Below are 57,671 nucleotides of genomic sequence, written 5' to 3'. Positions count from 1 at the left end.
GTTGCTCGGCATCACGCAGCCGCCCCGCGAGATAAATCGTATAGACGGGCCCGCCCGTGCCGAATACTGCTGTCAGGCATCCGCCGCCGAGCCCCAGAGGCAGTGCCCAACCTGCGCCGAGTGCGCGAAATTCTCCGCTCGACGTGATTCGCCATGTCGAATACACGAGCAGGCAGATGCCGAGTATCAGTTCGAGCGGCTTTTCCGGCGCCGAGACGAGCACGGTCACACCGAGCACGAGCCCGATGCAAAGCCACGGGCCTATCTTGCGCAGCTCGCTGATCTGCACGTCCTTCAGATTGCGCATGCCGACGAGCAGTCCCGCCATCAGATCCAGTATCAGCATGACGGGCGTGGCCGTCTTCAATGGAATGAGCTGCGTCAGCATCGGAATCGCAACGATCGACGAACCGAACCCCGTCATGCCGTACACGAGATACGCGAGCGCGACGATCACACCCGACGCAGCTATCGAAGCAATGCCGATTCCGATCGTGGACAGAGCGAGATACGCATGGTCAAGCATCGGTGCATTGCCTCGTGGTATCGGGGTTCCATCGGGGGTTCTTTTGCACGAGTCATTATGAAAGCGATGTTGATAAAGAAAAATCCAATAATGGTTTTCCTTAGCACAAGGAAAACTTTCGTTTTTGTATGATGGGTTCAGTCCAATTGATCGCACTACCGCGTCGATGCGCGGCCTGACACATCGTCATGCCTTCGATCAGAACCCTGAAAATTTTCCTCACTGTCGCTCGTTGCGGCACATTCGCGGCGGCGGGTTCCGAGGTCGGCCTCACGCCCGCCGCGATCGGTCTGCAGGTCCGCGCGCTCGAAGACGAGCTCAACGTGCAACTGTTCGATCGGAGCGCACGCGCGGCCGTGCTCAATTCCGTCGGCCGCGCGCTGATTCCTGATGTGCAGGAGATCGTGCGCCGTTATGAACTGCTCGAGTCCGCAGTGGGCGGAGGCGAAATGTCGGGCACGGTGACGATGGGCGCGCTCGTATCGGCATTGATGGGTTCGTTTGCCGATGCGCTATGGTCGATCCGTCAACGCTATCCGCGGCTCGATGTGCATCTGTTTGCGGGAATGTCGAGCGACTTCGCGCGAAAAGTGGAAACGGGCGAACTGGATGCGGCTGTCGTCACGCAATCGCCGCGCGCGCTCGCTTCCAACCTTCTATGGACGCCGTTGTATTCGGAGCCGATGATTCTGATCGTCCCGAGAAGCCCGCACTTCGATTTGCCGCGCGACCAGAACGACATACTGCGCGAAGCGCCGTTCATGCGCTTCGACAGAAGCACATGGACGGGACATCTCGTGCAGGACGTATTGAATCAGTGCGACACGCTCGTCAACGAGGCGATGGAACTGAACTCCGTCGAAGCCATCATCGAACTGGTTAGACAAGGCTTCGGCATTTCAATCGTGCCGAAGCTCGCTAACGTCGCGTGGGCCAATGACCAGAAGCTGCAGGTGATGCCCTTGAATGGCATCGAAGTACTTCGTCACGTCGGCTTGCTCGAACGCGCACGGCACAACCGCATGGCGTTCACCGACGCGATCAAAGGGTTCTTCAATACGCCGTTGCGTCCAGCGTAGACGCGAGCGGCGCAAGCGACACGCGTCCGCGCGTCTTTACAGATAGCTGCACACGTAATCGAGCGTTTCGATCACGTCGATATCGAAGCGGCTCTTGCCGGGCACCGGGAACGACTCGCCCGCGCGATACGTCTTCCACTCGTCGCTGCCTTCGAGACGGATGCGGCATTGGCCCGCCTGCACTTCCATGAGTTCCGGCGCATCGGTGCCGAAGTTGAGCGTGCCGGGCAGAATCACGCCGAGCGTCTTGCGGCTGCCGTCGGCAAAGAGAACGGTGTGCGACACGCACTTGCCGTCGAAGTAGACGTTGGCCCGTTTGATAACGGAAACCTGATCGAATTGCGTTGCGGCCGTCATGGCGGTCTTCCTCTTGTCGTCGTGAATGGATTCGTTCGCGCAGCATCGCTATCCGCGCGGCGCGGGCCTGCCATCATACAGGCGATTCGAACCGTTCAAACGCGCGATCATTCTTCTGCCTTTGCTTTCTTCTGCTCCCCTCGCATCACCGACACCGACGCTTCGCTCATCAGCATCAGGTTATTCATATTTGACGGGTTCCTTTCAGAGCGCCGATATTCAGCGAGCCTTCATGCTGCGGCTCGGCGGAAGCGGATGCATCATCAGGCGGCTCGCTCGCGCTCACATTCACATTCGCGGCCTGCGGATCGCGTTCGGCGAGCGCTTCGAGCAGGGTCGCCGATGGCACGAACAAGAGGCTGCCCGTAACGGCGCGGCTGAAGTCGAGCAGCCGGTCGTAGTTGCCCGGCGGCCGTCCGACGAACATGTTCTCGAGCATCTGCTCGAGCGGCGCAGGCGAGCGCGCATATCCGATGAAGTACGTTCCGAACTCGCCTGCGCCAGGGCGGCCGAACGGCATGTTGTCGCGCAGGATCTTCACTTCCTCTCCGTTCTCGACGAGCGTGGTCAGCGAACTGTGCGACCACGACGGCTTCACGCCTTCGTCGAGTTCGATGTCGGAGAGCTTCGTGCGGCCGATGATGTGCTCCTGCTCTTCGACGGTGAGCGCGTTCCAGCCCGTCATGTCGTGCAGGTACTTCTGCACGAGCACGTAGCTGCCCGCTGCGAAGTCCGGGTCCTCTTCGCCGATCATCGTGAACTCGGGCACCTCGCGGCCCGTCGGGTTCTCGGTGCCGTCGACGAATCCGACCATGCTGCGCAAGTCGAAATAGCGAAAGCCCTGCACTTCGTCGACGACCGAGACGGCGTCGCCGAGCCGGCCTGTCAGCTGCGTCGCAAGCTCGAAGCAGAGGTCCATCTGGTCCGCGCGAATGTGCAGCAGGATGTCGCCCGGCGTCGCGACCGCGCGGCGTTCGCTCGGGCCGAACTCGCGAAACGGATGAAGCAGCGCGGGACGCGGAGCGCCGAACAGCGTGTCCCACGCGTCGGAGCCGAAGCCGCACACGCACGACAGGTTGCCGGACGGCACGCGCTTGCCGACGGAGCGCACGAGCGCGCCGATGTCCGCGCACCATGCGCGCACGGCGCTGGCGTGGTCCTGTCCTGCGGCGAGCGTCGCGACGATGAAAATCGCACTGCGGGTAATGGGACTGTCGACGGCTTGCGGTTCTGGAATGTCGTTGGGCATCGGATCGTGTCCTGTTGAAACCGTTGCGGGTTGCGACAAAGCGGAAAGTGCACCGGGTAGCAGAGTACCGCGATTACGGGGAGTCTGTCCCTGGCGCCGGCAAGACGGCCATGCGCTTATGAAAAGCGGTTCACAACGATAAACATCATACGAATTGATCGATGTCGGATTACGGGTTTCCCCGCGTCAGGTCTTGCCCGAAGCGCGCCGTTATCCCTATCGAGCAGCGCGTTATCAACCGCCGCGAAAAGACCAGCAGCATCAGCAACGATCAGCCACAGCCAGCAACAACGCGCAAGCCTCGACCCCAGCCGCAGCAAACCGACCATCCTGACTTCACCATGACTCTCAACAAGAAACTCGCCTCGATGATTGCGATCCTCTGGATCGGCCTGATCCTCATTGGCGCGTTCGGCGCGTGGCAGAACCGCTCGTCGATGATTTCCGACCGCCGCGACCAGTTGACGACGCTCGTCGAAGAAGCGAACGCGATCGTCAACCACTACTACACGCTGTCGCAGCAGAATGCGATGTCCGAAGCCGACGCGAAGAAGCAGGCGCTCGACTCGCTCTCCGCGCTGCGCTACGGCACAGACGGCTATTTCTCCGTCAACGACTCGCAGCCCGTCATGCTGATGCATCCGTTCAAGCCGGCCCTCGTCGGCAAGAACCTGTCCGATTTCGCGGACCCGGCGGGCAATCACCTGTTCCTCGATCTCGTGAAGGCGGCGAACCAGGGCAAGGGCGGCTTCGTCGACTATCTGTGGTCGAAGCCCGGCAGCGAAACGCCCGTCGCCAAGACCAGCTACGCGATGCGCTTCGCGCCGTGGGACTGGGTGCTCGTCACGGGGATGTACATGGACGACGTGCAGAGCGCGTTCTACGCGGACCTCGTGCGTTGGCTCGCGATCACCTTTGCGCTCGGCGCGCTCGCGACCGTCGCGATGGTGCTCGTGCTGCGCAGCGTGAAGCAGGCGCTCGGCGGCGATCTCGAAGTGGCCGTCGAAGCGGCGCAGCGCATGGCGCGCGGCGATCTCGCGACGCCCATCCCCGTCGCCCATCGCGACGGCGCGAGCCTGCTGCACGCGCTGCGCACGATGCAAAAAGGCCTCGTCGATACCGTCTCGCGCGTGCGCGCCGGCACCGAGAACATCAACGTCGGCGCGAGCGAGATCGCGGCGGGCAACACCGATCTGTCGCAGCGCACGGAACAGCAGGCGGCCGCCCTCGTGCAGACGGCATCGAGCATGGACGAGATGACGTCGAACGTGAAGCAGAACGCCGACAGCGCCGCCACGGCCGCTCATCTCGCGAGCCAGGCCGCCGACGTCGCGACGCGCGGCAGCCGCGTCGTCGATGACGTGGTCCGCACGATGGGCGACATCACGAACAGCTCGCGGCAGATCGGCGACATCATCGGCGTGATCGACGGCATCGCGTTCCAGACCAACATTCTTGCGCTGAACGCCGCCGTCGAAGCGGCGCGCGCCGGCGAACAGGGCCGAGGCTTTGCCGTCGTCGCGGCAGAAGTGCGAAGCCTCGCGCAACGCTCGGCGACGGCCGCGAAGGAGATCAAGGCGCTGATCGAAACGTCGACGGGCAGCGTCGAGGAAGGCGCGTCGCTCGTCGCGAACGCCGGCTCGACGATGACGGAACTCGTCGCATCGGTGCGCCGCGTGAACGAGATACTCGAGGAGATCAGCCACGCGTCGCGCGAGCAGAGCGCGGGCATCGAGCAGGTGAACCGCGCCGTCGGCGAAATGGATCAGGTCACGCAGCAGAACGCTGCACTCGTCGAGCAGGCGGCGGCCGCCGCGCATTCGCTGAAGGATCAGGTCGGCGTGCTGCGCGAGGCGATTTCGAGTTTTTCGCTGCCCGCCTGATTGCGCTAACGTGCTTTTTTGATGCGGCCTGGGCAGTCGATCAAACGCGGGCCACAAAAGGCGATCGATAAAAAGAAGGCGCTCATCGCGAGCGCCTCTTCAACACGCCGCGTCGGAGACGACGCATAAGTTGAACGGGCAATCCGTCCGATTTTTCAACTCCACATTGCCGCATTCCGCACGATATGAGCGCGGCCGCACGGAGCGACACGGCCCCGAAGCGGCCCTCTTGCATCGCGATTGCTTGCGCGAAGCTCGCACAGATATTACGTTCTTATTACAATCCGTTCCACGCTCACTGTGGACCGGTCATCGGAACGCCGGCTTCGCCCTCATGACACGCAAGCAAAACCACGACCCGTACGCGCCCGTCGCGAAGAATCCCGTCCTCGTCGCGCGGCTGCCGATGTGGCGCTCGAAGCTGATCGTGATCCTCGTGTTCGCGGCGTTCGCGTCGCTGATCGGCCGCGCGTTCTGGGTGCAGATCGTCAATCAGGATTTCTACGTCGAGCAGGGGCAAAAGCGCTATCAGCGGACCATCGAACTCGATGCGACGCGTGGGCGCATCGTCGACCGGCATGGCGCGATGCTCGCCGTCAGTCTCGCGACGTATGAAATCTGGGCGTCGCCGAAGCAGCTCGACGAAGCCGCCCATGCGCCGCTCGCGAAGCTGCTCGACATGCCGCGCGCGGAACTCACGCGCCGCGTATCCGGCGACAAAAGCTTCGTGCTGCTCAAGCGCCAGGTCGATGCGCATACGGCCGCGCATATCGACAAGCTCGATCTCGCGGGCATCACGCGCATCGCCGATTCGAAGCGCTTCTATCCGGAAGGCGAAGCGGCCGCGCACGTGGTCGGCTTCACCGATATCGAGGACAACGGCCAGGAAGGCATCGAGCTGGCAGCAAACGAACTGCTCGCCGGCGAACCGGGCGAGCGCGAAGTGATCCGCGATCGTCTCGGGCGCGTGGTCTCCGATACGCGGCCGCTCACGCCCGCGCAAAACGGCGCGACCGTGCATCTGACCATCGACCGCCGCATCCAGCAGCTTGCGTATGCGCAGCTCAAGACGGCCATCGCGAAGCACAGCGCGCAGGCGGGCAGCGTCGTCGTGCTCGATGCGCGCAACGGCGAGATTCTCGCGCTCGCCAATTACCCGAGCTTCGATCCGAACGACCGCGCGCGGCTTACGGGACAACAGTTGCGCAACCGCGCCGTCGTCGATACGTTCGAGCCGGGTTCGACGATCAAGCCGCTGGTGGTCGCGCTGTCGCTCGATCGCGGCCTCGTGCGGCCCGATTCGATGATCGATACCGCACCGGGCTGGTACCGGATCGGCCCGAACGTGGTTCACGACACGTCGAATCATGGACGCATGACGATCGCCGAGGCATTGCAGAAGTCGAGCAACATCGCGCTCGCGAAGCTCGCGCTGAACCTGCCCGCAAAGACCATCTGGGACAAGTATCAGGAGTACGGACTCGGGCGCGCGCCGCAACTGACGTTTCCTGGCGTCGCGGCGGGCCGCGTGCGTCCGTTCGCGCGCTGGCGCCCGATCGAGCAGGCGACGATGGCGTATGGCTATGGGTTGTCGGCGTCGCTGCTGCAGATCGCGCAGGTATACACCGCATATGCCGGCGACGGCACGCTGCACCCGGTCAGCCTCATGACCGATCCGGCGCGCTCTGCCGCACGAGGCGATGGCCGGCGCGTCACGACGCCCGCGACGGCTGCGGCAATCCGCTCGATGCTCGAAATGGCGACGGGCGCGGGCGGCACGGGGCGCGCGGCGAATGTGGACGGCTATCGCGTCGGCGGCAAGACGGGGACGGCGCGCAAGCAGGTCGGCGCGACGTATGCGAAGAACCGTTACCGGTCGCTCTTCGTCGGCATGGCGCCGATGAGCGATCCGCGTCTGATCGTCGCGGTGATGATCGACGATCCGGCGGGCCGCGCGTTCTATGGCGGCACGGTCGCGGGCCCCGTGTTCAGCGCGGTGACGGGCGGCGCGTTGCAGCTGCTCGGCGTGCCGCCCGATGCGCCCGTGACGGTGCCTGCATCGGAGGCCACGCATGCGCCCGACGTGTGACGCCTGCTACGCCGCGCCGTCGGCACATGCTTTATTCGGTCACGCGCGGCCTTGTGCAAGCGCGCGCAAATCGCTTGCGACTTCATCCATCACCGGCTGCCATTGCGCGGACTGTCGCTGCCGGTAGAGCGTGGCGGTCGGATACCACGGACTGTCGCGCCCTTCCGTCATCCACGTCCAGTACGGATTGACGTCGAGCAGCACCCACGTGCGCCTGCCGAGCGCGCCCGCGAGATGCGCCATCGACGTGCATACGCTGATCACGAGATCGAGTTCGCTGACGAAGGCCGCCGTGTCGTGGAAGCCGCGCCATTCGTGCGTGAAGTCGGTCATCGGCAGACCGGCCGCGCGCGCCGCCGCGACTTCGTCGGCCGCGCCGGGCTGCAGCGAATAGAACGCGATGCCTTCGAGTCCACCAAACGCCCGCGCATACCGCTCCCAGCCGACACGCCGAAAGCGGTTGCGTCCATGCGTCAGACTGCCCGTCCACGCGAGGCCGACCTTCAGACGCTGCTCGTTCGCAAGACGCGCGCGCCATGCGTTGCGCGCGGCGGCATCGGCATGCAGATAGGGCACGGCCGATGGAATCGTGTCGACGCGCGTATCGAGCATCAGCGGCGCGCTCGCGAGCGGCAGCTCGAAGTCGAAAGGCGGCAGCGCGTCGACGGAGCACGCCGACGAATACGCGTCGATGTGTTCGCCGAAACTGCGCGGCAACAGCTCGCCCATCTGCGGAAACGAATTCCACACGAGCCGCCCGCCTTCGCGATGCACGCGCCGCGCCAGCGACGGAATGAAGCGGCAGAACTGCAGCACGTCGCCCATGCCCTGCTCGCCCCATACGAGCAGCGTCTTGCCCGCCAGCGGCTCGCCGCGCCACTGCGGCTTGCCGAACACGGGACGGCCGCTCGTCAGCATGCTTGCGGGATCGTTCCAGCGCGCTTCGTGCGCGGGCCAGCCTTCAACGTAATTTCCGCGCAGCAGATGCAGCACGGCGAGCGCCGTGCGCAGCGAGGCGTTGTCGGGTGCAAGCTCGCAGGCCTTCTTCGCGTGAGCGAGTGCGTCGTCCCAACGCCGTGACTCCTTCAGCGCCTGCGCGAGATTGCCGTGCGCAAGCGCGCTGCGCGGATCGAGTTCGACCGCCCTCATCGCCGCGGCCAGCGATCCTTCGACATCGAAGCACGCGCGCCGCACGCCCATCAGATTGATCCACGCGGCGAAATCCGCAGGGTCCGCGGCGACGGCAGCTTCGAGCAATTGCCGTTCTTCTACGGGATCGCCGCCCGTGCGGTTGAGCGCGATCGCGAGATTCGTGCGCAACCGTGGAAAAGTTGGATCGATCGCAAGCGCATGGCGATACGGCGCGAGCGCATCGCGATGCCGGTTCGCGCTTTGCAGCGCGTAGCCGAGACGCACGCTTGCCGCCGCGTCGTGCGGTTCGAGTTGCGCGATCGTTTCGACGAGCGATATGGCTTGCGCGATCTGCTGTTGTTGAAGCAGATCGACCATCATCCTGTCGATCGAAGCGCGATCCGTCGGATGAAGATGCGCGGCCGCTTCGAGCCACAGCGAACGCGCACGCGCATCGCCGCTCGACTGCGCGGCGGCGGCGTGGCGAAGAAAAGTCAGAAACGGATCGAAGATCGGCTGCATATGCGCTGAACGAAGAGTTGACCTGTGCACACGGCGTGGTGCGCGGGCGGCATGGACGGATGCGGTTGCACATTGTCCGATGCAACCGCATGGCGACCCGTAAAGAATCGTCAATGGAATGGCTCGAATGGACTGGCAACGATAACGGCCTCCACGATGTCCACGATGCTCAGACGCACTGCGATGCTCGCCGCGCTGGTTGCTGATGCAATCCGCCTGTGCCACGACGATTCAACGGGCGATGCACCGGCGCGACTCCGTCGTTCTGTCCGGACGGCTCGCGCTGCGCGGCAACGAGCCCTTTGTCTACCCGTCGTCTACGATGCGCGCGGCGTGTTCGAATTCGAAGGCATCACACGCGAACGGGCACTCTCGTTGAAGAACCAGCAGGTGAAGGTGCGCGGCACGATCACGCGCGTCAATAACGCCGATGCGCAACACGTGCGACTGCCCGCCGTGCGCGTCGAATCGACCGACATTGTGCAGTCTCCTGACGCCACCTCGTCATCGGCTGCGTCGCCGGCACGATGACGCCCCGCTTCCTTCCGTAAGCACGACGCAAGACAAACGCCAGCCGCGCCGGTGGTTGCGCCGACATGCATTGACGATTCGACAATCGACGCCTTTCACAACGCTGTCCGATGATGACAGTGGCGAAAGTTATGCGACTCCATAAGTTCACACCTGTCTGATTCAATTCGGTCGCGTCGGCATAGCCGACTCGCGGCCGCATCGCCATGCGGATCGTCACGCGCCTGATCGGCGCGCTCACGTTCGTCGACCAGGCCTCCGTCGTGCGCTTCATCGAGGACAACTGGCTGAACGGTCGGCGCATCGGCAGCGGTTCGTTCGATGCGACGTCGGGCAGCATCATGTCGATGTTCGACTTCTCGAACGGCGGCAAGAACCCGACGCCGTTCCTCGACCAGACGCAAGGCACGCCCGTCAGCTCGGTACCCGCGAGCTGACGCATGCATCGAGCGCGTCCGGCGTTTTAGCAGCATGGCCGTGTTGCAGCCGGGAAACCGGCACAACGCGGCGCTTTCGTTTGCGCGGCGCGGCCTGTGCGGCGCGTCTATCCCGAATCAGTCGTTGCATCGCGATCGAATATGACCGAGCTCTCTACGCCATCAGTGAATCCCTCGCCCCTTGAGCCCAAGAACGCCCCGAGCGGTTCGCCGTCGGGGTCGCGGCGCCGCGCGCTCGCGCTGTGCGCCGCGGCCGTCGTCGTGGCGCTCGGCGCGTGCGGATTCGCTGTCGCGTATCCGCAGTACATGCCCGATGCAATCGGCGAGATCGTCGAGGACATGACGGGCGCCAATGCGCATCCCGTCACGTTGCAGCGCCCGTCCGCCGCGCCGCTCTCCGCCGTCGCGATGCTCGGCAAGGAGATCTTCTTCGACACGTCGCTGTCTGCGTCCGGCAAGCAGTCGTGCGCAACGTGCCACAGCCCCGCGCACGCGTATGGGCCGCCCAACGATCTCGCCGTGCAACTGGGCGGCGAGCATATGACGCTGCAAGGCTACCGGCCGCCGCCTTCGCTGATGTACCTGTACCGTCAGCCGAATTTCAGCATCGGCCCCGACAGCGCGGAGAACGACGACAACCCGGCGAACCTCGCGCAGCTCGCAAGCCAGGCAGCGGGCACGCAACGCGCGCAAAAGACGGCGGGCGCGGCGCCCGCGGCGGCGGAAATGGTGCCGCAGGGCGGACTCTTCTGGGACGGGCGCGTCGATACGCTGCAACAGCAGGCGTCGGGCCCGATGCTCAATCCGGTCGAGATGGCGAACAAGGACGACGCCGAAGTGCTGCGCAAGCTGCAGAACGCGCGCTACGCAAAGACGATGCTGCAGCTGTTCGGCCCCAATATCTTCAGGGACCAGCGGCTCGCCGTCGCCGAAGCGATGTTCGCCGTCGCACGCTATCAGGTCGAGGACCCGTCGTTCCATCCGTACTCCAGCAAGTACGACTACTGGCTCGAAGGCAAGGCGCGTCTCTCGCAAGCCGAACTGCGCGGCCTGCACCTTTTCAATGATCCCGACAAGGCCAACTGCGCAGGTTGCCATCTGTCGAAGCCGAGCCGCGACGGCCTGCCGCCGATGTTCACCGACTTCCAGTACGAAGCGCTCGGCGTGCCGCGCAACACGGCGCTCGCGCAGAACCACGATCCGCACTTCTTCGACATGGGCATCTGCGGCCCCTTCCGCACGGACCTGAAGGACCAGACGCAATACTGCGGAATGTTCCTCACGCCGACGCTGCGTAATTCGGCGACGCGCCACGCGTTCTTTCACAACGGCATCTACAACAATCTCGACGACGTGATGGCGTTCTACAACGCGCGCAATACCGACCCCGCGCGCTTCTACCCGCGCGGCGCCGACGGCAAGCCGGAGAAGTACAACGACATTCCGCCCGCGTATCGCGCGAACGTCGACGTGAAGGATGCGCCGTTCGACCGCAAGTTCGGCGAGCAGCCAGCGATGACCGATCAGGACATGCGCGATATCGTCGCGTTCCTGCATACGCTGACCGACGGCTACGGCGAGCGGCACTAAGCGCTGGCTCCAGTGGGGCGCGCTGCGCATCGCCGAACCGTGGGGCCACCACTTTTAAGGCTCGTTTAATTCTTTCCTGTGAACATGTGGCTCAACATCCCCTGTTGAGCCGCCTGAGTATCGGCGGCATTTTTTTATCCGCCGGGGTGTCGCCTCCCGTTGCAACTCTTTGCATGGGACGGGAGTGAGCGCTCAAGCCGCGACTCCCGTCGACCGCTCTGCATGGGACCGGAGTAAGTGCTCTGCATGGGGCTGGAGTAAGTGCTAAAGCACTAACTCCAGCCGACAGCTAAAGCGCCAACTCCGGTCGACCGCTCTGCATGGGACCGGAGTATGGCGCTAAAGCGCCAACTCCGGTCGACACAGGAGATACACGATGGTCGAAGACTCGGTGCTCGAACATCTGCGCGCGCTGCACGGCAACGCGCAAACGCTCACGATCCGCAGCTGCACCGTGTCGCCGCCGATGCAGCATCCATGGGGACGCTCGTACCGGCTCGTCGAATGGACCTTCAGGCACGACGTTGAATCCTGCCGGCGCGTCGTGCCTGCCGAGAGCACGCCTCGTCAAATCGCCGAGGCCGTAATGTCGCACGTGCCGGGGCGGCGCTTCTGCCAGCCTGGCGAATAGATTGCGCGCCGCACAGCGCAAGCCGCTCGATGCGCGGGCCGCGTGCGTTGCACGCCGGGTCGCCGTTTTTCATCACGCAGTCCTCCATGCCGACATCGCCGGCCGCGCTTGCGCAGGCGGGAACACATTCCACGATCCGTCGTCGTGACGGAAGAAGAAAATCGACAGCAGCCCACCGGGGCGCGCGGCTTCGACGCACACGCAGCGCCGATGCATCTGCGTGCGGCAGAAGCGAACCACGCGCGCGGGCATCGCGGGCGTGGGCGCGAGCCATTTGTCGACGGCCCAGTGCAGTGTCTTTCCGGTCGGGCTCATGGTGGTCTCCTTCGCGTCTTTGTGTGCTTCAAACTTCAGTTGCTGGGTTCATACCGCTGGGTTCATGCTGCTGGGTTCATGCTGCGTTAACAACGGCGTGGCCGATTTTCATCCGGTTGCCGACGAAAGCGCTCACGAGGCACAGCAGCGCATGGACGCCTGCACGCGGATGCGTGAAGCATTCGTGAACCTGTTCGCTGCGGCTTTCGCCGAGCAGGCACCATGCGCAGAAGTGCTCGCAGTTGTTCGTCAGCAGGCGATAGCGGTTTTCGCCAAGGCGCGTGCGGGCGCGCAGCACGGTTTCTTCGCCGGAAAACTTCGGGAACGGATGCGGACGCACGGCGACGGCGTGACCATCGGCGAACTGTTCGAGCGGCACTTCTTCGACGGGACCGCGATGCGCGGACTTGGCGAAACCAGCGTAGTGAATGACCTTGCCGTTGCCTGCATAGATGCCGTGATGTTCGTAGCCGCGGCGTTGCGTGATCAGGTGAGCACCGAGAGCGGGTTCGTCATCGGAACCGCCGAGCGCGACGTCCGCCGATGCATAAGCGGCCGCGCGGTTTGCGCCTTGTTCACTGCCTGATTGTTGGAGGGTGCGGTTCATGGCTTTGTCCAGCTATCCGATTCAAAAGGCCAACACTGTTGCCGACCCTTTTGCATCAAGCGGACCAGGTGAATCAAGCCATTGATTTACCGATATATTTCCCTCTGGAAGGGCACCTTGCAGGTACCTTGTGTATGGACGGTCCCAACAGGAATTCGGACAGTTGTGTTGCGCCGACACCATCACTTTGCGTTCTGCCGCGGCGCCCGGCGTGGCGCACAAAAGTGTTGGCTACCCCACCTTTTGCGGTCATCGTTTGTTGGGCCGTCGCCAACGCAACGTGTCGCCGGTATGCCGCGCCGTTACAAGGCAGTCGCCGCGATGGCCCGCCCCGCAACGATCGGCAGGAAAGCTCGCACGCGCGGCGCAAACTGGCATAGGCCTTGCACCTTAGCTGGCATCACGCATCATTCTCTGACTCGCGGCCTCATGACTGATGGCCAATCGGGAGACACGTCATGGCATCCATCAACATCAACGACCTGCCCCTCAACCTCGCGCTCGATCGCAAGGCAATGTCCGCGATTAGCGGCGGCGGCGGCGCGCCGTGGGTATTCGGCTGGATCACCCCGTTTGTCCAGAACACGCCGAGCGTCGGCCCCGTCGTGAACCTGTACGACGTCACGAACAACTTCTATGCTAACCAGATGATCAACCAGTTCCAGACGGTCAACGTCCAGAACACGGGCAACAACTCGAACGTCATTACCGCTCCTGACGAACGAAGCCTGAACCGGGCTTAGATGCCGTGACCTGTATCAGTCAATTCCGGTGGACGTCGGCGGCACGCTCCGACACCGGCCGCGTGCGCGAGATCAACGAGGACGCCTGCCTCGATGAGCCGCAACGCGGCCTTTGGGCCGTGGCCGACGGCATGGGCGGACACGCCGTCGGCGATCTCGCGAGCCAGCTCGTCGTCGAAGTACTCGGCCAGCTACCGGACGCAACGGGCATCAAGCAGTTCATCGCCCAGGCGCGCACGCGCCTGCAAGACGCGAACCGTCAGCTGCGCGAAGAGGCGAGCCGCCGGCAGGTGCCGCGCATCGGCACCACCGTCGTGGTGCTGCTCGCATGCGACCGCTTCTGCGGCTATCTGTGGGCGGGCGACAGCCGCATCTATCTGCTGCGTGAAGGGCAGTTACGCCAGCTGACGCGCGATCACAGCCAGGTGGAAGAGCTGCGCCGCTCCGGTTATCTGACGGAAGAAGAAGCGCACAATCATCCGGCGCACAACATCATTACGCGCGCGGTCGGCGCAACCGATCATCTCGATCTCGACGAAGACGCGATCGAAGTCGCGGACGGCGATGTGTTCCTGCTATGCAGCGATGGTCTGAGCAACGAAGTGACCGACGAGGAGATTCACAAGACGCTCTCCACTGTCGATTGCCGGCGTGCACCCGGCGAACTCGTCGATATCGCGCTGGCGCGCGGCGGCCGCGATAACATCACGGCCATCGTCGTGCAGGCGGAAGACCCGCATGCGTCTGACAAAACGCTGCTCAATCCGGCGCCCTGATACGACGCTTCGGTTTCGTCATCGCGTTGCGTCATTGCGTTTCGTCGTTCGCTTCTGTTTCGTCCTTGCGCGCATTGGCCTGCGCGTGCTGGCGGCGAAAATCCTTCGAATGCAGCCCGTGCTTCTTCAGCAGCATCTGAAGATGCGAGCGGTTCATGTCGACGCGCCGCGCCAGTTCCGCGACCGTGCCGCCCACTTCCTGCAAGCCGCGCTGCAAGAAGGCCTTTTCGGCTTCGTCGCTGGCGGCGCGCTTCGCGTCGCTGAGCGACAGCAGGTTCGTCACGCTCGCGGCGCCGGTCGCCGTGTCGTTCACCACGCCGGGCACCAACGAAGAAACGGGCGACGACGGGCGCATATCCGACGGCAGGTGATCGACATCGGCGATATCGCCCGCGAGACACGAAATGCGGTACATCACGTTGCGCAATTCGCGGATATTGCCCGGATACGAATAGGTCAGCAGAAAGTCCCTTAATTTAGGGGTTATTCTCACGGGACGGCGTTTGAGCACGCCCGCTGCCTCGTCGCCGAAGTACTGGATCAGCAGCGAAATTTCATCGCGCCGCTCGCGCAACGGCGGCAGCGTCACGTGAATGACGCTCAGCCGATAGAACAGATCTTCGCGGAAGGTGCCCTGCTCGCTCAGCTTGCGCAGGTTGCGATTGGTCGCGGCGACGATGCGCGTATCGACGCCGATCGGCTCGTCGGAACCCACGCGCTGTATTTCATGCGCTTCCAGCACGCGCAGCAGTTTCACCTGTCCCGTCAACGGCAACTCGCCGATTTCGTCGAGAAAGATCGTACCTGTATGCGCGCTTTCGAATTTGCCTTTGCGGTCGTTCGTCGCGCCCGTGAACGCACCCTTGCGATGACCGAACAGCTCCGATTCCAGCAGGTTGTCCGGAATCGCGCCGCAGTTGACGGAGATAAACGGCTTGTCCGCGCGGCTGCCGTTCGCGTGAATGACTTTCGCCATCAACTCCTTGCCGGTGCCGCTTTCGCCGTCGATCAGGACGGGCAGATCGGTCGGCGCGGCCTTCTCCGAGATTTCGAGTGCTTCCAGCAGTTTAGGGTTGTCGCCGAACGTGCCTTCGAAAATGAAGCTGCGCGCAAGCAGCGCCTGCCGCCGCGCCCCGCGCGACTGATCACCGCGCAACGGCTCGACGGCAGCCGCCTGTACGAAGCGCTCCTTGTGCGACATCTGCATCACTTCATCGCGCAAGGAACTGGCCTGTTTCAGGAGCTTTTCGATATCCGCGCGTTCGAGCCGCGACGACCAGCGCAGCGTCGAACGCAATATCTCGATCTTCTCGATCAATCCCGCGTACGAGAGTGCGGAACTGCTGTCTTCCGGTTGCTGGTCGAGTATCTTCATCACGCGCTCAACTGTTTCTGGACTAGCTGGTAGTACATGCCCTTCCGGTTGACCAGTTCCTCGTGACGCCCCTGCTCGACGATCGCACCTTCGTACAGCACGAGAATCTTGTCCGCGCGCATGATCGTGCTCAGACGGTGCGCGATGATGACGGCCGTGCGTCCCTTGAGGATGTCGTGCATGTTGCTGAGGATATTGCTTTCCGACTGCGTATCGAGCGCCGACGTCGCTTCGTCGAATACGAGCAGACGCGGATCGTGATACAGCGCGCGCGCAATGCACAGACGCTGGATCTGTCCGCCCGACAAGCCGATGCCGCGCTCACCGACGATCTGTTCGTAACCGAGCGGCAGCTTGCTGATGAACGCATGCGCGTCGGCCATCTTCGCCACCTCCTCGATGCGCCGCCGGTCGGGCGTATCGTCGCCGCTCGCGATGTTCTCGGCAATCGTGCCCGAGAACAGCAGATTGGACTGCATCACATAGCCGATCTGCGCACGGTAGAACGCCTTGTCGACCACGTTCATGTCATAGCCGTCGACGGTCATCTTGCCGTCGCTCGGCGCGTAAAAGCCGACCAGCAGCTTCGCGAGCGTCGTCTTGCCCGAGCCGCTTCTTCCGACTATTGCAACGAGCTCGCCCGGCTTGATATCGAACGTGATGTTCTCGAGCACATACGCGCCCTCGTTCTCACCGTAGCGGAAATAGACGCCGTTCAGGCTGATTGCGCCTTGCAGATCCGGCAGCATCACGCGCGAAGGCAGATCTTCCGGCTTCTGCTCGGGCTCGATGTCGAGCACGTCGCCGAGGCGCTCCATTGCGACACCGGCATCGTTCAGCATGCTCCACAAGCTGACGAGTCCCATCAGCGGCGTCAGCACGCTGCCCATGAATGCATTGAATGCGATCAATTGACCAATCGTCATTTCGCGCGCAAGCACGAGATTCGCGCCGACCCACAGGATCGCAATCGTCGTCGCCGCATTCAGCAACTGGCTGATAAAGCCGATCAGGATGTTGAACGCGTGCGCGCGGTACTGCACTTCAAGGGCTTTCGCGTACTTCTTCTCCCAGCGCAGACGCACGGGCCGCTCGATACCCATGCCCTTCACCGTCTCGACGCCCGAGAGCGCCTCCATCAGGAACGACTTCGAGTCCGTTGCCGCCGAGAACGTCTCGCGCGCGTAGTTCTTGATCTTCGGCGTAGCGACAATCGTCAGAGCCGTGATGGGAATGACGAATGCGATCAGCACCATCGTCATCTTCGCGTTGTAGAAGAACATGATCGCGAAGTAGATGAATACCATCAGCAGATTGAGCGCTGTCGTCACCGTCGATTCCGTCAGGAACGCGCGGATCGTCTGGTTCTCCTGGAAGCGCGCAAAAATGTCACCCGTCTTGCGCTTTGCGAAGAAAGAGAACGGCAGCGACATCGTGTGCTTGAAGAACTGCGACATCATCGCGAAGTCCATGTTGCGAACCATGAAGTTCGACAGATACGCACGGATCATCGACATCAGTTGCGAGAACACATTCGAAATGATCAGACCGAGTATCAGCAGATGCAGCAGACTGATGTTCTGATGCACGATCACGCCATCGAGAATGTTCTGGATGATCAATGGCGGAATCACGCCCAGCACCTGAATGACGAACGTCGCGAGAAACAGGTGCATCAGTATCTTTTTGTATGGCGTCAGATAGGCGACGAAGCGCAGCCACGGCGAGCGCGACGCCGATAGCTGCACGAGATTCGGCCCCGGCGTGAACAGCAGACACGTGCCGCTCCAGCCCCGCTCGAAGTCTTCGATATTCAGCTTGCGAAAGCCCAGGGCGGGATCGGCGAGCCAGACGTGATCCTTCGACACGCCGTACACGATGATGTAGTGGTAGCCCTCCCAGTGCACGATAAAGGGCAGATCGAACCCGCGCAGCGAATCGAACGTGCATTGCACGCCGCGCGCGGTGAAGCCCAGCGATTCGCCCGCACGCGCCAGGCTGTCGAGCGTCGCGCCTTGCGTCGTCACGTTCGCGAGCTCGCGCAGCTTGCCGAGCGTCATCGGTATGCCGTAGTGCTTGCAGATCATCGCAAGGCACGCGGCGCCGCAATCCATTTCCTCCGCCTGCTCGACGAGCGCGAAGCGCTTGATCACGCGTTCGCCGAATTCCGGCTTCGTATGAAGATCGAGCCGCAGCGGCATCTTGCGCCGCTGTTCGATGCGCTTTTGCCGGTCCAGCTCGCGATCCGCGTATTTGATACGCTCGTCGAGTACTTCGCGCAGTTTCGGATTGCGCTCGAGAATGAAATGCACCGTGCGCTCGGGAATGACGAGCAAGCGCGTATCGGTCGTGGCAATCGCCGACGCAGCCTGTTCCTGCCGCATCAGGCAGGCCTTTTCACCGAAGATCTCGCCGTCGCGCAGGGTCGCAAGCGTATAGTCGTTGCCGTCTTCCTGGCGCACGATGCGCACTTCGCCTTGCCGCACCACATAGAGACGCCGGTCGTCGCGCCCGTCCTGCTTGAGAATCTCCTTGCCGGCGGTGACGCGCTTGACGCCGACGCTGCGCACGTATTCTTCCAGTTCCTGCTTGTTCAGCTTGCCGCGCAAATCGAATAGCTGCGCAACGAAGCCGCCCGCCGAATTGATCGCGACATAGCTCGCGACAAATGCGAGCGCGGCCTGATTGCCGCCGATGACGGGCTCGATCGCCGCGCGCGGAATGAACAGCAACTCCGTCTTGCCCGAAGAACGCACGGACGACTCGTGCACGTACGCGCGCAGCATCGCGATGTCGGCGAACACTTCGCCCAACTTGCGCACGCCCATGCTGATTTCCTTGCCGTGTTCTTCGGTGAAGATGCGCACCGAGCCCGACTTGATCACATAGAGACCGTCGGCGGGATCGCCCACGTTGCACACCGTTTCGCCAAAGGAATAGAAGCGCGATTGCACATGTTCCGCGAGACGTTCGAGTTCTTCGCGCGTGAACGGCGACAGGATCTCGACCGTCGACAGAAAATCGGCAATGGACGGCGTGGTTTGCGGTGCATCCATGATGCTCGTGGTCCCCGGCAGTAGCGCGCTTCAGCTCAGAGCGCTTCGATGATGTGTTCCTGGGCGCGCGTCATCAGCCACTCTTCGCGCAGCAGGCGTTTGATTTCCGATGCGACATCGGCATCGAGCTCTGCCGGATATTTCGCCGTCACGGCAAAAATCTCGAAGCACGAACGGTCCGGCGAAGCAAACGGCCCAAGCAGGTCGCCGACTGCCGCGTTGAAGATCTTCGCTTCGATATCGGGCTTCAGCGAGCCACGCAGTACCTTGCCGATCACGCCGCCCGATACACTCGTATCCGCAATCGAATGCTCGCGGGCCATTTCCGCGAATGCGTCGGGATCGTCGTTCAGATACGAGATCATCTCCTTGGCCTTGCCTTCGTCGTCGAGAAGAATGTGACTGATCTCGATCGCATCGAACTTCGGCGAATTCATCGAGAAGTACTCTTCTATTGCGCCGTCGCTACAGACCTTGTCGAGCATCTTCTCCTGATACAGGCTATCCGTGATGAACCCCTCGAACTCGTCGAGACTGACCTTGAGCGTGTCGAGGTACTGGTTCATGTCGGCCGCGCGATGCAGCCCACGCACGCGCCGGAACTGGTCGGCGCGCTCCTGGATTTCGTCGGGGTTCACCGTCACGCCATGCTTCTTCGCGGCATGCACCGTCAGCTTGTCGCGCACCATCTGCTCGATCAGGCTTTCGAACTGGCCCGTGAGCTTCAGCAGGCGCGTGAATTCGCCGACATCCACGACTTCATCATCGATTCGTACGATCGCGGTCATCTCGTCCGCTCCTTCTAATGGTGGCCCGAACGAACAGGCGTGCTGGCGGTTGTATGTTGACTACGGCTTGCGTTGCAGCGCGCTCAGATCGTGGCCGGCTTATCCGGCCAATTGCCTGAACGGGTCCAGCCCCAGGTCGATCAGCCTCCGCTCGCGCACGACGATTTCGGCGCTCGCCGTCATGCCGTAACGCAGCGGATAGCGGTTCTCCGCGACCTGGTAGTAATTCTTGTCGAGCGACACGCGGCCTTCATAGACAGGCTGCTTGTCCTGCGCCGACGGTTTCGTCGCCGGCGAGATATACGCGAGCGTGCCGTTGATGAGGCCATAGCGCTGATACGGAAATGCTTTGAATTTCAGCTTGACGGGCATGCCTTCGTGCAGGAACGCGCGGTCGCGCTCGGCGATCTCGATCTTCAGCACGGGGCGCGCATCCTTCGGCGCGATGCCGCCCAGCGGCGTGTTCGCCTGGATCTTGTCGCCCGTTTGCGTCGACGTCACATCGGTGATGACGCCCGATGTCGGCGCGAGGATCAGCAGGAAATTGTCCTTGTCGATGTTCTCGAAGCGAATGCGCGCGGCCGCGTCGGCGACGAGGCGCGCCGTCTGCAATTGCAGGCGCAGTTTCTCTTCGGTGCTCGTGATGTCGCGAATCGCGGCATCGTATTGAAGCTGCAAGCTCGTCGCCTGCTGGCCGCTCGTTTCGAGTTGTGCATTGGCCTGCGCGTACTCGTGGCTCAGCTTGAAGTCGAGTTCCGTGAGCCTCGATTGCGCGACACGATAGGCGTTGTCCGCTTCCAGATACGTGTTGCGCTTCGCCTCGACCTGCAGTTCGGCCACGCCGCCACCGCCTGGCTGCGCGAAGAGGCGCGCGTACTTGTCCGCTTCCTGGCGCGCGGCGTCGCGTGTGCGGCGCGCATTGTCGAGCGTGCTGCGCGCTTCTTCAAGCTCCGCCTTCTGGCCTTCCGCGAGCTTGGTCGTGCCTTCGGAAATGCGGTTCTCGTGCAGACGCTCTTCCACTTCGAGCTGATCCTTGAGCGCGGCCGCCCTTCGCTCCATCAACTCCTTCTTTTGCGGAAACTCTTTCCATTCGCGCTCGGCGTCTTCGAGTTTCAGTTGCGCCTGCAACGCATTGGTCGCCGCTTCGATTGCGCCGCGCGCATTGATGCGCGCGAGCACATCGCCCTTCGATACGGGCTGCCCCTCGGCGATATACAGGTCAGTCAGTTCGCCGTCGATTGGCGCGTAGATGCGCCGCACGTCCGATTCCGGCGCGAGCATGCCTTGCGCCGTCACGATCACATCCGCGCGTCCGATGAACGACCACAACAGACCCGCCACGACCAGCGCGACCAGCGTCAGGACGAGTGCCGTCGCAATGCGCACGGGCTCCGCGGCGAGGATCGCGATGCCCTCGGCACTGTGATCTTCGAGCGCTTCGTAAAGCGGCTTCGGATGATTGTCGCGCTTCACTCGTCAGTGCCTCCAATCAAAGTGAGCTTGGACTTCAGCAAGCCAGGCTCGAGCACCATCCGCAACTCCTGCAATGAACGGCGCTGTAATTGCGTTTCCGCTTCGATATCTTCGAGCAACTGATCGGAGCCGGCGGGAGGCGGCGCTTTCAATTGCGTATAGATGCGCATGCCCTGTTGCGCGGACGTATTCGCTTCCGAAAGCAGACGCGCCTGATTGCGGAAGCCCTCCGAAACGCCAGCTTCAAGACGTTGCGTGCCGCCGATCGAACCATTCGCGCGATATTGCCGCCATAGCGTCTGCGCGCGATTGATCGAGTCCTGCGCGCGGGCGAGCGCGCGGTCGCGCAGCGCATCGACATCGGTTTGAATTGCGCGCACGTAGTACGCGTCTTCGGCGGGGTCGAGGCTCGCGTAAAACGACAGCAGCTTGTCGTCTCGATTGCCCGCACCGCGGCTTTTCTGCAAGTCCGCGAACTGGTCGAGCACCGCCTTCTTGTGCGCAAGTTCCGCCGCGAGCACATCGGACCACGGGCCAGCGGGCATCGCCTGCAAGCCTGCCAGCGCCTGCTGGCTGTCGCCGCTCTGCCATGCTGCGCTCACGGCATCATGCTTCGCAACAACTTCCGATGACGGTAAACGTGTCGCGCTCAACTGCCTGTATTGCGACTGAAACGGCGGCGTGCTGAAGCTCGCCTTCTTCATCAATGCGAGCAGCGCCGGCAGATGACGCGCTGTCATTTCGTTGAAGAGTTCCGTGTACTGCTGCAAATCTGCGCGTACCGCATCGAGTCCGGCGAGACGCAGATAACGCTGCGCGTAGTCATCGAGCACGGCCGTCAACGCGTTCGGCTTGTCGCGTCCCAGTTCAGTCGCGATCGTCGAATTGAGCCGCTCGATTGCGGCGAGGTACACCGAATCGTCGCTTTGCAGCTTGCGCAGATGGCTCATCGCGAGCGCATACGGCTCGGTAAATTCAGGCACATACGACGCGATGCGATCGAGTATGCGCTGATGCCCTTTCGCATCGTCTTCCCAGCGCTTCAGCAGATCGTCGATGCGGCCTTCGTCGCTGTAGATGTGAATCGGCGCGTCGGGGCCGCCACGGCCCACGACGAAACGCTCGAGGTCGCCGACCCAGCGCAACTGGTCGATCAGCGAAACGGCATCCGGGTTGCCCTCGCTCGATGCGCGCATGCCTTCCACCATGGACGCAGCGCGGTCGAACTGCTTGACGTGCAATGCGGCCAGCCAACCGGGCACGCGCGCTTTCATCAGCGCTTCGCTTGCGAGCGACCTGATCGAATCGCTGGCGGGATGATGTTGTAGATAAGACGTAGCGGAATTCGCCGCTTCTTCGTATTCGCCCGCTGCAAGCAGATTCTTCACTTCGCGCTCGGACGCACCGCGCATGTAGAGCGCAACGGCAATGCCGCCGATGACGATCAGCATGGCAAGGCCGCCCCAGCCGATGCGCCGCATCGTCGTGCGGTCGCCGCCCGCGAAGGTGCGCGTCAATTCGCTGAGCAGGAGTTGCCAGCGGCGGCGCGGACGGCGCGGCTGCGTTTCCGTCGACTCTTCCGGCGTCAACGGCGGCGAGTTCTCGTTGACTTCGTCTTCACGCTGCAACGCACGATCGACACAGAAGATGTCGAGAAACGAATGCGCCGCGCCGACGAACGTCGTCTTGTCGGGATCTTCCGCAGGCATTGCTGCAGCCGCCGCAACTGGCGCGGGCGTGTCCGCAGCGACGGGCGAAGCAGCGGCGGCGAGCGGCGGCGTCATCTGCGTGACAGTGGGCTCGATTTCGAACGTTTTTTCGAGCGCGACCTGATAGACGAAATGATCTCCGCCGAATCCGACCACATCGCCGTTTTGCAATGTGACAGCCGACTCGCCCAGCCGCTTGTGATTGACGAATGTGCCGTTCGTGCTGCCGAGATCTTCGATCCACGGTTCGCCGCTCTTCAGAAAGATATGGGCGTGCCGCCGCGAAATGTAATTGACCTGATGCGGATAGCGGTCCTTATAGCGCGCGAACAGTTCATCCGTCTTGCTGACAAGAAACGGAAATACAGGGATGTCGATCGCTTCGAGTCCCAGATCGTCGCGTTCCGGCTTGAGCGTCACCGTCAGATGCTGAACGCCACGCGCCGATGCGGAACTGAACGGCCGAGGTTCGATGGCGACGCGATAGCTCAACTCGCCGCCAAAGCACAGCTCGTCGCCTGCGCGCACGCGAGCAGGTGTCTGACGCACGGCATTGCCGTTTACCGTCGTGCCGTTCTTGCTGTCGAGATCCGCCACATAAACCGCGCCGTGCTCGCTAAAGATGCGCGCGTGACGCCGCGAAAGCTTCGTGACCAGCTCGCGCGAATACTCGGCAAAGGGCGGCTCGCTGCGGCCAATCGCGAACAGATCGTCGACGATGCGGATGGGGCCCAGAGACGGATATGAGACGGGAAGCAGCAGGACGTCGAACTCTTTGTCCAGAGCCGCCCGCATCTCAGCAATCGGAGCTTCGCCGGGATTCATCTCTTTGCATCACCAAGCGTGGACACCTGACGCACGAGCGGCAGGACAGAGCTTTCGACAGGCGCGGCGACCAGAGCGTATTCGACGCAGCCACCGTGTTGGCAGCTAATTCGGCAGCTAATCAGGAATTTTAAGTCACGCATGGTGTTAGTCAATTGTTGGTCCCGCTATTGCGGCTGCCGTAAATCATTCGACTCGACGCAGTACTTTTAAGAACCGTGCCAGTGCTTGCCATTGGCGAGTACCCGTTCATTGCGGGATTGATTGCCGCGCTCACTGCTTGACTTGCGCTTCCACATTGACGGCCGGCCAGCCGCCGCCGAGTGCCTTGTAAAGCAGTACCGTGTCCGACAGTATTTGCTGATGATTCGTCAGTACATCGAGTTGCGCCTGAAGCAGCGTGCGCTCCGTTTCGAATACTTCCAGCTGCGAAACCACGCCTTCGCGCAATTGCGACTGGATCTGCTGCGCAACCACGCTAAGGCGCTGCACTTCCTGTTGCAATTCCACCCGTTGCTGCTTGTGCGCATCCAGGCTGACCAGCGCGTTTTCGACTTCTTCGAATGCCGCCATCACCGTTTGCCGGTACTGCTGTTCGGCGACGGCCATTTGCGCTTCCGTCGTCTTCACGTGCGCGCGTACGCCCGGATCGAGCAGCGGAATGTTGATGCTCGGCATCAGGCCGAACGTGAACGACTTCAGTAACTCGGACAGCGCGAAGCTCGCCGTGCCGCCGTGCGCCGTCAGGCTGACAGTCGGCAATTGCGCGAGCTTCGCCTCGCCGACGAAGTCGTAGCCTTCGAGCACGCGCAGTTCCGCCGCGACGACGTCAGGCCGGCGCGAAAGCAATTGCGAAGGCAGTCCGCCCGGCACGGGCGGCAGTTGCACGCGCTGCTGCAAATGGCCGACAGGCACCGTGAATTCGCCGGCGGGCACGCCGATCAGCGTGCACAGCGCGTTGTTCGCAAGACTGCGCGAACGGCGCAGATCGATCAGATCCTTCGTTAGACGATTGACCTCCGCCTGCTGGCGAAGAACCTGCGTCTTCGGAATGAGGCCGCTGCGATTCATGCCATCGAAGATCGAGAGAATCTGCTTGTTCTCGTCGACCATTTTTTGCTGCGCTTCCATCTGGTCGTCGAACTGGAGAATCTGGAAATACGTGGTCGCCACGTTCGACACCAGTTCCAGATAGCCCGCGCGCCAGTCCGCTTCCGTCGCGTGGAATTCGGCCTTTTGCGCCTGCACGCCTTTTTCGACCTTGCCCCAGATGTCGATGTCCCAGTTCACCTGGGCGGCGACGTTGTACTGCTTGGTAAACGGCTGCCCCGTGACCTTTTGAAAATTCGCGCCTGCGCCGAGATCGGCCGTCGGCAACGCGCCCGCCTTCGCTTCGCCGATCTGCGCGCCGGCGACGTCGATGCGCGCGGCCAGTACCTTGATGTCGAAGTTGCCTTGAATCGCCTTGTCGATCAACGTGTTCAGATACGGGTCCTGGAAGCCCTTCCACCAGTCGGGCACGATGGTGTCGGCGGGCGAAACGAGCGAGCCCGTCTTGTCCGACCACGATGCTTTGGCCGGCGTATCGGGACGCTTGTAGTCGGGCTGATGAACGTCGACGCAACCGGCAAGCAGTGCCGCGCAAACGGCGGTGGATGCAATTGCGCGAACGACGATGGCGACACGGCTTTTCGGCGCTTCGTCGCGGCTATCCGCGCAAACGCGGGCGGACGAACTCCGTTGCGTGCAGCAGGCGACGAACGAATCAGGCAACGCAGACACGATATTCTCCGATCTTTCCCGGCTCTACTGCACGTGCAAAGCGCGCCATTCAAGTAAAGCACGTCCAGCGCGGCATCACTATGGATGTCGGCGGATTTCGTTCGGCGTGGAGTTCGTGCGGTGACGCGGCGGGCTTGTGAAAAGGACGATTACGTTTTCGATCTTTTTGACGATGATGACGTCTTTGGTACGAGCGCCTGGCCATCCGAGCCGGCCGTTCCGGACAGCCTCGGATGCGCGCGTGAACGTCAGTTCATGACGATGCTGTTTCCGGCCGTCATCATCGGAATGATCTGCGTCGTCGAGTTGCTGTTGCCGCCCACGTTCGTGATATTCATCTGTTGCTGAATGAACTGCGGTGCGTTGATCGTCTTGCTGTTGTCGAACATGAACGACAGGCTCGGGAACAACGGATTGGCAAGATAGCCGCCGCGGACGGATTTCAGTGCTTCGCTGTCGAGTTCTTCGGCAACGGACAGGTCCTTGATCATCAGTGCGCTCATGACAGTTCTCCCATGGGATAAGCGAAGGATTCGCGAGATATTCGGGTGGGTGCTTCAAGCATCTTGTCTGCTCGAGCCTCACTCATGCATGGGTCGTGCCAATTGCACTACGCGTACCTTGAAAAACCTTCAGAGCCTTGCTCGCATTGAGTTCCCTGTCAAAACGCGTCTGCGCATGCGAATCGCGCATATATTTGTCTGCCGCGCATGTGACGCAGCGCGGCAGACATTCATAGCGAAACTGTTGGGTCGAAAAGAACACGCGCAAAGTACTCAATTTATCCCGCGATTATTGAGCACACACGTTCGTTCACTTCGCAATCACGGTGATCTTTTTCGAGTAGACGGGTGGATTGTGCGGAACGTGGTTTTCGTCGCCCATCAGCAATTGAAGCGTGTGCTTGCCGGGCGGCAATTCGATCATCGTCTCCGTTTCGCCCGCGCCGAAATGCAGATGCTGGCGATCGGAAGGGATTCCCTGATCCATCGGCGGCAAGTCGGTGTCGATCAGCAGGTGATGGTGGCCCGTATTCGGGTACTTGACGCCCTTGGGCGCGACGCCCATGTAGCGCAAGCCGAACCACACGCGAAAAGGCTTGTTGGCGGGCACAACCTGTCCGTTGTTCGGATAGCCGATATACGCGTATGCATCTTTTGGCGCAGGCGTCGGCCCGGCGAACGCGATATTCAACGAAGCGAGAGCGGCAAGCGCCGCGGCGGCAACGATCCTGATCATGGCTGCTGTTCTCCGTCTTGCGCGCATTGCACCGGCCCACCGGCGCAATGGCGGCGCGTGCTCACTTCACGATGATGGTGATCTTCTTCGAATAGACGGGCGGATTATGCGGAACATGGTTATAGTCGCCGAGCAGCAATTGCAGCGTGTGCTTGCCGGGCGGCAACTCGATGCGCGCATCCGTTTCCCCTGCGCCGAAATGCAGGTGCTGGCGATCGGAGGGGATCTCCTGATCCATCGGCGGCAGGTCCGTGTCGATCAGCAGATGGTGATGTCCCGTATTCGGAACATTCACGCCCTTAGGGCACACGCCCATATTGCGCAAGCCCATTCGCACCCAGAGCTTGCCACCCGCAATGACGGTGCCGTCCGACGGCCAGATGATGTACTCCTCGGCTCCGGGCGGCGAAGGCGTCGGTCCCGCGTATGCCTGTGCCGAAGCGAGAAAGAGCGCGCCGAAAATCGCCAGCCTCATTCTTCTTTGCATTGCGCATTCTCCGAGGGAGGGTCAGTGCTGCTTGCTTCCGTTTTAGCTTAGGACGTAACTTGTCAAAAAGATACGCCACGCTCGTTAACGTTCTGACGTTTCGAATCGCGTGCTATCGTTGAAGAGGGTGGTCCATGCAAAAGCAATGCGTCGCGCGGGCGCCGTTCAGCGCACACGCACTATCGGGAACGGCTGCATGCTTCGCCGTCGATTGCAATGCAGCGAACGGCTGTCGTTCTCATTGCGTGCTGGGCCCCTCCGGCTGGTCCCGCCGGTTCGTCCATAGCGAAGTTCCTTCCAGAACTTCCAGAACAAACAGGATCTGAAAATGTGGCGAAAACTTCTGCTGGTCTGCATCATCGGGGCACTCCAGATGCAAGCAGCCGCCGCGCAAACGCTACCGCGCGAATCAGGCGCTGCCGCTCTGCGCATCGCGACGGGCGATGCCGTTACAGGTTCAGTCGAAGGCGCCGGGCGCAAGGTCGCGCTCGTGATCGGCAATGCGGATTACCCTGTCGATGCGCTGCCGAACGCCGTGCGCGATGCGCAAAGCGTCGCTGACACGTTGCGCGCACAAGGCTTTGATGTCGTGTTGCGCACGAACGCGACAGCGCAACAGATGCGCGACGCGCTCGACGAATTTCGCCGCCGCGTACAGCCGGGCGGCACTGCCCTGTTCTATTTCGCCGGACATGGATTGCAGGCGGGGCACTCGACGCTGCTTGCTTCCGCCAGCGCCGACCCGCGCGCGCCCGCGACCTTGATGATGGCGAGCGTCGATCTGTCGGGCGTGCTCGATACGCTCTCCGCGCCGCGCGCGCATGCGCTCAATCTGGTGGTGCTCGATGCGTGTCTCACGCAGCCGTTCGCGCGGTCTGTCGCGGCGATTCCGTTGCCCGCGCAAACGCTCATTGCCTTCGCGGCTGCGCAGGGCGCGCAAGCCGCCGACGGCACGCGTCACGGCGTCTTCACGGACGCATGGTTGCGTGAAATGGCCGGTGCACCCGATCAGCCACTCGACTCAATGTTTGCCCACGTCACGCAACGCGTGATCCAGGCGACGCACGGCATGCAGAAACCGTGGGCCGTCTCGTCGTTGCCGAAGTCGACGCGCATCTTTGCATCCCGTACTTTGACGCTGGCCTCGGATGATTCGCCGAATGCACTTGTCACGTTGAATAGCCGGGGCATTTTGCCGAAGGACAGCAACGAGCAATACGAATTGACGTTCTGGGATTCGATCAAGGACAGCAATTACGCGAGCGATTATGAAGCGTATCTGAAGGCCTATCCGAACGGCCGCTTTGCGACGCTCGCGAAGGCGCGCATCGAACGGCTCAAAGCAGCAGGATCGGCGACGCCACCCGCCACGCACGCGGCGCCTGCTCCTTCGCCGTCGCCCGCCCCGGCACCGAAGGCTGCCGCAACGCCCGCGCCGGCTTCCACGCCCGCTCCTGCGCCCAAAGCCGCAGCGACACCCGCGCCTGCTGCGCCCGCGCACGCCGCGACGGGCGGCGAAAGCAAGGACTGCGCGGCGTGTCCTGTGATGGTGTCGCTGCCCGCAGGCTCGTTCACGATGGGCAGCAATTACGGCGACCCGTCCGAGAAGCCGCCGCATCACGTGACCATTTCCGCGCCGTTCGCGATCGCGAGATACGAGGTGACGGTCGAACAATGGAACGCGTGCGCGGACGTCAACGGATGCCCGAAGCTATCGTCCGAAAACAGCTCCGTAAAGAATGCACCCGCGCGCGATCTCAGCTGGGACGATACGCAAGCCTACGTGAAATGGCTGAGCAAGACGACGGGCAAGACCTATCGGCTGCCGACTGAAGCCGAATGGGAATACGCGGACCGCGCGGGCACCTCGACGAAGTACTGGTGGGGCGATCAGATGCGCAAAGGCGTAGCCAACTGCAAGGACTGCGGCGATCCCTATCACAAGGAAGCGCCGGAACCCGTCGGTTCATATGCGGCGAATCCAAATGGACTGTACGACATGAACGGCAGCGTCTGGGAATGGGTTGGCGACTGTTGGCATAACTCATACCAGAACGCGCCGACCGACGGACGCCCATGGGATGCGCCTGGCTGCAACATGCGCGTGATTCGCGGCGGCTCATGGCGCGAAGGCAACGATTACATGCTGAGCTCGACGCGCTTCAAGTACAGCCCGAGCGTGCGCCAGTCGCAAAACGGCTTTCGTGTCGTTAAAGAACTGAAGTGATCTGGAGGCCGCGCGTAATAGGCAGAACGCGCGCGCCTTTTACTTCTAATTCGGCCGCGGCCTGCTGTTGATCTGCGCGATATCGGCAACGATGCGGTCCTGCCCGTATCTCGCCGCAAGCTGCTTGAGCCGCGCATCGAGTGCGCGCAGATAGTCCGCGCGCGACTCGCTCTCCGGGCGCGGCGCATCGAACAGCGGCGCAGGCGTGACCAGCAGGACAACCAGTTCCTGGCCGAACGGCTTCGAAACGACCCACTCGCCGCCGTTGCCGATCGTCGCCGCGTAGTGCGGCGGCGCCTGATTACCTTTTGCGCGCGGCCCCGGCACCATGTGTACTACCGTGCCGTCGAGTACGTAATAGTCGATGTTCACATACGAGTCGTAGCCCGGCGTCGTCACATCGACGACGAGAGGATCGCCTTCCGTCAGCACGCCATTCGGCATGCGCGCCTTTAGCGAAATGATGTGCCCTACCAGCCAGTTATGCGACCAGTAAGGACCGATTTCCTTCAGGATGTCGCACTTGTCGCTGCTCACGTGATGGACGTCGACTTTCGTCGACGACACGCCGGGCAAGGTCGCAAGGCGCTCGTTGACTTGCGCCTCGCCTTGCTGCGGCACGAATCCACGCACCTCTACCGCGCGATCCTGAACGGAAGCGGCCAGCGCCGAGCACGGCAGTGATGCGAGCACCGACGTGACGGCGGCAAGCGTCGGCGGCGCGGGCGTGCTGGGTGTTGGGTTGGGTGTTTGCCGCGGCGGAGGCGTGGAGGCCACGGAGGCAGCGGACGGCTGTGCTGGTGTGACGGGCGCAACAGACGTAGCGGACATTGGCGACGCAGCCTCGCTCTGCGCAGACGGCGCGCCTGCCTCGGGCACCGCAGACGCCTGCTGTGCGTCGTTTTCGTGCTCCAGATTCTGCGACGCGCGATAGAAGTACAGCGCGCCCGCCGCTGCGCAAGCGAGCGCGAGACCCGCGACGCCGGACTTCACCAGCATTCCTGTGCGGTCCTGGCTGCGCGTCGTCGGCTTCGACGCGGACGCGCGCTCCTGCGCGCCGAACTCTTCGACGAAGCGCGACACGGTTGGCGTGCGCGCCTTGCGATCGAACGCCAGCGCCGAGCGCAGCGCGCGCCATTGACGGTTGCCCAGATTCTCCGGCCGCTGTGGCTGGCGATTTGCGGCGCGCGCCTGAGTCGCCGACATGCGCTCGAACGGGTGACGTCCCGTCAAAAGCTCATACGTAATGCAACCGAGTGCGTAGATGTCGTCGCGCGGATCGGGCTCGAGATGCTCGAGCATTTCCGGGCTCGCATACGCGGGCGTCAACGCACCGAGGCTGGCCGGATCGAATACCGTCGCGTCGCTCTCTTCTTCGGGGCGCTGAAAAACGCGCGCAATGCCGAAGTCGATCACCTTGACTTCGCCTGTATCCGTGAGAAAAACATTCGCGGGTTTGAAATCGCAATGCACGAAGCCGCGCTCATGCGCATACGCAAGCGCATTCGACATGCCGCGCACGATCGGCAACGCGGACTGTACGGGCATGCCCTTGAAATCCGGCGTGCGCAGGATCTGGCTCAATGGCTTGCCGGACAGGTACTCCATCGTCAGATAAACAATGGGGCCTTCGCGATCGAAATCGTAAACGGTGACGATATTGCGGTGTGCGAGTACCTGTGCCTTGCGCGCCTCGCGCTGCAACGCGATCAGCGACTTCGGATTGCCGCGGAACTGCGTATTGAGCACCTTGATCGCGAGATAAGGCTTGCGGTCAGACGCTTCGAGCTTGCGCAGATCGAGTGCCTTGTACACGGTGCCCATGCCGCCCACGCCCAGACACTCTTCGAGAACGAAGCGGTTGTTCAGCGTATCGCCCGTGCCCTTCACCTGATCGAACCCGGACAGGACGGAGGACGTGTCAGTGTTCCTCGCGGGCGGCGGCGTGATAAGGCGCTCCGGCACCGTCTGCACGCGCGTTTCCTCGCCGCCCGCTGCGGCAAGGTTCGACACCGGCATCTGCTCGATCCGGCGGCGCACTTCCGCGTAGAGATCAGGAGGCAGGGGCTTCCTGGTGTGCGCTTCGCCAAGTATTTCGAGCAGACGAGCCGAACCGAGACCTTCCGTCGTCAGCGTGCTGTCGAGTTGAGCGACAAACGCGTCTTGTGTGAGCGCGCCGCTCTGAAAATCCCGAATCACGTGCGCAAGGCTAGCCATGTGTTCAAAGCGCTGCAGCTCCCGTTGGCCGAAGAAATTCCCTGTCGTAACCAATTACATGTGCTCGTTCGATAGTAGTTCGCACGTATGCCTTTCGCAAACCAGGATTGGCCCGTGACGCACGCACGGCACGGTCGTGCGACTGGCATGGCCTATGCGTCGACTGGTGCGCCGGGTAGACACCGTGCGCGCGGCGCGAGCGGTGCTGCCACCGTTCATGTCCGACAACAGCAAGACGGTCGATGTGGGGCAGCTTGTAAACGATGCGACGAATACGGGCGCTTTGCTTCTCGCCTTCGCTTCGTTCGCATTGCTCGGTAGCCCACACCGTATCGGGCCTGAATTATCTATACTGGTTGTTCGAGCCCTGCGCGTTGCCGCCACTGATCGAAGCGCACCTTTGGTCGCAATGGCATCACGCGATATTTCTTCTGGAACTGCCATGTCCAAGCTCGTCATCAAAGATCTCTCCGAAAGCGTCGAACTCGATCGCGCGGCCATGACGGCCATCGTCGGTGGCGCAAGAACGGGGGGACGCTTCTTTGGCGTCACCGCGCAAGCGCTGCCCGCCGCGACGCGCGTAGTCGACTATCCCGCAGGATTCCCGACGTCCGCGCGTCAACCCGTCGACGAGCGCATACCGCCGCAAAGCCTTTTGCGCAAATAGCGATAGCGCTCTCGTCCATTGCTCGCGTGTACCTTCGCTCCGTATGCTGGCATGCGGCGGCATACGGATAGCGTTCGTTCGCGCGTCAACGCGCAGCATCCATCGGCACGTCGGGCTTATTCCAACAACCGTCCACGCGCGCCCGTGTGGTTGACGCCAACAGACTTTCGCCGACACGACGGCCAACCGGTCATAGACACGTGAGCACGCTCCGATATTCCCTTGTGCACAGGCGTTTATCAACGCGCAACGTGCGTTACCCCTCACAGTGCGGCTAAATCGGCATACGCGTTGCGGAACAGGAAGCGAGCGCTGAATCGTGCTCGTCCATCCGCATCAGGAGAATTGCCATGAAAGCCACCGTCGTAGTCAAAGACCTGTCCCCATCCACCACCCTCGAGCGCAAGGAAACCGCGCTGACGCCGGACAAGATGAAAAGCATTGTCGGCGGACGGAGCGTTGCCGTGACCGTCGACGGCACCCGTAGCGGCACTGTCGACGATTGGGCAATCGACACCGCTATTTTCGAAGGGCGCATCAAAGGACCGATGATTTGAGGGGTCTAGTTGGGATTTGCTTTTGCGGTGTTGGCAGAGCGAGGCCCCTTTGTTCCTGAATGGGGCGAAGGGGCGGCTTTGAGCGGTTTGAACGCTTTGACGATCTTTTGCGATCCGTTCGTGCATCCGTGCTAGATATATGCGCTCATTCGCTCGCGCGGTGAGGCTTGGGAAGGGAACCGGACGCGACGAAGGCGCACCCGTTTCAATCCTCCCGTGTTGACTCAATGGCGACGACGACACGGAGTGGAATTACTTTCGCGACTACACGATGAAATCACGCTCCCAACTCATCACCATACTGGCAATCGTCAGCGCGCTGCTTTCCGCTTGTGGGAGTTTCGGTTGTGCAGGCGCCGGCGGTAACAGCGGTTATGCTGCCGGTTGCACAGCGGGGACACGATTTTAGTGTCGGCACTCGACGATGTTGGCCACGTCGAAAGAGAAGAGCAGACGGATCACCGGATGAGGAGTCCGGCATCGCCCCAGCCAGAGCTAGATCCGTCATGTGATGCATTATCGGCTTGCGCGGCGATCGCGTCATCATGCAAGTGAGCAAGAGACTCTTTCCGCATGCGTCAAAATGCGAGCAGCGAGTCCACGCTCAAAGACAAGCCGCGCTCGCACATCCGTTAATATGTCGGACGCACCCGCGCCTTGAAATTACCGTTCGCCCCCGCTTTGCCGACCTTTACGCTGCCCTCGACGCTTCACGCGGAACTCGAAATCCGCAAAAGCCGCTTCATTGCCTACGCGATTCCCGTGGCCGACCGTGACGCCGCGATGGATGAATTGCAGCGCCTGCGCGCGGAGCACCCCACTGCCACGCACGTATGCTGGGCGCTCCTCGCGGGCGGCCAGTCCGGCATGTCCGACGACGGCGAACCGTCCGGCACGGCAGGCCGACCGATACTCGAAGTGCTTCGTCACCACGATCTCGACGGCGTGCTGGCCGCCGTCGTGCGCTATTACGGCGGTGTGAAACTGGGCGCGGGCGGCCTCGTGCGCGCCTATACTGACGCCATCGCGACCGCGCTGCATGACGCGCCGCGCGTCGAGCGGATTGCGCTCGCGTCGCTGAGCGTCGAAATCGGCTATCCCGACGAAGCACGCGTGCGCCGCTGGATCGAACAGGAAAATCACACGCTCGAATCAAGCGCCTATGGAATGAGCGTGCAGTTGACGATACGCATGCCCATCACCGCCATCGACACCGCGCGCGACGCACTGCGCGATATGACGCAAGGCCGCGCGAGCTTTCCCGAAGACGTCTGAGCCGATTGGCGAGAACAAAACAAAGCGGCCGCGCACGGAAAACAATTCCGTACAAGCGGCCGCTCTCCTCTTCAATTGAGCCTAGTGCGCGGCAACTGTCGCCTTCGCCACTTCGCGCACTTGCGCGCCGCCCGCTTGCGCGTCTTCGAGAATCATCTCCGCGCCCTTTTCCGCGACCATCATCGTCGGCGCATTGATATTGCCCGACGTGATATTCGGGAAGATCGACGCATCGATGATGCGCAAGCCCGATATGCCATGCACGCGCAAACGCTCGTCGACCACCGACGTCCCGTCGTCCGGCCCCATCGCGCACGACCCGCACAGGTGATAGATCGAGCCGGACTGCTCGCGGAAGTACTGCAAAAAGCCCGCGCGATCGTTCACCTGCGGTCCCGGCGAAATCTCTTCGACGGTAATGCTCTTGAGCGCCTGCGTCGACATGACCTTGCGCACGAGCTCGCAACCCTGAATGGCCTCGTCGATGTCCTTTTGCGTCGTCAGCGCGTTGATGCGGATCTTCGCGGGATCGTCCGCGTGATTCGACGCGATCTGGATCGAGCCGCGGCTCGTCGGACGGCATGGATTGAAGCACAGCAGAAAGCCCGAATACGGTTCCGGTTCGAGGCTCGCCTTGCTGCTCTTCGGAATGCGGTAAGAGAGCGGATTGAAATAGAGCTGGAGGTTCGGCAATGCCTCGCTCTCGCTGCCTCTGAAAAAGCCGCCGGACTGATTCACGCTCATCGCTAGCGGCCCCTTGCGCGTCAACACGTACTGCAAGCCGAGCTTGATCTTGCCGATGAGCGGCCGCATTTCGTCATTCAGCGTCTTCACGTTTGCGCGGAAATAGAAGCTCACGCAAAGATGATCCTGAAGGTTCTGCCCGACGGCAGGCAGATGATGCACGAGCGGAATGCGATGCTGTTCGAGCAGCGCCCGGTCGCCGACACCCGACAGTTGCAGCAGCTTGGGCGTATCGACGGCCCCTGCCGACAGAATCACTTCGCGCTTCGCAGTGAATTGACGCGCTTTGCCATTCTGCTTCACGACGACGCCCGTCGCCCGCCTGTTCGCGTCGAACAGTACCCGCGTGACGAGCACTTCACGCTCGACGGTCAGATTCCGGCGATTCAACGCCGGGTGCAGGTACTCGAAACTGCTCGACGAGCGCTGGCCATTGCGCGTATTCACATCGTAAATGCCCGCGCCTTCGAATTGCGCGCCGTTGAAATCTTCGGTGCGTTGATAGCCCGCCTGCTCGCAACCCTCAAGGAACACGTGACAGATGGAATGCGCGGCATCCTTCATCGGCGAAATGCTGATCGGCCCATCCGCGCCGTGATATTCGGTGTCGCCGAGCGGATGCGATTCGAGCTTGCGGAAATACGGCAGCACGTCGCGATACGACCAGCCCTTGTTGCCCGCTTGCGCCCAGTCATCGTAATCACGCGCCTGGCCGCGCACGTAGATCATCGCGTTGATCGAGCCAGAACCGCCCTGCACCTTTCCGCGCGGACAATACAGCGAGCGGTTATCAAGTTCCTTCTCGGGCTCGCTGTAGTACATCCAGTTATACGTTTCGTTGTAGTACGTCTTCGTAAAGCCGACTGGAATCTTGAACCAGAACGAATCGTCCGCTCGCCCCGCTTCCAGCAATAGCACCGAGAACTCGCCCGACGCCGACAGGCGGTTGGCGAGAATGCAGCCCGCAGATCCCGCTCCGACAATGATGTAGTCGTAATTCATGCTTTATCCGCCCGCAGGCGTCCATACTTGGAATACGTTGAGGCCCGTTCGTGCACTCAGCCTTTGGCGGGCGCGAGATCCTTCACGTCGAAAGGCCGCGGCGCCATTTGCAGATGCAAGCGCGTACCCGTGTATGGCGTGTGCTGCTGCACGACTTCCATGTTCAACTCGACGCCGAGGCCCGGCTCCGTCGACGGAATGATGTAGCCGTCTTCCCAGCGAAGCGGCGTCTTGAGGATTTCAGCGTGGAAACCGCCCCACGTGCCGATGCTTTCCTGAATCAGGAAATTCGGCGTACATGTGGCGAGCTGAATGCTGGCGGCAGCGCCGATCGGCCCGTTGTACAGATGCGGTGCGATCTGCGCGTAATGCACCTCGGCGAGGCTCGCTACTTTTTTCGCTTCGAGCAAGCCGCCGACGCGCGCCACATTCAATTGCAGAATCGACGCGCCGCCCGCTTGCAGCAGCTTGAAAAATTCATACTTCGTCGTGAGGCGCTCGCCCGCAGCGATGGGAATGCTCGTGTGCGCGGCGACTTGCGCCATTGCGCCTTCCTGTCCCGGCGGTACGGGCTCTTCGAACCACAGCGGGTCGTATTTTTCGAGGCGCTTCGCGAGACGGATCGCCGACGACGGCACCATCTGCCCATGTGTGCCGAACAGCAGATCGGCCTTGCCGCCCACAGCCTCGCGCACCTTGCGGCAGAACGTTTCGCAACGGTCCAGCACTTCGAGCGACAGCTGGTGGCCCGAGTAAGCCGTATAAGGTCCGGCCGGATCGAACTTCACGGCCGTAAAGCCGCGCTTGACGTTTTCGGCTGCGCATTCGGCGGCGAGATCGGGATCGTCGTAGTCGTACTCGCCGCGACGGTTCTTCGGGTACAGGTACGTGTATGAGCGCAGGCGCTCGTGCACGCGGCCGCCCAGCAGCTCATACACGGGCTTGTCCGCCGCCTTGCCGATGATGTCCCAGCACGACATTTCGAGGCCGCTCACAACGCCCATCATCGTCAGATCGGGACGCTGCGTGAAGCCGCTCGAATACGCTTCACGCCACAGGCGTTCGATATGGTGCGGGTTCTTGTCGAGCAGATAGCGCGTGAATACATCGTCGATGACGTGCGTCATCGCATTCGGATGAAACGTCGCCGAGTAGATTTCGCCAACGCCTTCAATGCCGCAATCCGTCTTCAGCTTGACGAAGATCCAGTACATGCCGCCGATATGCGGCGGCGGTACGGCGACGACATGCGTTTCGAGCGAGACGACTTTCATTTACGCACCTTCTTTTCTGTTGAGCATATTGCGCAGCACGAGGCCCGCGCAGCCGCCGACGGCGGACACGGCAGCCACGTAGCCGAAGTAGATTTGATAACCGTGCACGCCCGGGAACGTCTGCGTCAGGTAGCCGTTGACGAGCGGCAGGAACACGTCGGGCGAATAGCCGAGCACCGAAATCAGGCCGATCGCGAGACCCATCGTCTGCGCGGGAACATTGCAGCGGTCGAGCAGCGACCAGTAGAGGCCGCGAATCGCGTAAGTGAGCACACCGATAAAAAGCACGAGGAACACAAGCAGCACGTGGCTGCTGATCTTCGGTGCGGCGATCAGGCCGATCAGCGAAAGCGACGCAAGAAAGAGCGCGATGATCAGCACCGTCACTTTCGAAAAGCGGTCGCCGAGAAAACCGCCGCCAATGCCACCGATGGGACGCATCCACAGCTTGAGCGTCGTGATCGTGCCCGCCATCACCACCGACAGGCCGATCTCGCCTTCATGCAGATAAGCCGAGAAACTGTACGTCGCCCAGAACACCTGATAGCCGCAGAACACGATTGCGGCGACGAGCCACAGTTCCGGAATCTTCGCGAGCGTAAGGAGATCGTCGATCACGTTGCTGCGCCTGGCGGCCTGCGCGCGGCTCAGCCGTTCCGCTTGCGACGAAGGGTCCTTGACGAGCGCGAGCAGCACGCCAAGCCCGATGCACAGGAACGCATACATATAGACGACGAAACGGAAACCGACCACGGCCGGACCGCCCTTGGTCTGCGTGATCCATGCGAAGAGCGTTATCGCGATCGTCGCGAGCATCGCTTCGACGAGCCCGCGGCCACCGTCGAGAAAGCCGAAGAAGCGGCCCTGCTCGTCATGACCGGCGATCAGCGAAACGCGCTTGATCACGGCCGCCCAGAACGTCAGGCCCGTCGACAGCCCCCAGCCGCCGAAGATCATCAGCAGCAGATCGAACGACGGCGCAGTCGAATACAGCAGCCCGAGCACGCCCGTTGCAACGAGAGAAAAACTGATCAGCACGCGCGGCGCGATGCGGTCCGCGAGCCAGCCGCTCGGCAGATAGCTCAGCAGAAAGATCGTGCCGAGCATCGAATACAGATAGCCAAGCTGATTTTCGCTGATGTGGAAGACTTCCAGCATCGTCGGCTGATAGACCTGGCGCAAATAGAGAATCGGATAGATTGCACCGGCTGCAATGACGAGCAGCAGCAATTGCACATAGCGCTGCGCATTGCTGGCGGATTGAACAGTCGATGCGTCGGAACGGCGTGCCTGGACGTCCGTTTGCAGAGATGGGCTTGCCACTGAGGTGCTCCTGTGGAGACGCGCGAGGAGCACGGCATGCGCCGTGACGTCGTGTCTCCAGATGTTGTTATGAATGCAGCGCAGCGTATGCTTGCTGCGATCAAGGAAGAAGCGCACCCGCTTGCGCGGATGCGCTTTGACAGGATCAATACTTCATGACGACGAGACGCGTCTGCGTGAATTCGAGCATGCCGTGCTTGCCGTCGTCGCCGCCGAAGCCCGAGCGCTTCCAGCCTGCGTGAAAGCCTTGATACGGGTCGGCGGGCGTGCGGTTCACGTAGAGTTCGCCTGCTTCGATGTTGTTGGCCACTTTCATCGTCGTGCGGTAGTTCTCGGTGTAAAGCACCGACGAAAGACCGAATTGATGATCATTGGCCATTTGCAGCGCTTCGTCGAGCGTGCTGTAGCGCACGACGGGCATGATCGGACCGAAGGTCTCCTCCTGGATGATCTCCATGTCCTGACGGCAATTCGTCAAGAGCGTCACCGGATAGAAGAAGCCTTTGCCTTCGGGTATCACGCCGCCCGTTTCGAGCTTCGCGCCGTCGGCAATCGCGCGCTGGACCATTGCGTGAATCGACTGGCGCGATGCTTCGTTAACGAGCGGGCCCATCAGCGAAGCATCGACGCTGCGGTCGCCGCTTTTCACAGCGCTCATATGCTGCTTCAACAGCGCGACGAACTGGTCGTGTACGCTCTCCTGCACATAGACCCGTTCGATCGCCGTGCAAAGCTGTCCGCAATGCGTGGTCTTCGAGCCGACGAGTTCACGCGCGGCTTTCTCGAGATCCGCATCCGGCTCGATAATGGCGGGAGTCTTGCCGCCGAGTTCCAGCGAAGGCTTTGCGATGTTCGCCTTGCAATAGTCGAGCACCTTGCGGCCCGCGCCGACGCTGCCCGTCAGCGTAATCATCCCGACGGCGGGATGCGTGCACACGGCCTCGGCCGTCGCGTGGTTCATCGCGAGAATGTTGACCACGCCCGGCGGCAATTCGGCGCGAGCGACGGCCTTGGCGATTTCGAATGCGGAGGTCGGCGTGTTGCTGCTCGGACGCACGACGACGGTATTACCCGCGATCAACGCCGGCGCGACCTTGCGCATCAGCGTATAGACCGGGTAATTGAACGGAATCAAACATGCGACGACGCCGATCGGCTCGCGATGCAGCACGAGATTTTCGTCGGGCGTGTCACTGGGGATGACTTCGCCTTCGATGCGACGCGCCCACTCCGCGTGATAGCGCGTGATCTGGCCGGCGTAGACGGCTTCGTTCGTCGCATCGGCGACGCTCTTGCCGGACTCCTGCGCGAGCGCCGCGCCGATGGCGGGCGCGCAGTCCGTCAATGCATCGGCGAGTCTGTGCAGATACGCGGCGCGGCCGGCGGCGGGCAATTTGCGCCATTGCTTCTGCGCGGCAGCGGCCGCATCGACGGCGGCGATCGCCTCTTCGCGCGATGCACCCGACACCTGCGCGATCAACGCCTCGGTGGCGGGGTTATAAACGGAGATGAGTTCCTCGGTTGCGGGTTCGATGAACTGGCCGCTTATGAAATTCCGGTCGAGTCGCATGGTCCTTGCCTCGTGATGCGTGCGCAATGCACGTTACCCGGCAGCCATTCGAAGCGATTTAAAGCGACTCGAAACATGCAGCCGGCGCATGACCCGGATTTTTCTCTGCGTCATTACGACACGCAAGCGACTATTTCGACCGACAAGCATTCGAAAAACGCATGTTTATGGGGCGAATTGACACCCAGACGGACGAAGCGCCAATGGATCGGACCGATGTGTGGAAATGCGTCTATTCGAATGCTGCTTTAAGGATGCAGAAAGCGGCAGAACCGCCGTTGAGCGAGCCGGCATCGCGCCGGCTGCGAATGACGGCGCAGCGGCTAATGCACCGCGCCGGGGGAAATGGCCGGACCTCGTGAGATCCGGCCGGGGTCGTATCGAAGTGTTCCGCGTCAGACGCGCGACTCAAGCCTCGCCGGTGGTCTCGGCGGGCGCCTGGACTGCCGCCGGCGTTTCAACGACAGACTCCACAGTCTTCACGGGCGCTTTCTTGGCGCTCACTTTTCTTGCGACGCCCTTCTTTGCGGGCGCCTTGGCCGCGGTGGCTTTTTTAGCAACCGTTTTCTTGGCAACCGCTTTCTTTGCAGCCGTCGGCGCGGCCGATTTTGCAGTGCCCTTTCTGGCTACTGTCTTTTTGCCGGCTGACTTGACGGCCGCTTGCTTCACGACCTTGCCTGCTGCCGACTTCGCCGTCACTGCTTTCTCGGCCGCCGTCTTCCTTGCAGTCGCCTTCTTTGCAGCCGTTTTTTTAGCAGCCGTCTTTTTCGCGGCTGCCTTGACAGTCACAGCCGGCTCAGAAGCAGCCTCAGCCGGATCGATCAGAAACTTGCTTCGGTCTTTCACATTCTTGATCCATGCCGGCGGACGCGCATGACCGCTCCACGTCGCCCCTGTCTTCGGGTCGCGATACTTGGGCGGCAACTTGCCTTTCGTGGCTGTCGCCGACTTTGCCTTGCCGCCCGCGAGGCTGAGACGCTCTGCAAGCGCGCGATCGCGTCGGGCCTTTGCACGCTGTTCGATATCCTCCGTCGTTAGACCGTGCTTGATCATCAGTTCGCGGATCTGGTCCAGCGCGCCCTGAGCGCGTTGGGTGACGATCGCTTCGGCCTGGGTTTGCAGCTTCTTTATACGTGCCTGGATAGATTCCAATGTCGCCATTATTGCCTCCCTTTGAATTGCATAGACCGACTATGCCACGGAATTGCTTAGAAGCGCTATGGTTTTGAAGCATGAATAAGACAACCGTTGCACGTTTATATCGTCTTCGCCCTTAAGCCTCGCATAAGATTTGTAACACCTGGCGGGCAAGGCGGCTTTGACGCGCTTTAACGAACATAGAAACGGCTTTGACGCCCGTTGAAACCACTTCGAAGCGTCATCGCCACGGCATGGCAAGCCGCAAGAATAAGCAGTGGCTTTCGAACGTTGAGTCTTCATATCCTGCTTGTGATGCATAGCCGCATGTCTGCGCCCGGCGTGAGCACACTGGTAGACTTTCATGGAATGACTTGCGCGTCATGCGCGTCACCGTGCTGCGTCGCCGTGCTCTTGGATAGCAGCTTCAATACCCGGAGAAATCGATGGAGCACGCGTACGTCCAGTTGCTGCACCTGCTTGCGGGCCATACGGCATGGACGCTGGTCGTCGTTTTTTTTGCGGCCTTTCTCGAAGCGGTCGCGATCGTCGGCACCTTCGTGCCGGGCAGCACGGCGATGTTCATCGCAGGCGCGCTCGTCGGCACGGGCACGCTGAATCTCGGCTGGCTGCTCGCGTGTGCGATTGCGGGCGCGGTCGCGGGCGACGGAATGAGCTACTGGATCGGCCGCCGCTATAAAGACAGAATCGGCGGGCTCTGGCCGTTCAGCACGCATCCGGGCCTGCTCGAAAGCGGCCAGAAGTACTTCGACAAACACGGTGCAAAGAGCGTCGTCTTCGCACGCTTCGCTGCGCCGCTGCGTGCCGTCGTGCCCGTGGTCGCGGGCACGCTCGAAATGCCGCCCGCGCGCTTTTATGCAATGAACCTGCTCTCGGCATTGCTATGGGCACCCGCGCATATTCTTCCCGGCGTCGTGTTCGGCGCGTCGATCCAACTGGCGGGCGCCGTGTCGTTCCGCCTCGTCGCCGCGCTCGCGATCGTCGTCGCCCTCGTGTGGGTCTGCTTCTGGATCATGCGCGTGGTGGTCTCGCATGCGCGAGCATGGGCGAGCGCATCGCGCCGGGGCATCCTGAACTGGGCACGCAATCACGAAGCACCCTATGGCCGGCTGATCTATCGGATCGTCGATCCCGAACGCGAAGCGATTGGTCTGCTCGTCGGCATCTCGCTGTTCGTGCTGTTGTGCGCGGGCGTATTCTTTGGCGTCATGCAGGACGTCGTGGCAGGCGATCCGCTCGTTCAGGTCGACATGTCCGTCTATCGCTTCCTGCAATCGTCGCGCGCGCCGTGGATCGACGAAGCGCTTGCGCGCGCTTCGACGCTCGGCAGCATTCCCACGCTGATGGCGCTCGTCATCACGTCCGTCATTCTGATGGCCTATGAGAAGCGCTGGCGCACGCTCATCTATTGGCTCATTGCCGTGCTGTTCTCGCAACTGCTGATCTTTGCGATCCAGGTCATCGTCCATCACGCGCCGCCTGCCGCCACGCAACCCGATATCTACGCGTTTCCCAGCAATCACGTTGCGGCGAGCGTCACGGTGTACGGCTTTCTCGCGTTTGTCGTCGCGCGCCGCGTCGGCATGCTGACGGGCATCGCGGTGACGGCGCTTGCCACGCTGATCGTCATCGTCATCGCGTTCGCGGGCCTGTACTCGGGACGCTTCGCGTTCTCCGATGCAGTGGGCGGCGCGGCGTTCGCGGCCGTGTGGGTGGCCGTGGTCGCGCTGACGGCCGTATGGCGGCACCCTGAAACGCCACCGTTGCGCGAAGCCATGCCCGCCATACTGCTCGCGGTGCTGTGCGCGAGCGTGGGCTTGCAGATCGGCCTGGGACGCCAGCCGGACGCGCCAAAACCCATGCGCGAGCGTCCCCCTATCGTCGTGACGCAAGCGCAGTGGACGGACTCGTTGTGGAAGATCTTTCCCTGTTACCGCTCCGATATGGAAGGCGACCGGCGCGAGCCGATCACCTTGCAATGGACAGCTAATCCGCAGCAGATCGTCGCGCAGTTGCACAGCCGCGGCTGGCTGGAGGGCACGCGTTTCAACGCGCGCAGCCTGTTCTCGCTGGTGTCGCCCGACGTGCCCGCGATGGATCTGCCCGTGCTGCCCAAGCTCAACGACGGCGAACCGTCGATGCTCGTGTTCAGCAGACCGCGCGAGCGCCGCGACGAACGCGACGTGCTGCGCTTCTGGCGCACGGGCTATGCCGTCGCGCGCCGCGATGGCATCGCGCCCACGCCGATCTGGCTCGGCTCGCTGGTACACGAACGGCTGCTGAGGCCGTCGTGGCCCTTCAACGTGTTGCGCACCGACCGGCAACTCGATCCGCTCATCTCGTCAAAATCGCGTGACGGCGAGTGGCGAGAGCTCGAAATCTCGCGCAGCATCGGATGCACCGACATTCCCGTCACGCTGCTTGCGTCGAACCGGCGCTAGTCCTGCGTATCGTTTCCGCTTCGGTATTGCGCCCCTTACGCTCGATACGCGTGATACGCGTGATGCGTCCAGCCGTGCAACAATGAGCGGCTGCCGGCGCCAACCACGCGGCAGGCAACGCGAGACGCGAAGCGATGCAGAGCGCCAAGGAGTCGCTGCAATTGGTCGAGTTTCACCCGTCGGCAATATCTACCTGGGGCGCAACCGTCGTTTTCGCGAACGTGCTGCTCACGCGCCTCGGCGTTCCTGTGCCCGCCGTGCCCGTGCTGCTGCTTGCGGGGACGGCGATTGCAAATGGCCATCTGTCGTTCTGGCATGTGCTGACAGCGGCCCTCGCAGGCGCGCTGATCGGCGACGGCACGTGGTTCCTGGCGGGCCGCCTGCTCGGCCGACGGCTGATCCGCGCGCTCGCCCGCCTGTCGGCTGCCGTCGAATTGCACATGCGTAAAGCGCGCGCGCTGTTCGTTCGCTTTGGCCCGGCCATCGTCTCGGTGTCGAAGTTCGTGCCGGGGCTTGCGATCATCACGCCGCCGCTGATGGGCACGACGCGCGTCGGCGCCGTGATCTTTTTCGCGTGGGATGCCGTGGGTATCGTCGCGTGGGCGACGTTCTGGCTGCTCGGCGGCGCGATATTCGAGCATCAGCTCAGCCTGTTGATTTTCGAAGTGCGGGCTCATGGCTGGACAATCGTGGATGCGCTGTTCGCAATCGCAGTCGCGTATCTGGTGTTCCGCCTGATCCAGCGCTGGCGGCTGCAACAGCCGCTGTCGCTTGCGCCCGTCTCCCCCGAACAGCTCGATGCGATGATGCACGCCGACAAGCCGCCCATCGTGCTCGACGCCCGCCCCGCAGCGGTGCGAGCACAAGCGCCGCAGCGCATTCCGGGCGCGCTGTCGCTCGACATCAATTCGCCCGGCACCGTCGACGCCGCATTGCTTGCGCGCGATGTCGTCGTCTATTGCATCTGCGCCGACGATGTCACGGCGAAAGCGCTGTCACAGCATATGAGAAGCAAGGGCTTTACGCGAGTCCGCGCGCTAAGAGGTGGGCTCGATGCATGGGAACGGCGCGGCTATGCAGTCGAGCCTTCGAGCGCCGAGGAAGAGAGCGTCGCGCACCTCACGCGCGAAAAAAGCCGCGCGCTGCGCAAAGAACGTGGCATCACACTGCGCGGTATTGCGCCAAGGGGTGCTGTTTCCTGAACCGCGCATTCAAGTATGTGTACGCAATTCGATCGATTCGACGTGTCGGCAAGCGCCTCAAGGCATGGCATCGGCCGACTTGCTACGTCGTCAAATAGGCGCTTTCTGGTTCGATTTTCGTGGGCGTTATTTACGCGCTTTAAAGGCGCTTTGCTTGAGTGCTCTTCTTTAGGCATGCGTCTTGAGCTTGCGTTAGCGCGGCCCGCGCCGCTTTAGCCACGCGCGACTTTCTGCACGGGTGCGAGTCCGCCGACGACGATCCGGTCGCGCCCCGTCGCCTTCGCCTGATACAGGCTGCGGTCGGCTTCCAGCAGCCACGTGTGATAGTCGGATATATCGTCGGTGAGTTGGGCGATGCCCACGCTGATCGTACACGGGCATTCCGCTGATGCCTCTTTGCTCTTCTCGCGCACACGCTGCACCAGCGCTTTCGCGACGGTATGCGCCTCGCGCAACGTCGCGCCCGGCAGCACGATGCCGAATTCCTCGCCGCCGTAGCGCCCAATGCTGTCGCCTGCACGGAAATGGCGACGCAGCAGATCCGCGAATGCCTGTAGCACGGCGTCGCCGGCAGGATGGCCCATCGTATCGTTGATGCGCTTGAAGTGGTCGAGGTCGATCAGCAGAAGGCATGACGCGTAGCGGTTCGCGCGGCATCGTTCGAATTCGTCCGCGAGCAGCCCTTCCCAATGCCGCCGGTTCCACAAGCGCGTCAAGCCGTCTGTGCGGCTCAGACGCTCCAGTTCCCGCGTGCGCTGCGCAAGCTCGAGCGAAAGACGGTAGCTCGACAGGCCCAAAGCGAGTGGATAAACGACAAGGAACGGCAGACACCCGAGAACGACGGGCATCTGCGATATCGGCGAAAAGGCGAAGCCGAGCGTGACAAGTCCCACGAGTAACCCGAGCCCATGCGCGACCACGCCGCGCGCAAATAGCCTGAGACCGCCGGCGGCGATGTTGTCCATGCTGAGCATCGCGAGAATCAGCACGCTGGGCAGCACATTGAACTGCATCGCGACGACCCAGAAGCCGCCCAGCAGCGCGTCGACCATCAGGTTCACGCGCTCGCCCTGAGAGGGCACGGAACAGGCAAGTGCGGCACGCCGCGCGACGTACGGCCAGAAGAAACCATGGAACACGAGCAGCGCCCACAGCACGAGGCCACGATGCTGTTGCGCGAATACGGAAGCGACACAGAAGAAACCAAGTCCTAACCCGGCAATGCGCAAACGGTAGATGCGCTCGACAAAGCGTGTCCCTTGCGCGGCCTTGCTATTCGTTGCCAACTTCATCGCTCTCTGAGCGAGTGACTGCGGGGAATTCAGGCACGCGCGACGGTCATTGCGCGTGGTGTGTGAGCTTTGCTTTCAATGCAGACGCAAGGTCGTGGATTGGTATAAAAAGAATACCAGTACCGCAGCGCGCAATGAGCCCCTTTAGCGGCTGGAAGCGCTTCTGTCGCGCGTGTGTGTTGTTTTCCCACAAGAGACGATCGGGTCCTGGTGTGATCAATGACCGCTTATCAGCGGCACGGCAGAGGCCGCCGATATTTCGAAGCCGCGCTGCGTCAGCCACACTTCCTGTTGCAGCCAGTCGCGAAAGGTAGCCACATGCGGCAGTTCGCCTTGCTCGGGCCGCGTCACGAACCAATAAGACTGGTGCCCATCGACATGCACGTTCAACACTTGCACGAGCTGTCCATTGGCAAGCTCTTGCGCAATCATATGACGATCGGCAATCGTCATGCCGAGGCCGTCGATGGCTGCGCGAATCGCGTGATCGAGCAGATCGAATTCGAAGCCACCCGACGTATCGACGCCCTCGATGCCCGCCGCCTTAAGCCAGTGCTGCCATGTCAGATAGCGCTGGTCGTCGCTTGCCAATACGTGCAGCAGCGTGAACTGGTTGAGGTCGATGCCCGAGCTTCCCGCCTGGCGCGCGAGCAGCGCGGGGGAACACACGGCAATGTGCTGCTCGTTCATCAGCAGCACATTGTCGAGCCCTTCCCATTCGCCATTGCCAAAGCGAACCGAGCAATCGAGTACGCTCGATTCGGCGAGATCGTCTTCAAGACGCGTCGACAGGCTCAATTCGAGTTCGGGCCGATCCGCGCGCAGGCGGCCGAGCCGCGGCAAGAGCCAGCGGCTTGCAAACGTGGGCGGCACATTGATCCGCAGACGATTGAGGTGTGTCTTCTCCTGAATGCTGCGCACGGTCCATTCGATTTTGTCGAATGAATGCTGCAAGGCCTGCAAAAGCACGCGGCCGGACGCCGTCAGGTCGAGATGATGATGCCGCCGCTGCAGCAGCGATTCGCCAAGCTGTTCTTCGAGCTGACGCACCTGACGGCTCACCGCGCTCTGCGTGACATTGAGCAGTTCTGCGGCGCGCGTAAAGCTGCCGGTGCGGCCGGCGACCTCAAAGGCTTTGAGCGCATTGAGCGCTGGCATTTTTCTTTTCAAGGATGTCTCTTTCTCAAAGGCCGCCAAGGGCGGTCAAGCACGCATTTTAGCGTTTGGGTCAACGCGCTCTTCTTTTAAGGCACTACAACATCGCATGCGCGGACGAGCATGCACTGCCGCTCAGAAACCCTTTGGTTCAGGGCCCAAATGTCAAAGGGCAGCATCCGTCACGCCGTCGTCATCGTACAGACATACTGGCCTTGCAGCATCGTAAATCCCCCCGAACCTTCCCCGAGGCCCAGGCCATGCCGGAACTCTCATACCCGCAACCAGTTACTGCAACCTCAAAGAGCCGCAATCTAGGCGTCGCCGTCTTTCTGATCGCGCTTGTCGCGGGTGCCGTCTATTGCGCGTTTCAATTGATCGGCGACCTCGAGCCCGTGCGCATGGGTTCGATCGTTCCGTATCTGCTTCTTGGTATTGCTCTATTGATCGCGCTCGGCTTCGAATTCGTCAACGGCTTTCACGACACGGCGAACGCGGTCGCGACCGTCATCTATACCCACTCGCTGACGCCTAGCGTGGCTGTCGTCTGGTCGGGCGCATGGAATTTTCTCGGCGTGCTGACATCGACGGGCGCCGTCGCATTCGGCATCCTTCAATTGCTGCCCGTCGAGCTGATTCTGCAGGTGGGCACCAGCGCGGGCTTTGCGATGGTCTTCGCGCTGCTGATCGCCGCGATCATCTGGAACCTCGGCACGTGGTGGTTCGGCTTGCCGTCGTCGAGTTCGCATACGCTGATCGGCTCGATCATCGGCGTCGGCTTGATGAACCAGATGCTGCACGGCCCGAACGGCACGAGCGGCGTCGACTGGGCGCAAGCTCTCGGTGTCGGCAAATCGCTGCTGTTTTCTCCTATCGTCGGCTTCCTGCTGGCAGCGTTGCTGCTGCTGATCCTCAAGGCGGTCGTGCGCGTGCCGGACCTCTATACCGAGCCGAAGGGCAAAGAGCCGCCGCCGTTCTGGATTCGCGCGCTGCTGATTCTGACCTGCACGGGCGTTTCATTCGCGCACGGTTCGAACGATGGACAGAAGGGCATGGGCCTCATCATGTTGATCCTGATCGGCACAGTGCCGACGGCTTATGCGCTGAACAAGGCTGTCAACGCAACGGAAACGCAGACGTTCCTCGCGGTTTCGCAGCAGGCTTCCACCACGCTCGGTAAGTACGCGACCGAGGGCGCGCCGCCCGTCGCCGCGCCGCGCACCGAAGTCGAGAACTACGTGCGCACGCGTCAACTGACGCCCGCGACGGTGCCCGCGCTGCAGAAGCTGTCGGAACAGATCGGCCAGCAGGTCAGCGCGTCGGGTTCGATGGCGAACGTGCCGCAAGACATGGTCGATAACGTTCGCAACAACATGTATGTGGCCTCCGAGGCAATCCGTCTGATGGAAAAAGCGAACCAGCCCGCGTTTGCGCCGGACGACGCCAAAGCGATCGACAACTTCAAGAAGCAGATGGATCACGCGACGAAGTTCATTCCGACATGGGTCAAGGTCGCCGTGGCGATTGCGCTGGGCCTAGGCACGATGGTGGGCTGGAAGCGGATCGTCGTGACGGTAGGCGAGAAGATCGGCAAGCAGCATCTGACCTATGGCCAGGGCGCGTCGGCCGAACTCGTCGCGATGGTGACGATCGGTGCCGCCGACGTCTACGGCCTGCCCGTCTCGACGACGCATGTGCTGTCCTCAGGCGTTGCGGGCACGATGGCTGCAAACGGCTCGGGGCTGCAATGGGGCACCGTGCGCAGCCTCGTGCTGGCATGGGTGTTGACGCTGCCGGCGTCGATCGCGTTGTCGGCGTGTCTGTACTGGGTGTTCCGGCATACGTTCTGATCGACGGTCTTTCGCCCCGACAGGGCAAACAAAAAAGCGCGGCCAACAAGCCGCGCTTTTCATTTGAGCCCTATAAACAGGGCGTCAATCAATAGACTTCGGGGACGATCATCGACGACGGCACGGGCTGGCGAATGTAATCGTCGTGATACACGCGTTCCGGCAACAGGATGGACGGATGCTCGATCTCGTGATAAGGAACCTGGCTTAGCAGATGATGAATGCAGTTCAGGCGCGCGCGTTTCTTGTCGACGGCCTGCACGACCCACCACGGCGCCTCGGGGATATGAGAGCGCTGCAGCATCACTTCCTTGGCTTGCGTGTAGTCCTCCCAACGTCGACGGCTTTCGAGGTCCATCGGGCTCAGCTTCCATTGCTTGAGCGGATCGTGAATGCGCGCCTGGAAGCGGATTTCCTGTTCTTCGTCGGTGATGGAGAACCAGTACTTGAGGATCTGGACACCGCTGCGCACCAGCATCTTTTCGAAGTCGGGTACTGAGCGGAAAAACTCTTCGTACTCGTCGTCGTTACAAAAGCCCATTACGCGTTCGACGCCCGCGCGGTTGTACCAGCTGCGATCGAACAGCACCATTTCGCCGCCTGCGGGCAGATGGCTCACATAGCGCTGGAAGTACCACTGCGTGCGTTCGCGGTTGTTCGGTGCGGGCAGCGCGGCGACGCGGCACACACGCGGATTCAGCCGCTGCGTGATGCGCTTGATCGCACCGCCCTTGCCTGCCGCATCACGGCCCTCGAAGATCACGACGAGGCGATGGCCCGTCTTGACGATCCAGTCCTGGAGCTTGACGAGTTCGCCCTGCAGGCGAAACAACTCGCGGAAATAGTGCTTGCGGGCTTCGCGTGCCTCGGGCGTAAAGCCCTCCGAGCCGTCGAGGATACGGTCGTCCACTTCCATTTCCAGCTCCTCGTCGTACGCGTCGACAAGGTCTTCTTCGAAACGGCGCTGCCGGGCAGCGAGCGTCGCGTCAAATTCCTGCTCGGATTCCTTCATCACAGTGGCTCCTGGGTTCTTCCATTCCACGGAAGGGGTTACTCTGCGCGTGGGCTCTTGTGATTGTGGCGATCGTGGGTGTCATTCATATTACTCCATTTGCCGCTTCGCCCGACGGCGTGCCAGCAGCAGTTTTGCTGCCCGTTGCGTGGCGGCGAATGTTTAGCACTAAAGCCTCTTTGCAATACTGATCTCGTGTCCATCGGGATCGCTAATATGAAAGTACCGCTCGCCCCATGAAGCATCGGCGGGCGCGGCCTCGGGCGTGAATCCCGCCGCAAGCGCCTTGCGATAGACGGCATCCACGTCGGACACGTGAACGATAACCCGTCCCCACCAGTGAACGGGCCCCCGCGTATCGACGATCAGATTCAGATAAGTGCCGCCGAATGCAAACGACGTAAATGCTTCGGACGGTCCGCCATAAGAAAGCGGAAATCCAAGCGCAAGGTAAAACGCAACGGCGCGCTGCATGTCGTGCGTCGCCAGCGTCACCGCGCTCAATCCTTCGAAGCGCGGCCCGGTGGCATCGTTTTGTGTGACTGGCTGATTCATCGCTCTCTCCCGCTGCTGAAAGTAAAAACAGCGGACACCACCATTCCGGCAATGTCCGCTGCAAAGCGAATCAACACGGCGTGCCGATGCACGTCACGCTGTTACGGTATCACTCGCGTCACACCGCGTCCACGCGGGTCGGATACGGGTTGCGGCGTCTCTCCGTTGATCTTGATTGCCTGAATGTCGCCGTTGAAGTTTTGCGCCTGCAACGTATAGCCCTTCGCTTCGACCTGCTTCGCGAGGTCTCCATCGATCGGCTTGTACGGCTCCCAGAAAATCGTGTTCGGGGGCAGCAGCTGATGATGGAAACGCATCGTAGCAACGGCTTCGTTCAACGGCATGTTGAAGTCGTACACATTGTTGATCACCTGGAAGATCGACGTGAAGATGCGCGACCCGCCCGGCGTACCGATCACGAGCGACACCTTGCCGTCCTTCGTCAGTATGGTCGGCGACATCGACGACAACGGACGCTTCTTCGGTTCGATCGAGTTCGCGTCGCTGCCCACCACGCCGAACATGTTCGGCACGCCCGGCTTCGACGCGAAGTCGTCCATCTCGTCGTTCAGCACGATGCCCGTGCCTTCCGCCACGACACCCGAGCCGAAATAGCCGTTGATGGTGTATGTGTTCGAGACGGCGTTACCCCATTTGTCCACCACCGAAAAATGCGTCGTCTCCGCCTTCTCGGGCATCGACGTGCCCAGCCCCGGCTGCACGCTCTTCGTGTCCGACGGCGTGGTTGGATTCACTTCCGATGCACGCTTCGCGATATACGCGTCGTCGGTCAGTTGCGCAACGGGCACCTTGTAGAAGTCGGGATCGCCAAGGTATTGCGCACGATCCGCAAACACGCGCTTTTCGATTTCCGAAATCAGATGGATGTACTGCGGAGAATTGAGCGCGACATTATTGAAGTCGTCCTTCCGGTCCGCCTTCATCTTCAGCAATTGCACGAGGCCGATACCGCCCGAACTCGGAGGCGGCGCAGTGATCACGCGATAGCCGTTCCAGTTCGCCTGGACGGGCTGACGCCACACGGCCTTGTACTCCTGCAAGTCGCGTTTCGTGATGAGGCCATGGTCCTTCTTCATCGACGCGGCGATCAGGTCGGCTGTCTTGCCGTTATAGAACTCGCGCGCGCCCTGATTCGCGATGCGCGTCAGCACGGCCGCAAGATCCGGCTGCTTGAAATTGACGCCCTGTTTCAGATTGCCGAAATAGGTGTCGAAATTCGTTTTGCCGCCAAAGTCCTTTTCCGCATTTTCGCGGCGCTGCGCAAGCTGCTCGTCGACTTCGAATCCATCGCGCGCGTATTTGATCGCGGGCGCCAGCACCTGCTTCCACGTCAGCTTGCCGAAGCGATGCTGCGCTTCCCACATGCCCGCAACCGTTCCCGGCACGCCAACGGCATCGGCGCCATAGAGGCTCTTGCCCTTGATGACGTTGCCCTGTTCGTCGAGATACATCGTGCGCGTCGCGGCGAGCGGCGCACGCTCACGATAGTCGATGAAATACGGCTTGCCGTTGATGTAAAGCGTCATGAAACCGCCGCCGCCGATATTGCCCGCTTCGGGATACGTGACAGCCAGCGTGAACGCGATCGCGACGGCCGCATCGACGGCATTGCCGCCTTCCTTGAAGATCTGCTCGGCGGCATCGGCGCTGTACTTGTCCGCGACGGCCACGGCCGATGCATCGAGTACTACCTGCTGTTTGGGAGGGGCTTTGGCGTAGGCCGGTGCGGATTCGAGAAATCCCGCGGATGTTGTGAAAAGCCCGGCTACTGCCAAGGCTGTTGCAGAGAACTTTGCTTTATCGATTAGTTTCAATGCGTGTCTCCAAAGACATTCTTCCGGTTCAGGAACGAAAAGCCTGTCTTTGGGCTTATAACACGCAATGCGCACAAATGCGAAGCGGCTCCATGCACTCGTGGTGCATGGAGCCGCTTTCGCACTCGATTACGCCAATTGCAATTCAGCGAGGACGCTGTTATGCCGTGGCCGTATCCTTGAGCACCTGCGATGCGACTTCATCCACGGCGGCCTTGGTCAGCGAAACGATCTCGTCGACTTCCGCACGCGTCGTGATGAGCGGCGGCGCAAAGCCGAGGATGTCGCCGTGCGGCATCGCACGCGCAATCAGCCCGCGTTGCAGCGCGGCAGCCGACACACGCGGACCGACCTTCAACGCGGCATCGAACGGACGGCGCTCTTCCTTATGCGCCATGAATTCGAGAGCAGCAAGCATGCCCGCGCCGCGCACTTCGCCGACGAGGGGATGCGAGTCGAACGCGGCATGCATCTGCGCGAGCAGATAGCCGCCGACGTCGGCCGCATTTTGCGTGAGGTTCTCGCGCTCGAGGATGTCGAGGTTAGCGAGCGCGGCAGCGGCGCAAACGGGGTGCCCCGAATACGTCCAGCCATGCCCCATCGGGCCATGTTCCTGCGAGCCTTGGGCGATCACGTCCCACACCTTCTCGCCGACGATCACGGCCGACAGCGGCGCGTATGCGCTCGTCAGGCCCTTCGCCACCGTGATCAGATCCGGTTCGATGCCGAAGTGCTGCGCGCCCATCTTCGAGCCCAGACGTCCGAAGCCGCACACGACTTCATCGCTGATCAGCAGAATGTCGTGCTTCTTCAGCACCTTCTGGATCGCGGGCCAGTAGCCGGCCGGCGGTGGCAGGATGCCGCCCGTGCCCATCACGGGCTCGGCGATGAAAGCGGCAATCGTGTCCGCGCCTTCCTTGGCGATCAGCTTCTCCAGTTCTTCGACGCAATAGTCGACGAACTGCGCTGCGCTCATGCCCGCGGGCGCCTGGCGATACCAGTGCGGACACACCGTATGCTTGACGCGCTCGATGGGCAGATCGAAATGCTGATGGAAGCTCGGCAGGCCCGTCAGGCTACCCGTGACAATGCCGGAGCCGTGATAGCCGCGCTGGCGTGAAATTATCTTCTTCTTGTTCGGGCGGCCCTTCACATTGTTGTAGTACCACACGATCTTGATCTGCGTTTCGTTCGCATCCGAACCGGACAGGCCGTAGTACACCTTCTTCATGCCCTTCGGCGACCAGTCGATGATGCGCGACGACAACTCGATGATCGTATCCGTCGAGTGGCCAACATACGTGTGGTAGTACGCGAGCTTCTTCGCCTGCTCGTAGATCGCATCGGCGACTTCCGTGCGGCCGTAGCCGATGTTCACGCAATAGAGGCCGGCGAACGCATCGATGAACGACTTGCCTTGATGGTCTTCGATGCGAATACCCTTCGCGCCCGTGACGATGCGGCCGGGCAGTGCGCCGCTCGCGTGGTCGTGAGCGTGCGTCGACGGGTGCATGAAGTGTGCGCGGTCTGCGCTAAACAGTTGATCGAGCTGGGTCATGGGAAACTCCGTTTTCTGATCGATAGTTGAATGACAGTCTCAAGCGGCAAGTGGCCGATGAGCACAAGAAGCAGCGTCGGCGACAGGCAAGCCCAATTGACCGAGGCAGTAGTAACGCGTTTCGACGAACGGCTCGAAACCTTCGAGTCCGCCTTCGCGGCCGAGGCCCGATGCCTTCATGCCGCCGAACGGAATCGGTGCGCCCGTGAACTTCACGCCGTTCACGGAAACCATCGCGAAGTCCAGCTGACGAATCACCTGGAACACCGTGTTCAGATCCTTCGCGCAGAGATACGCGGCGAGGCCGTACTCCGTGTCGTTCGCGCGGGCGATCGCTTCATCGAGCGTGTCGAACGGCGACACGGCGGAAATGGGCGCAAAGTTCTCTTCATCGTAGATGCGCATGCCCTTGCCCGCATCGGCGACCACGGTCGGCTCGAAGAACCAGCCGCCGCGCGCATGCGGCGCGCCGCCGGCGACAATGCGCGCGCCCTTCGCCCGCGCATCGTCGACGCGTTGCACCGTTGCGTCGAACGCTGCCTGATGCATCAGCGGACCCACTTCGCTGCCCGCTTCGAATGCCGAGCCCACTTTCAATGCGCGCACGGCTTGCGCATAGCGCTCGACGAACGCTTCGTAAATCGGGCGTGCAACCAGAATGCGATTCGCCGCGCAGCAGTCCTGGCCCGACGTCTGGAACTTCGCACCCACGGCCACGCGCACGGCCTGTTCGAGATCGGCGTCTTCCGTGACGATGAACGGTGCATTGCCGCCCAGTTCGAGCGCCGTCTTCTTGATGCCGCTTTGCGCGACGGCCTGCATCACGAGTCCGCCGACACGCGTCGAACCCGTAAAGCTCACCGTGCGCACGCGCGGATCGCGTACGAGCGTTTCCATCGCCATTTGCGGCTCGCCGAGCACGACGTTGAACACGCCTGCCGGAAAGCCCGCTTCTTCCGCGAGTTGCGCAAGCGCGAGTGCGGAGAAAGGCGTCTCGTGCGCGGGCTTCACGACAATCGTGCAACCCGCTGCCAGTGCAGCCGCCGCCTTGCGCGTGATCATTGCGTTCGGGAAATTCCACGGCGTGATCAATGCGGCCACGCCGACGGGCTCCATCATCGTGCCGAGATGCGCGCCGTCGATATGCGTCGGAATCGTGCGGCCGTTCAGGCGCTTGCCTTCATGCGCGAACCATTCGATGAAGCTCGCGCCATACGCGATTTCACCGGCAGCTTCGGCAAGCGGCTTGCCCTGCTCGAGCGCGAGAATGCCCGCGAGATCGTTCTGATGGCGCAGCACGAGTTCGTGCCAGCGCAACAGCAACGCCGTGCGCTTCGCGACGGGCACCCAGCGCCACGTTTCGAACGCGCGCTGCGCGGCGTCGACGGCTTGAGTGATTTGCGGCGCTTCGAGCATCGGCACGTGGCCGATCACTTCCTGATCCGCGGGATTCTGCACAGCCACCGTGGATGCCGTTTCGCTATGCACCCAACGGCCATCGACGTAACACAGCGACTTGAACAGAACGGGATGACCCAGCAACATGACGATCTCCTATGTGCGATATCTGACTGCTACTGTACGGGCGATACGCATCGTGTTTTTTTGGTTCGGGACGCTGGCGCTGTGTGTTTTTTCTGTTTTGGCGCCGCGCTACGCGAAGTTTTTTTTGGCCACCCGCTTAGGCCTACATTGACGGCTTCACTCGCCGCCGCTGATTGCATCCGAGGCCCAGTCCGGCATCGTCTCGGGCACGTTCTTCACGACCTTCGTCACGATATACGTGAAGTAGCGCTCGATACCCAGCTCATCGGTGAGCAGCGCATCGATGAAGCGCTGATAGTGATCGATGTCGCGCGACATCACGTGCAGCACATAATCGACGCCGCCGCCCGTCGCGTGACATTGCGTCACTTCGGGGGCGGCGGCGACGCGCTCTTCGAAACGGCGCATATCTTGCGCCGTATGCCGCGCGAGCGTCACCTCGACGATGATGCGGCTGCCCTTGAATGCGCGTGCCCAGTCGATATCCGTCCGATAGCCACGAATCACGCCGCTCTCTTCGAGCCGCCGCACGCGCTCCCACGCAGGCGAGATCGACAGGTTCACTTCTTCCGCAAGACGCGACTTCGTGATGCGTCCGTCCTGCGCGAGGATGCGAAGAATCGCGAGATCGTAGCGATCGAGTTTCATCATCGGCACATGCCTCTACGTTTTCGCGGCGCCCGTCGAAACGGGAATACCGCGCTCGACGATATCGGCCACCACGGCCACCGTATCGCCGATATGCACAAGCCCGGGGAAATGCCGCGCTGCGAGCAGACCGCTGCGTTTGGCGCGATATTCGAACGGCTTTGCGCCCGTGCGCGTCGCGTCATGAACGCGTGCGATCACTTCGCCCGCTTCGACGTTGTCGCCCAGGTCCTTGCACAATTCGAGCAGGCCATCGTGCTCGCTCGTCGTGTAGCAAGTGCCGTCCGGCATGTCGAGCAACGTCGTGGTGCGCGCGGACGCGTCGTCGGCAGATGCCGCCGGCAGCACGCCCGCATTCGCGAGGAAGCCGCGCACGCCGCTCTCTGCCACGGCGACACTTGCGACCGTCGCCGTTCCGCCGCCGCCCAGTTCCGTCGACACGAACACCTTGCCCGCTTCTTCGACAGCCGTATCGAACAGACCCACGCTATCGAGTTCGAGCATCCGCATCGAATACGGTGCGCCGAATGCGCACATCGCCGCTTCGCAACGCGCCTGCTGCTTCGCATCGTCGAGCACGTGCACGGCTGCGAACGGCACGAAGTCGAGCGTGCGCCCGCCCGCGTGCAGATCGAGCACGTAATCCGCGAGCGGCAGCAGATAGCGCTGGAAATAGTCGGCGATCTTTTCCGTCACCGTGCCGTCCGGCTTGCCCGGAAAGCTGCGGTTGAGGTTGCCGCGATCGATAGGCGACGTGCGGCTGCCCGCGCGAAACGCCGGATAGTTCATGAACGGCACGATGATCACGCGTCCCGTCACTTCGCTTGCCTTCAACGTCGACGCGAGCTTCGACAGCACGATCGGACCTTCGTACTCGTCGCCGTGATTGCCGCCCGTCAACAGAGCGGTCGGGCCATCGCCGCGACGGATCACCGTGATGGGGATCATCACGGCGCCCCACGCGGACGCGTCGTGCGAATGCGGCAGCTTCAGAAAGCCGTGCTGTTCGCCGTCCGCTTCGAAATCGACAGTGGCATGAATGGGTGATGCCCGCATTGCACTACTCCTTGATGAACAGCTTGCGCGGCGTATTGCAGAACGGCTCGACACCCGACTCCGTAATCAGGATGCTTTCCGTGATTTCGAGTCCCCAGTCGTCGAGCCACAGCCCCGGCATGAAGTGGAACGTCATGCCGGGTTCGAGGACCGTCTTGTCCCCGGGACGCAGGCTCATCGTGCGCTCGCCCCAGTCCGGCGGATAGCTCGCGCCGATCGGATAGCCACAGCGGCTGTTCTTCTCGATGCCCGATTTGCGCAGCACCGCAAAGAACGCATTCGCGATGTCCTCGCAGGTATTGCCCGGC

The 57,671-nt window shown here is 61.9% G+C and carries 47 protein-coding genes and 1 pseudogene (1 of these 48 running past the window's edge); 17 read left to right on the top strand and 31 right to left on the bottom strand.

Features of this window, described 5'->3' with window-relative positions; genetic code table 11:
- On the bottom strand, positions 1 to 526 hold the 5' portion of the coding sequence (locus GCT13_RS05280; RefSeq protein ID WP_152755693.1) for a sulfite exporter TauE/SafE family protein. It extends 260 nt beyond the left edge of the window; 526 of the gene's 786 nt are visible here — the first part of the coding sequence; the start codon lies at positions 524 to 526; its stop codon lies off the left edge, out of view.
- Between the two features lie 188 nt (positions 527 to 714).
- On the opposite strand from GCT13_RS05280, the gene GCT13_RS05275 reads away from it, so the two are divergent.
- The gene (locus tag GCT13_RS05275; protein WP_152755692.1) at positions 715 to 1,605 is read left to right on the top strand and encodes a LysR family transcriptional regulator; all 891 of its coding nucleotides are present in this window, start codon (positions 715 to 717) and stop codon (positions 1,603 to 1,605) included.
- A gap of 36 nt (positions 1,606 to 1,641) precedes the next feature.
- On the opposite strand, the gene ppnP is transcribed toward GCT13_RS05275, so the two are convergent.
- Both ppnP and GCT13_RS05265 read right to left on the bottom strand, forming a co-directional pair.
- Complete coding sequence (gene ppnP / locus GCT13_RS05270) at positions 1,642 to 1,962, bottom strand: pyrimidine/purine nucleoside phosphorylase (RefSeq protein WP_152755691.1); 321 nt, start codon at positions 1,960 to 1,962, stop codon at positions 1,642 to 1,644.
- 184 nt (positions 1,963 to 2,146) lie between these two features.
- Positions 2,147 to 3,211, bottom strand: a complete 1,065-nt coding sequence (locus GCT13_RS05265; RefSeq protein WP_152755690.1) for a Dyp-type peroxidase — start codon at positions 3,209 to 3,211, stop codon at positions 2,147 to 2,149.
- A 341-nt stretch (positions 3,212 to 3,552) separates the two neighbouring features.
- On the opposite strand from GCT13_RS05265, the gene GCT13_RS05260 reads away from it, so the two are divergent.
- Complete coding sequence (locus GCT13_RS05260) at positions 3,553 to 5,094, top strand: methyl-accepting chemotaxis protein (protein WP_152755689.1); 1,542 nt, start codon at positions 3,553 to 3,555, stop codon at positions 5,092 to 5,094.
- 334 nt (positions 5,095 to 5,428) lie between these two features.
- Entirely contained in the window at positions 5,429 to 7,183 is a 1,755-nt protein-coding gene (locus GCT13_RS05255) for a peptidoglycan D,D-transpeptidase FtsI family protein (protein ID WP_152755688.1), read from the top strand.
- A 39-nt stretch (positions 7,184 to 7,222) separates the two neighbouring features.
- Here GCT13_RS05255 and GCT13_RS05250 read toward each other — a convergent pair whose 3' ends face one another.
- Positions 7,223 to 8,836 carry a tetratricopeptide repeat protein gene (locus tag GCT13_RS05250; protein ID WP_152755687.1) on the bottom strand — a complete coding sequence of 538 codons (1,614 nt, stop codon included), beginning with the start codon at positions 8,834 to 8,836 and terminating at the stop codon, positions 7,223 to 7,225.
- A gap of 165 nt (positions 8,837 to 9,001) precedes the next feature.
- Here GCT13_RS05250 and GCT13_RS05245 point away from each other — a divergent pair, with 165 nt between their 5' ends.
- From GCT13_RS05245 to GCT13_RS05230, 4 genes are all read left to right on the top strand, one after another.
- Positions 9,002 to 9,367 carry a hypothetical protein gene (locus tag GCT13_RS05245; RefSeq protein ID WP_152755686.1) on the top strand — a complete coding sequence of 122 codons (366 nt, stop codon included), beginning with the start codon at positions 9,002 to 9,004 and terminating at the stop codon, positions 9,365 to 9,367.
- A gap of 206 nt (positions 9,368 to 9,573) precedes the next feature.
- On the top strand, positions 9,574 to 9,804 hold the full coding sequence (locus GCT13_RS05240) for a hypothetical protein (RefSeq protein ID WP_321574198.1): 231 nt from the start codon (positions 9,574 to 9,576) through the stop codon (positions 9,802 to 9,804).
- 141 nt (positions 9,805 to 9,945) lie between these two features.
- Positions 9,946 to 11,394 carry a cytochrome-c peroxidase gene (locus tag GCT13_RS05235; protein ID WP_152755685.1) on the top strand — a complete coding sequence of 483 codons (1,449 nt, stop codon included), beginning with the start codon at positions 9,946 to 9,948 and terminating at the stop codon, positions 11,392 to 11,394.
- Positions 11,395 to 11,770: 376 nt separating this feature from the next.
- A complete protein-coding gene (locus GCT13_RS05230; RefSeq protein WP_152755684.1) occupies positions 11,771 to 12,025 on the top strand; it encodes a DUF2866 domain-containing protein in 255 nt (84 codons plus the stop codon).
- A gap of 72 nt (positions 12,026 to 12,097) precedes the next feature.
- Here the strand turns inward: GCT13_RS05230 and GCT13_RS05225 are convergent, their stop codons facing one another.
- Positions 12,098 to 12,340, bottom strand: a complete 243-nt coding sequence (locus GCT13_RS05225; protein ID WP_152755683.1) for a hypothetical protein — start codon at positions 12,338 to 12,340, stop codon at positions 12,098 to 12,100.
- A 76-nt stretch (positions 12,341 to 12,416) separates the two neighbouring features.
- Positions 12,417 to 12,947, bottom strand: coding sequence for a lecithin retinol acyltransferase family protein (locus GCT13_RS05220; RefSeq protein ID WP_152755682.1), 531 nt, complete (start codon positions 12,945 to 12,947; stop codon positions 12,417 to 12,419).
- 458 nt (positions 12,948 to 13,405) lie between these two features.
- Between GCT13_RS05220 and GCT13_RS05215 the strand changes: the two genes are divergently transcribed.
- Together GCT13_RS05215 and GCT13_RS05210 are read left to right on the top strand one after the other, a co-directional pair.
- Positions 13,406 to 13,690, top strand: a complete 285-nt coding sequence (locus GCT13_RS05215) for a hypothetical protein (protein ID WP_152755681.1) — start codon at positions 13,406 to 13,408, stop codon at positions 13,688 to 13,690.
- 5 nt (positions 13,691 to 13,695) lie between these two features.
- The gene (locus GCT13_RS05210) at positions 13,696 to 14,466 is read left to right on the top strand and encodes a PP2C family protein-serine/threonine phosphatase (protein ID WP_321574197.1); all 771 of its coding nucleotides are present in this window, start codon (positions 13,696 to 13,698) and stop codon (positions 14,464 to 14,466) included.
- 31 nt (positions 14,467 to 14,497) lie between these two features.
- Here the strand turns inward: GCT13_RS05210 and GCT13_RS05205 are convergent, their stop codons facing one another.
- From GCT13_RS05205 to GCT13_RS05165, 9 genes and pseudogenes are all read right to left on the bottom strand, one after another.
- Positions 14,498 to 15,841 carry a sigma-54 interaction domain-containing protein gene (locus GCT13_RS05205; protein WP_152755680.1) on the bottom strand — a complete coding sequence of 448 codons (1,344 nt, stop codon included), beginning with the start codon at positions 15,839 to 15,841 and terminating at the stop codon, positions 14,498 to 14,500.
- Positions 15,841 to 18,897: a peptidase domain-containing ABC transporter gene (locus GCT13_RS05200; protein WP_152755679.1), complete on the bottom strand. Its 3,057-nt coding sequence runs from the start codon at positions 18,895 to 18,897 to the stop codon at positions 15,841 to 15,843. The genes GCT13_RS05205 and GCT13_RS05200 overlap by 1 nt, the downstream gene beginning before the upstream one ends.
- Before the next feature lie 35 nt (positions 18,898 to 18,932).
- On the bottom strand, positions 18,933 to 19,685 hold the full coding sequence (locus GCT13_RS05195) for a peptidylprolyl isomerase (protein ID WP_152755678.1): 753 nt from the start codon (positions 19,683 to 19,685) through the stop codon (positions 18,933 to 18,935).
- Positions 19,686 to 19,784: 99 nt separating this feature from the next.
- Positions 19,785 to 21,158 carry an HlyD family efflux transporter periplasmic adaptor subunit gene (locus GCT13_RS05190; RefSeq protein ID WP_321574195.1) on the bottom strand — a complete coding sequence of 458 codons (1,374 nt, stop codon included), beginning with the start codon at positions 21,156 to 21,158 and terminating at the stop codon, positions 19,785 to 19,787.
- Positions 21,139 to 23,692, bottom strand: a pseudogene (locus GCT13_RS05185) (FHA domain-containing protein); the annotation flags it as partial. The gene GCT13_RS05190 and the pseudogene GCT13_RS05185, both read right to left, overlap by 20 nt.
- Before the next feature lie 273 nt (positions 23,693 to 23,965).
- Positions 23,966 to 25,474 (bottom strand): efflux transporter outer membrane subunit, encoded by a 1,509-nt coding sequence (locus GCT13_RS05180; RefSeq protein WP_407670749.1) that lies wholly within the window; start codon positions 25,472 to 25,474, stop codon positions 23,966 to 23,968.
- Between the two features lie 248 nt (positions 25,475 to 25,722).
- Positions 25,723 to 25,977, bottom strand: a complete 255-nt coding sequence (locus tag GCT13_RS05175) for a hypothetical protein (protein WP_152755676.1) — start codon at positions 25,975 to 25,977, stop codon at positions 25,723 to 25,725.
- 310 nt (positions 25,978 to 26,287) lie between these two features.
- A complete protein-coding gene (locus GCT13_RS05170) occupies positions 26,288 to 26,713 on the bottom strand; it encodes a DUF4399 domain-containing protein (RefSeq protein WP_152755675.1) in 426 nt (141 codons plus the stop codon).
- 61 nt (positions 26,714 to 26,774) lie between these two features.
- On the bottom strand, positions 26,775 to 27,200 hold the full coding sequence (locus tag GCT13_RS05165; RefSeq protein WP_152755674.1) for a DUF4399 domain-containing protein: 426 nt from the start codon (positions 27,198 to 27,200) through the stop codon (positions 26,775 to 26,777).
- 328 nt (positions 27,201 to 27,528) lie between these two features.
- Between GCT13_RS05165 and GCT13_RS05160 the strand changes: the two genes are divergently transcribed.
- Positions 27,529 to 29,427, top strand: coding sequence for an SUMF1/EgtB/PvdO family nonheme iron enzyme (locus tag GCT13_RS05160; protein ID WP_152755673.1), 1,899 nt, complete (start codon positions 27,529 to 27,531; stop codon positions 29,425 to 29,427).
- Between the two features lie 45 nt (positions 29,428 to 29,472).
- Here the strand turns inward: GCT13_RS05160 and GCT13_RS05155 are convergent, their stop codons facing one another.
- Positions 29,473 to 31,644, bottom strand: a complete 2,172-nt coding sequence (locus GCT13_RS05155) for a serine/threonine protein kinase (RefSeq protein ID WP_152755672.1) — start codon at positions 31,642 to 31,644, stop codon at positions 29,473 to 29,475.
- A gap of 442 nt (positions 31,645 to 32,086) precedes the next feature.
- On the opposite strand from GCT13_RS05155, the gene GCT13_RS05150 reads away from it, so the two are divergent.
- The 3 genes from GCT13_RS05150 (at position 32,087) to GCT13_RS05140 (ending at position 34,143) form a co-directional block, all read left to right on the top strand.
- Positions 32,087 to 32,311 (top strand): hypothetical protein, encoded by a 225-nt coding sequence (locus tag GCT13_RS05150; RefSeq protein ID WP_152756090.1) that lies wholly within the window; start codon positions 32,087 to 32,089, stop codon positions 32,309 to 32,311.
- A gap of 350 nt (positions 32,312 to 32,661) precedes the next feature.
- Positions 32,662 to 32,868: a hypothetical protein gene (locus tag GCT13_RS05145; protein WP_152755671.1), complete on the top strand. Its 207-nt coding sequence runs from the start codon at positions 32,662 to 32,664 to the stop codon at positions 32,866 to 32,868.
- Positions 32,869 to 33,549: 681 nt separating this feature from the next.
- The gene (locus GCT13_RS05140; protein ID WP_152756088.1) at positions 33,550 to 34,143 is read left to right on the top strand and encodes an IMPACT family protein; all 594 of its coding nucleotides are present in this window, start codon (positions 33,550 to 33,552) and stop codon (positions 34,141 to 34,143) included.
- An 81-nt stretch (positions 34,144 to 34,224) separates the two neighbouring features.
- Here the strand turns inward: GCT13_RS05140 and GCT13_RS05135 are convergent, their stop codons facing one another.
- From GCT13_RS05135 to GCT13_RS05125, 3 genes are read right to left on the bottom strand one after another with little or no spacing between them, the layout of a single operon-like run.
- Positions 34,225 to 35,889 (bottom strand): GMC family oxidoreductase, encoded by a 1,665-nt coding sequence (locus tag GCT13_RS05135; protein ID WP_152755670.1) that lies wholly within the window; start codon positions 35,887 to 35,889, stop codon positions 34,225 to 34,227.
- Between the two features lie 56 nt (positions 35,890 to 35,945).
- Positions 35,946 to 37,163, bottom strand: coding sequence for a mandelate racemase/muconate lactonizing enzyme family protein (locus GCT13_RS05130; protein WP_152755669.1), 1,218 nt, complete (start codon positions 37,161 to 37,163; stop codon positions 35,946 to 35,948).
- A complete protein-coding gene (locus GCT13_RS05125; RefSeq protein WP_407670748.1) occupies positions 37,164 to 38,486 on the bottom strand; it encodes an MFS transporter in 1,323 nt (440 codons plus the stop codon).
- Between the two features lie 36 nt (positions 38,487 to 38,522).
- Between GCT13_RS05125 and GCT13_RS50490 the strand changes: the two genes are divergently transcribed.
- Positions 38,523 to 38,645, top strand: a complete 123-nt coding sequence (locus GCT13_RS50490) for a hypothetical protein (protein ID WP_265335272.1) — start codon at positions 38,523 to 38,525, stop codon at positions 38,643 to 38,645.
- Here the strand turns inward: GCT13_RS50490 and aldA are convergent.
- Positions 38,632 to 40,056 (bottom strand): aldehyde dehydrogenase, encoded by a 1,425-nt coding sequence (gene aldA / locus GCT13_RS05120; RefSeq protein WP_152755668.1) that lies wholly within the window; start codon positions 40,054 to 40,056, stop codon positions 38,632 to 38,634. The two genes, GCT13_RS50490 and aldA, sit on opposite strands and share 14 nt — an antisense overlap.
- A 408-nt stretch (positions 40,057 to 40,464) precedes the next feature.
- On the bottom strand, positions 40,465 to 41,217 hold the full coding sequence (locus GCT13_RS05115) for an H-NS histone family protein (RefSeq protein WP_152755667.1): 753 nt from the start codon (positions 41,215 to 41,217) through the stop codon (positions 40,465 to 40,467).
- A 422-nt stretch (positions 41,218 to 41,639) separates the two neighbouring features.
- On the opposite strand from GCT13_RS05115, the gene GCT13_RS05110 reads away from it, so the two are divergent.
- Together GCT13_RS05110 and GCT13_RS05105 are read left to right on the top strand one after the other, a co-directional pair.
- Positions 41,640 to 43,655 carry a bifunctional DedA family/phosphatase PAP2 family protein gene (locus tag GCT13_RS05110; protein WP_152755666.1) on the top strand — a complete coding sequence of 672 codons (2,016 nt, stop codon included), beginning with the start codon at positions 41,640 to 41,642 and terminating at the stop codon, positions 43,653 to 43,655.
- Positions 43,656 to 43,789: 134 nt separating this feature from the next.
- Positions 43,790 to 44,857, top strand: a complete 1,068-nt coding sequence (locus GCT13_RS05105; RefSeq protein WP_152755665.1) for a VTT domain-containing protein — start codon at positions 43,790 to 43,792, stop codon at positions 44,855 to 44,857.
- A gap of 212 nt (positions 44,858 to 45,069) precedes the next feature.
- On the opposite strand, the gene GCT13_RS05095 is transcribed toward GCT13_RS05105, so the two are convergent.
- Entirely contained in the window at positions 45,070 to 46,149 is a 1,080-nt protein-coding gene (locus GCT13_RS05095; protein WP_227746723.1) for a diguanylate cyclase, read from the bottom strand.
- Positions 46,150 to 46,365: 216 nt separating this feature from the next.
- Positions 46,366 to 47,307: a LysR substrate-binding domain-containing protein gene (locus tag GCT13_RS05090; RefSeq protein ID WP_152755664.1), complete on the bottom strand. Its 942-nt coding sequence runs from the start codon at positions 47,305 to 47,307 to the stop codon at positions 46,366 to 46,368.
- 257 nt (positions 47,308 to 47,564) lie between these two features.
- Between GCT13_RS05090 and GCT13_RS05085 the strand changes: the two genes are divergently transcribed.
- Positions 47,565 to 49,154: an inorganic phosphate transporter gene (locus GCT13_RS05085; protein WP_152755663.1), complete on the top strand. Its 1,590-nt coding sequence runs from the start codon at positions 47,565 to 47,567 to the stop codon at positions 49,152 to 49,154.
- An 88-nt stretch (positions 49,155 to 49,242) separates the two neighbouring features.
- Here the strand turns inward: GCT13_RS05085 and ppk2 are convergent, their stop codons facing one another.
- The 8 genes from ppk2 to GCT13_RS05045 all read right to left on the bottom strand — a co-directional run.
- Positions 49,243 to 50,166, bottom strand: coding sequence for a polyphosphate kinase 2 (gene ppk2, locus GCT13_RS05080; protein ID WP_152755662.1), 924 nt, complete (start codon positions 50,164 to 50,166; stop codon positions 49,243 to 49,245).
- A 168-nt stretch (positions 50,167 to 50,334) separates the two neighbouring features.
- Positions 50,335 to 50,721, bottom strand: coding sequence for a VOC family protein (locus GCT13_RS05075; protein ID WP_152755661.1), 387 nt, complete (start codon positions 50,719 to 50,721; stop codon positions 50,335 to 50,337).
- Between the two features lie 101 nt (positions 50,722 to 50,822).
- Positions 50,823 to 52,556, bottom strand: a complete 1,734-nt coding sequence (gene ggt, locus GCT13_RS05070) for a gamma-glutamyltransferase (protein ID WP_152755660.1) — start codon at positions 52,554 to 52,556, stop codon at positions 50,823 to 50,825.
- Between the two features lie 160 nt (positions 52,557 to 52,716).
- Positions 52,717 to 54,114 (bottom strand): aspartate aminotransferase family protein, encoded by a 1,398-nt coding sequence (locus GCT13_RS05065; protein WP_152755659.1) that lies wholly within the window; start codon positions 54,112 to 54,114, stop codon positions 52,717 to 52,719.
- A gap of 39 nt (positions 54,115 to 54,153) precedes the next feature.
- Positions 54,154 to 55,659 (bottom strand): NAD-dependent succinate-semialdehyde dehydrogenase, encoded by a 1,506-nt coding sequence (locus GCT13_RS05060; RefSeq protein WP_152755658.1) that lies wholly within the window; start codon positions 55,657 to 55,659, stop codon positions 54,154 to 54,156.
- A gap of 156 nt (positions 55,660 to 55,815) precedes the next feature.
- Entirely contained in the window at positions 55,816 to 56,307 is a 492-nt protein-coding gene (locus GCT13_RS05055; RefSeq protein ID WP_090866948.1) for an Lrp/AsnC family transcriptional regulator, read from the bottom strand.
- A gap of 15 nt (positions 56,308 to 56,322) precedes the next feature.
- Complete coding sequence (gene doeB, locus GCT13_RS05050; RefSeq protein ID WP_152755657.1) at positions 56,323 to 57,363, bottom strand: N(2)-acetyl-L-2,4-diaminobutanoate deacetylase DoeB; 1,041 nt, start codon at positions 57,361 to 57,363, stop codon at positions 56,323 to 56,325.
- A 4-nt stretch (positions 57,364 to 57,367) separates the two neighbouring features.
- Positions 57,368 to 57,671: M24 family metallopeptidase (locus tag GCT13_RS05045; RefSeq protein WP_152755656.1), on the bottom strand; the 304-nt coding region annotated here is incomplete at its 5' end.

It is taken from the genome of Paraburkholderia franconis (genome assembly GCF_009362735.1).
GTDB classification, from domain to species: Bacteria; Pseudomonadota; Gammaproteobacteria; order Burkholderiales; family Burkholderiaceae; genus Paraburkholderia; species Paraburkholderia franconis.
Note: the sequence above shows the minus strand (reverse complement) of the source record. Positions and strands in the feature narration are given on the sequence as shown.

Bases quoted from the DNA above. Each gene is read 5' to 3' on its own strand.
- GCT13_RS05090 (WP_152755664.1), bottom strand. From the start codon at position 47,307: ATGCCAGCGCTCAATGCGCTCAAAGCCTTTGAGGTCGCCGGCCGCACC.
- GCT13_RS05250 (WP_152755687.1), bottom strand. From the start codon at position 8,836: ATGCAGCCGATCTTCGATCCGTTTCTGACTTTTCTTCGCCACGCCGCC.
- GCT13_RS05150 (WP_152756090.1), top strand. From the start codon at position 32,087: ATGTCCAAGCTCGTCATCAAAGATCTCTCCGAAAGCGTCGAACTCGAT.
- GCT13_RS05255 (WP_152755688.1), top strand. From the start codon at position 5,429: ATGACACGCAAGCAAAACCACGACCCGTACGCGCCCGTCGCGAAGAAT.
- GCT13_RS05165 (WP_152755674.1), bottom strand. From the start codon at position 27,200: ATGCAAAGAAGAATGAGGCTGGCGATTTTCGGCGCGCTCTTTCTCGCT.
- GCT13_RS05130 (WP_152755669.1), bottom strand. From the start codon at position 37,163: ATGAAAGTCGTCTCGCTCGAAACGCATGTCGTCGCCGTACCGCCGCCG.
- GCT13_RS05055 (WP_090866948.1), bottom strand. From the start codon at position 56,307: ATGAAACTCGATCGCTACGATCTCGCGATTCTTCGCATCCTCGCGCAG.
- GCT13_RS05225 (WP_152755683.1), bottom strand. From the start codon at position 12,340: ATGAGCCCGACCGGAAAGACACTGCACTGGGCCGTCGACAAATGGCTC.
- GCT13_RS05230 (WP_152755684.1), top strand. From the start codon at position 11,771: ATGGTCGAAGACTCGGTGCTCGAACATCTGCGCGCGCTGCACGGCAAC.
- ppnP (WP_152755691.1), bottom strand. From the start codon at position 1,962: ATGACGGCCGCAACGCAATTCGATCAGGTTTCCGTTATCAAACGGGCC.
- GCT13_RS05110 (WP_152755666.1), top strand. From the start codon at position 41,640: ATGGAGCACGCGTACGTCCAGTTGCTGCACCTGCTTGCGGGCCATACG.
- GCT13_RS05175 (WP_152755676.1), bottom strand. From the start codon at position 25,977: ATGAGCGCACTGATGATCAAGGACCTGTCCGTTGCCGAAGAACTCGAC.
- GCT13_RS05275 (WP_152755692.1), top strand. From the start codon at position 715: ATGCCTTCGATCAGAACCCTGAAAATTTTCCTCACTGTCGCTCGTTGC.
- aldA (WP_152755668.1), bottom strand. From the start codon at position 40,056: ATGCGACTCGACCGGAATTTCATAAGCGGCCAGTTCATCGAACCCGCA.
- GCT13_RS05265 (WP_152755690.1), bottom strand. From the start codon at position 3,211: ATGCCCAACGACATTCCAGAACCGCAAGCCGTCGACAGTCCCATTACC.
- doeB (WP_152755657.1), bottom strand. From the start codon at position 57,363: ATGCGGGCATCACCCATTCATGCCACTGTCGATTTCGAAGCGGACGGC.
- GCT13_RS05220 (WP_152755682.1), bottom strand. From the start codon at position 12,947: ATGAACCGCACCCTCCAACAATCAGGCAGTGAACAAGGCGCAAACCGC.
- GCT13_RS05145 (WP_152755671.1), top strand. From the start codon at position 32,662: ATGAAAGCCACCGTCGTAGTCAAAGACCTGTCCCCATCCACCACCCTC.
- GCT13_RS05105 (WP_152755665.1), top strand. From the start codon at position 43,790: ATGCAGAGCGCCAAGGAGTCGCTGCAATTGGTCGAGTTTCACCCGTCG.
- GCT13_RS05170 (WP_152755675.1), bottom strand. From the start codon at position 26,713: ATGATCAGGATCGTTGCCGCCGCGGCGCTTGCCGCTCTCGCTTCGTTG.
- GCT13_RS05065 (WP_152755659.1), bottom strand. From the start codon at position 54,114: ATGACCCAGCTCGATCAACTGTTTAGCGCAGACCGCGCACACTTCATG.
- GCT13_RS50490 (WP_265335272.1), top strand. From the start codon at position 38,523: ATGCGCCGTGACGTCGTGTCTCCAGATGTTGTTATGAATGCAGCGCAG.
- GCT13_RS05245 (WP_152755686.1), top strand. From the start codon at position 9,002: ATGCTCAGACGCACTGCGATGCTCGCCGCGCTGGTTGCTGATGCAATC.
- GCT13_RS05240 (WP_321574198.1), top strand. From the start codon at position 9,574: ATGCGGATCGTCACGCGCCTGATCGGCGCGCTCACGTTCGTCGACCAG.
- GCT13_RS05155 (WP_152755672.1), bottom strand. From the start codon at position 31,644: ATGGCTAGCCTTGCGCACGTGATTCGGGATTTTCAGAGCGGCGCGCTC.
- GCT13_RS05095 (WP_227746723.1), bottom strand. From the start codon at position 46,149: ATGAAGTTGGCAACGAATAGCAAGGCCGCGCAAGGGACACGCTTTGTC.
- GCT13_RS05195 (WP_152755678.1), bottom strand. From the start codon at position 19,685: ATGACCGCGATCGTACGAATCGATGATGAAGTCGTGGATGTCGGCGAA.
- GCT13_RS05160 (WP_152755673.1), top strand. From the start codon at position 27,529: ATGTGGCGAAAACTTCTGCTGGTCTGCATCATCGGGGCACTCCAGATG.
- GCT13_RS05085 (WP_152755663.1), top strand. From the start codon at position 47,565: ATGCCGGAACTCTCATACCCGCAACCAGTTACTGCAACCTCAAAGAGC.
- GCT13_RS05115 (WP_152755667.1), bottom strand. From the start codon at position 41,217: ATGGCGACATTGGAATCTATCCAGGCACGTATAAAGAAGCTGCAAACC.
- ppk2 (WP_152755662.1), bottom strand. From the start codon at position 50,166: ATGAAGGAATCCGAGCAGGAATTTGACGCGACGCTCGCTGCCCGGCAG.
- GCT13_RS05200 (WP_152755679.1), bottom strand. From the start codon at position 18,897: ATGGATGCACCGCAAACCACGCCGTCCATTGCCGATTTTCTGTCGACG.
- GCT13_RS05135 (WP_152755670.1), bottom strand. From the start codon at position 35,889: ATGAATTACGACTACATCATTGTCGGAGCGGGATCTGCGGGCTGCATT.
- GCT13_RS05260 (WP_152755689.1), top strand. From the start codon at position 3,553: ATGACTCTCAACAAGAAACTCGCCTCGATGATTGCGATCCTCTGGATC.
- GCT13_RS05235 (WP_152755685.1), top strand. From the start codon at position 9,946: ATGACCGAGCTCTCTACGCCATCAGTGAATCCCTCGCCCCTTGAGCCC.
- GCT13_RS05075 (WP_152755661.1), bottom strand. From the start codon at position 50,721: ATGAATCAGCCAGTCACACAAAACGATGCCACCGGGCCGCGCTTCGAA.
- GCT13_RS05205 (WP_152755680.1), bottom strand. From the start codon at position 15,841: ATGAAGATACTCGACCAGCAACCGGAAGACAGCAGTTCCGCACTCTCG.
- GCT13_RS05060 (WP_152755658.1), bottom strand. From the start codon at position 55,659: ATGTTGCTGGGTCATCCCGTTCTGTTCAAGTCGCTGTGTTACGTCGAT.
- GCT13_RS05215 (WP_152755681.1), top strand. From the start codon at position 13,406: ATGGCATCCATCAACATCAACGACCTGCCCCTCAACCTCGCGCTCGAT.